This window comes from Rhizobium sp. R634 (assembly GCF_002211305.1).
Classification (GTDB): domain Bacteria; phylum Pseudomonadota; class Alphaproteobacteria; order Rhizobiales; family Rhizobiaceae; genus Rhizobium.
Genome location: NZ_LOKW01000024.1, coordinates 1 through 54932, shown reverse-complemented (window position 1 = coordinate 54932; position 54932 = coordinate 1). Strand labels below are relative to the sequence as shown.

General features: G+C 62.4%; 60 protein-coding genes (1 of these 60 running past the window's edge). 33 read left to right on the top strand and 27 right to left on the bottom strand.

Translation table 11 applies throughout. From position 1 onward, the window contains the following. The 3 genes from fabI to ATY77_RS20805 form a co-directional block, all read right to left on the bottom strand. Positions 1-44 carry the start of an enoyl-ACP reductase FabI gene (fabI, locus tag ATY77_RS20815; RefSeq protein WP_088678463.1) on the bottom strand. Its footprint begins 775 nt before the window's first position, so 44 of the gene's 819 nt are visible here — the first part of the coding sequence; its start codon is at positions 42-44; its stop codon lies beyond the left edge, outside the window. 121 nt (positions 45-165) lie between these two features. Next, complete coding sequence (locus ATY77_RS20810; RefSeq protein WP_088688659.1) at positions 166-1350, bottom strand: DnaJ C-terminal domain-containing protein; 1185 nt, start codon at positions 1348-1350, stop codon at positions 166-168. Positions 1351-1697: 347 nt separating this feature from the next. Further along, positions 1698-2156, bottom strand: coding sequence for an RT0821/Lpp0805 family surface protein (locus ATY77_RS20805; RefSeq protein ID WP_088678461.1), 459 nt, complete (start codon positions 2154-2156; stop codon positions 1698-1700). Between the two features lie 65 nt (positions 2157-2221). Between ATY77_RS20805 and pdxH the strand changes: the two genes are divergently transcribed. Beyond that, the gene (pdxH, locus tag ATY77_RS20800) at positions 2222-2842 is read left to right on the top strand and encodes a pyridoxamine 5'-phosphate oxidase (RefSeq protein ID WP_088688658.1); all 621 of its coding nucleotides are present in this window, start codon (positions 2222-2224) and stop codon (positions 2840-2842) included. A 5-nt stretch (positions 2843-2847) separates the two neighbouring features. On the opposite strand, the gene ATY77_RS20795 is transcribed toward pdxH, so the two are convergent. Beyond that, positions 2848-3885: a polysaccharide deacetylase family protein gene (locus ATY77_RS20795; protein WP_088688970.1), complete on the bottom strand. Its 1038-nt coding sequence runs from the start codon at positions 3883-3885 to the stop codon at positions 2848-2850. A gap of 316 nt (positions 3886-4201) precedes the next feature. Between ATY77_RS20795 and ATY77_RS20790 the strand changes: the two genes are divergently transcribed. Then, positions 4202-5500, top strand: a complete 1299-nt coding sequence (locus ATY77_RS20790) for a D-alanyl-D-alanine carboxypeptidase family protein (protein WP_088688657.1) — start codon at positions 4202-4204, stop codon at positions 5498-5500. A gap of 81 nt (positions 5501-5581) precedes the next feature. Next, positions 5582-5899 carry a MazG nucleotide pyrophosphohydrolase domain-containing protein gene (locus ATY77_RS20785; RefSeq protein ID WP_088688656.1) on the top strand — a complete coding sequence of 106 codons (318 nt, stop codon included), beginning with the start codon at positions 5582-5584 and terminating at the stop codon, positions 5897-5899. 33 nt (positions 5900-5932) lie between these two features. On the opposite strand, the gene ATY77_RS20780 is transcribed toward ATY77_RS20785, so the two are convergent. The 5 genes from ATY77_RS20780 to ATY77_RS20760 form a co-directional block, all read right to left on the bottom strand. Next, positions 5933-6946, bottom strand: a complete 1014-nt coding sequence (locus ATY77_RS20780) for an inorganic phosphate transporter (RefSeq protein ID WP_088688655.1) — start codon at positions 6944-6946, stop codon at positions 5933-5935. Further along, a complete protein-coding gene (locus ATY77_RS20775; RefSeq protein WP_088688654.1) occupies positions 6946-7587 on the bottom strand; it encodes a DUF47 domain-containing protein in 642 nt (213 codons plus the stop codon). The genes ATY77_RS20780 and ATY77_RS20775 overlap by 1 nt, the downstream gene beginning before the upstream one ends. Positions 7588-7865: 278 nt before the next feature. Beyond that, positions 7866-8357, bottom strand: a complete 492-nt coding sequence (locus ATY77_RS20770; RefSeq protein WP_088688653.1) for a GNAT family N-acetyltransferase — start codon at positions 8355-8357, stop codon at positions 7866-7868. 16 nt (positions 8358-8373) lie between these two features. Further along, a complete protein-coding gene (gene tldD, locus ATY77_RS20765; RefSeq protein WP_088688652.1) occupies positions 8374-9789 on the bottom strand; it encodes a metalloprotease TldD in 1416 nt (471 codons plus the stop codon). A 77-nt stretch (positions 9790-9866) separates the two neighbouring features. Beyond that, positions 9867-10520 carry an invasion associated locus B family protein gene (locus tag ATY77_RS20760; protein ID WP_190237675.1) on the bottom strand — a complete coding sequence of 218 codons (654 nt, stop codon included), beginning with the start codon at positions 10518-10520 and terminating at the stop codon, positions 9867-9869. A gap of 316 nt (positions 10521-10836) precedes the next feature. Between ATY77_RS20760 and coxB the strand changes: the two genes are divergently transcribed. The 6 genes from coxB to ATY77_RS20730 all read left to right on the top strand — a co-directional run bounded on the left by coxB (position 10837) and on the right by ATY77_RS20730 (position 16148). Beyond that, a complete protein-coding gene (coxB, locus tag ATY77_RS20755) occupies positions 10837-11727 on the top strand; it encodes a cytochrome c oxidase subunit II (protein ID WP_088678452.1) in 891 nt (296 codons plus the stop codon). A gap of 17 nt (positions 11728-11744) precedes the next feature. Beyond that, positions 11745-13445: a cytochrome c oxidase subunit I gene (gene ctaD / locus ATY77_RS20750; protein WP_088688650.1), complete on the top strand. Its 1701-nt coding sequence runs from the start codon at positions 11745-11747 to the stop codon at positions 13443-13445. 67 nt (positions 13446-13512) lie between these two features. Continuing rightward, positions 13513-14463, top strand: coding sequence for a heme o synthase (locus ATY77_RS20745; RefSeq protein WP_088688969.1), 951 nt, complete (start codon positions 13513-13515; stop codon positions 14461-14463). Beyond that, on the top strand, positions 14463-14603 hold the full coding sequence (locus tag ATY77_RS32945) for a hypothetical protein (protein ID WP_088678450.1): 141 nt from the start codon (positions 14463-14465) through the stop codon (positions 14601-14603). Before ATY77_RS20745 ends, ATY77_RS32945 begins: the two co-directional genes overlap by 1 nt. Beyond that, positions 14600-15208, top strand: coding sequence for a cytochrome c oxidase assembly protein (locus tag ATY77_RS20735; RefSeq protein ID WP_088688649.1), 609 nt, complete (start codon positions 14600-14602; stop codon positions 15206-15208). Before ATY77_RS32945 ends, ATY77_RS20735 begins: the two co-directional genes overlap by 4 nt. Positions 15209-15269: 61 nt before the next feature. After that, a complete protein-coding gene (locus ATY77_RS20730; protein ID WP_088678448.1) occupies positions 15270-16148 on the top strand; it encodes a cytochrome c oxidase subunit 3 in 879 nt (292 codons plus the stop codon). A 54-nt stretch (positions 16149-16202) separates the two neighbouring features. Here ATY77_RS20730 and ATY77_RS20725 read toward each other — a convergent pair whose 3' ends face one another. Then, positions 16203-16844 carry a chloramphenicol phosphotransferase gene (locus ATY77_RS20725; protein WP_088688648.1) on the bottom strand — a complete coding sequence of 214 codons (642 nt, stop codon included), beginning with the start codon at positions 16842-16844 and terminating at the stop codon, positions 16203-16205. Positions 16845-16983: 139 nt separating this feature from the next. Here ATY77_RS20725 and ATY77_RS20720 point away from each other — a divergent pair, with 139 nt between their 5' ends. The 5 genes from ATY77_RS20720 to rnhA all read left to right on the top strand — a co-directional run bounded on the left by ATY77_RS20720 (position 16984) and on the right by rnhA (position 20743). Beyond that, a complete protein-coding gene (locus ATY77_RS20720) occupies positions 16984-17364 on the top strand; it encodes a DUF983 domain-containing protein (RefSeq protein WP_088688647.1) in 381 nt (126 codons plus the stop codon). Continuing rightward, complete coding sequence (locus tag ATY77_RS20715) at positions 17357-18112, top strand: SURF1 family protein (protein ID WP_088688646.1); 756 nt, start codon at positions 17357-17359, stop codon at positions 18110-18112. Before ATY77_RS20720 ends, ATY77_RS20715 begins: the two co-directional genes overlap by 8 nt. A gap of 139 nt (positions 18113-18251) precedes the next feature. Continuing rightward, positions 18252-19253: a 4-hydroxy-3-methylbut-2-enyl diphosphate reductase gene (gene ispH, locus ATY77_RS20710; protein WP_088678444.1), complete on the top strand. Its 1002-nt coding sequence runs from the start codon at positions 18252-18254 to the stop codon at positions 19251-19253. A 72-nt stretch (positions 19254-19325) separates the two neighbouring features. Continuing rightward, complete coding sequence (locus ATY77_RS20705) at positions 19326-20291, top strand: homoserine kinase (protein WP_088678443.1); 966 nt, start codon at positions 19326-19328, stop codon at positions 20289-20291. Next, positions 20288-20743 (top strand): ribonuclease HI, encoded by a 456-nt coding sequence (gene rnhA, locus ATY77_RS20700; protein WP_088678442.1) that lies wholly within the window; start codon positions 20288-20290, stop codon positions 20741-20743. The genes ATY77_RS20705 and rnhA overlap by 4 nt, the downstream gene beginning before the upstream one ends. 16 nt (positions 20744-20759) lie before the next feature. On the opposite strand, the gene ATY77_RS20695 is transcribed toward rnhA, so the two are convergent. The 3 genes from ATY77_RS20695 to ATY77_RS20685 form a co-directional block, all read right to left on the bottom strand. Further along, complete coding sequence (locus tag ATY77_RS20695) at positions 20760-21833, bottom strand: putative zinc-binding metallopeptidase (RefSeq protein WP_088688645.1); 1074 nt, start codon at positions 21831-21833, stop codon at positions 20760-20762. Positions 21834-21923: 90 nt separating this feature from the next. Continuing rightward, a complete protein-coding gene (locus tag ATY77_RS20690; protein ID WP_088678440.1) occupies positions 21924-22115 on the bottom strand; it encodes a CsbD family protein in 192 nt (63 codons plus the stop codon). A gap of 87 nt (positions 22116-22202) precedes the next feature. Next, on the bottom strand, positions 22203-22808 hold the full coding sequence (locus ATY77_RS20685) for a YqgE/AlgH family protein (RefSeq protein ID WP_088678439.1): 606 nt from the start codon (positions 22806-22808) through the stop codon (positions 22203-22205). A 140-nt stretch (positions 22809-22948) separates the two neighbouring features. Here ATY77_RS20685 and ATY77_RS20680 point away from each other — a divergent pair, with 140 nt between their 5' ends. The 5 genes from ATY77_RS20680 (at position 22949) to ATY77_RS20660 (ending at position 27156) form a co-directional block, all read left to right on the top strand. After that, positions 22949-23788 (top strand): protein-disulfide reductase DsbD domain-containing protein, encoded by an 840-nt coding sequence (locus ATY77_RS20680; protein ID WP_088688644.1) that lies wholly within the window; start codon positions 22949-22951, stop codon positions 23786-23788. An 82-nt stretch (positions 23789-23870) separates the two neighbouring features. Continuing rightward, positions 23871-24356: a peroxiredoxin gene (locus tag ATY77_RS20675; RefSeq protein ID WP_088688643.1), complete on the top strand. Its 486-nt coding sequence runs from the start codon at positions 23871-23873 to the stop codon at positions 24354-24356. Positions 24357-24621: 265 nt separating this feature from the next. Then, entirely contained in the window at positions 24622-25371 is a 750-nt protein-coding gene (locus ATY77_RS20670; RefSeq protein ID WP_088688642.1) for a metal ABC transporter ATP-binding protein, read from the top strand. Then, the gene (locus ATY77_RS20665) at positions 25368-26240 is read left to right on the top strand and encodes a metal ABC transporter permease (protein WP_088688641.1); all 873 of its coding nucleotides are present in this window, start codon (positions 25368-25370) and stop codon (positions 26238-26240) included. The genes ATY77_RS20670 and ATY77_RS20665 overlap by 4 nt, the downstream gene beginning before the upstream one ends. 16 nt (positions 26241-26256) lie before the next feature. Continuing rightward, on the top strand, positions 26257-27156 hold the full coding sequence (locus ATY77_RS20660) for a zinc ABC transporter substrate-binding protein (protein ID WP_088688640.1): 900 nt from the start codon (positions 26257-26259) through the stop codon (positions 27154-27156). Between the two features lie 64 nt (positions 27157-27220). Here the strand turns inward: ATY77_RS20660 and ATY77_RS20655 are convergent, their stop codons facing one another. The 7 genes from ATY77_RS20655 to thrC form a co-directional block, all read right to left on the bottom strand. After that, a complete protein-coding gene (locus ATY77_RS20655) occupies positions 27221-27913 on the bottom strand; it encodes a substrate-binding domain-containing protein (RefSeq protein ID WP_088688639.1) in 693 nt (230 codons plus the stop codon). A 24-nt stretch (positions 27914-27937) separates the two neighbouring features. Then, positions 27938-28246, bottom strand: coding sequence for a Dabb family protein (locus ATY77_RS20650; RefSeq protein ID WP_088678433.1), 309 nt, complete (start codon positions 28244-28246; stop codon positions 27938-27940). 101 nt (positions 28247-28347) lie between these two features. Next, positions 28348-28773, bottom strand: coding sequence for a hypothetical protein (locus ATY77_RS20645; protein WP_088688638.1), 426 nt, complete (start codon positions 28771-28773; stop codon positions 28348-28350). Between the two features lie 129 nt (positions 28774-28902). Beyond that, positions 28903-31815 (bottom strand): sensor domain-containing phosphodiesterase, encoded by a 2913-nt coding sequence (locus tag ATY77_RS20640; protein ID WP_088688637.1) that lies wholly within the window; start codon positions 31813-31815, stop codon positions 28903-28905. Then, entirely contained in the window at positions 31812-32426 is a 615-nt protein-coding gene (locus tag ATY77_RS20635; protein WP_088688636.1) for a GNAT family protein, read from the bottom strand. The genes ATY77_RS20640 and ATY77_RS20635 overlap by 4 nt, the downstream gene beginning before the upstream one ends. 29 nt (positions 32427-32455) lie before the next feature. After that, positions 32456-33754, bottom strand: a complete 1299-nt coding sequence (locus tag ATY77_RS20630) for a pitrilysin family protein (RefSeq protein WP_088688635.1) — start codon at positions 33752-33754, stop codon at positions 32456-32458. A 3-nt stretch (positions 33755-33757) separates the two neighbouring features. After that, a complete protein-coding gene (gene thrC / locus ATY77_RS20625) occupies positions 33758-35182 on the bottom strand; it encodes a threonine synthase (RefSeq protein WP_088688967.1) in 1425 nt (474 codons plus the stop codon). 263 nt (positions 35183-35445) lie between these two features. Here thrC and ATY77_RS20620 point away from each other — a divergent pair, with 263 nt between their 5' ends. Beyond that, on the top strand, positions 35446-36093 hold the full coding sequence (locus ATY77_RS20620) for a hypothetical protein (RefSeq protein WP_190237684.1): 648 nt from the start codon (positions 35446-35448) through the stop codon (positions 36091-36093). A gap of 368 nt (positions 36094-36461) precedes the next feature. Here the strand turns inward: ATY77_RS20620 and ATY77_RS20610 are convergent, their stop codons facing one another. Beyond that, positions 36462-37151 (bottom strand): HAD family hydrolase, encoded by a 690-nt coding sequence (locus ATY77_RS20610; protein ID WP_088688634.1) that lies wholly within the window; start codon positions 37149-37151, stop codon positions 36462-36464. 199 nt (positions 37152-37350) lie between these two features. Between ATY77_RS20610 and ATY77_RS20605 the strand changes: the two genes are divergently transcribed. From ATY77_RS20605 to ATY77_RS20595, 3 genes are all read left to right on the top strand, one after another. Next, positions 37351-38019, top strand: coding sequence for a GntR family transcriptional regulator (locus ATY77_RS20605; protein WP_088688633.1), 669 nt, complete (start codon positions 37351-37353; stop codon positions 38017-38019). Between the two features lie 213 nt (positions 38020-38232). Beyond that, positions 38233-38823: a biotin transporter BioY gene (locus ATY77_RS20600; protein WP_088688632.1), complete on the top strand. Its 591-nt coding sequence runs from the start codon at positions 38233-38235 to the stop codon at positions 38821-38823. After that, complete coding sequence (locus ATY77_RS20595; RefSeq protein ID WP_088688631.1) at positions 38820-39251, top strand: DUF1284 domain-containing protein; 432 nt, start codon at positions 38820-38822, stop codon at positions 39249-39251. The genes ATY77_RS20600 and ATY77_RS20595 overlap by 4 nt, the downstream gene beginning before the upstream one ends. A gap of 99 nt (positions 39252-39350) precedes the next feature. On the opposite strand, the gene ATY77_RS20590 is transcribed toward ATY77_RS20595, so the two are convergent. After that, the gene (locus tag ATY77_RS20590) at positions 39351-40040 is read right to left on the bottom strand and encodes a metalloregulator ArsR/SmtB family transcription factor (RefSeq protein ID WP_088688630.1); all 690 of its coding nucleotides are present in this window, start codon (positions 40038-40040) and stop codon (positions 39351-39353) included. A gap of 70 nt (positions 40041-40110) precedes the next feature. On the opposite strand from ATY77_RS20590, the gene ATY77_RS20585 reads away from it, so the two are divergent. The 3 genes from ATY77_RS20585 to ATY77_RS20575 all read left to right on the top strand — a co-directional run bounded on the left by ATY77_RS20585 (position 40111) and on the right by ATY77_RS20575 (position 42039). Further along, positions 40111-40440: an NIPSNAP family protein gene (locus ATY77_RS20585; RefSeq protein ID WP_088688629.1), complete on the top strand. Its 330-nt coding sequence runs from the start codon at positions 40111-40113 to the stop codon at positions 40438-40440. Further along, positions 40437-40787, top strand: a complete 351-nt coding sequence (locus tag ATY77_RS20580; RefSeq protein ID WP_088688628.1) for an antibiotic biosynthesis monooxygenase — start codon at positions 40437-40439, stop codon at positions 40785-40787. Before ATY77_RS20585 ends, ATY77_RS20580 begins: the two co-directional genes overlap by 4 nt. 109 nt (positions 40788-40896) lie before the next feature. Then, positions 40897-42039: a site-specific DNA-methyltransferase gene (locus tag ATY77_RS20575; RefSeq protein ID WP_088678415.1), complete on the top strand. Its 1143-nt coding sequence runs from the start codon at positions 40897-40899 to the stop codon at positions 42037-42039. Between the two features lie 98 nt (positions 42040-42137). Here the strand turns inward: ATY77_RS20575 and ATY77_RS20570 are convergent, their stop codons facing one another. The 3 genes from ATY77_RS20570 to mutY are packed head-to-tail and all read right to left on the bottom strand — an operon-like array spanning position 42138 to position 44217. Then, entirely contained in the window at positions 42138-42503 is a 366-nt protein-coding gene (locus ATY77_RS20570) for a nuclear transport factor 2 family protein (protein ID WP_088688627.1), read from the bottom strand. A gap of 5 nt (positions 42504-42508) precedes the next feature. Next, complete coding sequence (locus ATY77_RS20565) at positions 42509-43123, bottom strand: HAD family phosphatase (RefSeq protein WP_088688626.1); 615 nt, start codon at positions 43121-43123, stop codon at positions 42509-42511. A gap of 2 nt (positions 43124-43125) precedes the next feature. Then, positions 43126-44217, bottom strand: coding sequence for an A/G-specific adenine glycosylase (mutY, locus tag ATY77_RS20560; protein WP_088688625.1), 1092 nt, complete (start codon positions 44215-44217; stop codon positions 43126-43128). A gap of 96 nt (positions 44218-44313) precedes the next feature. Here mutY and ATY77_RS20555 point away from each other — a divergent pair, with 96 nt between their 5' ends. The 6 genes from ATY77_RS20555 (at position 44314) to ppdK (ending at position 53431) form a co-directional block, all read left to right on the top strand. Beyond that, positions 44314-44808 (top strand): DUF721 domain-containing protein, encoded by a 495-nt coding sequence (locus ATY77_RS20555; protein ID WP_088688624.1) that lies wholly within the window; start codon positions 44314-44316, stop codon positions 44806-44808. A gap of 96 nt (positions 44809-44904) precedes the next feature. Continuing rightward, entirely contained in the window at positions 44905-45129 is a 225-nt protein-coding gene (locus ATY77_RS20550) for a DUF6290 family protein (RefSeq protein ID WP_088688623.1), read from the top strand. Continuing rightward, positions 45113-45382 carry a type II toxin-antitoxin system RelE/ParE family toxin gene (locus tag ATY77_RS20545; protein WP_088688622.1) on the top strand — a complete coding sequence of 90 codons (270 nt, stop codon included), beginning with the start codon at positions 45113-45115 and terminating at the stop codon, positions 45380-45382. Before ATY77_RS20550 ends, ATY77_RS20545 begins: the two co-directional genes overlap by 17 nt. A 153-nt stretch (positions 45383-45535) precedes the next feature. After that, positions 45536-46306 carry a DsbA family protein gene (locus ATY77_RS20540; RefSeq protein ID WP_190237674.1) on the top strand — a complete coding sequence of 257 codons (771 nt, stop codon included), beginning with the start codon at positions 45536-45538 and terminating at the stop codon, positions 46304-46306. A 288-nt stretch (positions 46307-46594) separates the two neighbouring features. Continuing rightward, positions 46595-50056, top strand: coding sequence for a chromosome segregation SMC family protein (locus tag ATY77_RS20530; RefSeq protein ID WP_088688620.1), 3462 nt, complete (start codon positions 46595-46597; stop codon positions 50054-50056). A 612-nt stretch (positions 50057-50668) separates the two neighbouring features. After that, positions 50669-53431, top strand: a complete 2763-nt coding sequence (gene ppdK, locus ATY77_RS20525) for a pyruvate, phosphate dikinase (RefSeq protein WP_245314383.1) — start codon at positions 50669-50671, stop codon at positions 53429-53431. On the opposite strand, the gene ATY77_RS20520 is transcribed toward ppdK, so the two are convergent. Together ATY77_RS20520 and ATY77_RS20515 are read right to left on the bottom strand one after the other, a co-directional pair. Beyond that, positions 53385-53663 (bottom strand): hypothetical protein, encoded by a 279-nt coding sequence (locus tag ATY77_RS20520; RefSeq protein WP_088688619.1) that lies wholly within the window; start codon positions 53661-53663, stop codon positions 53385-53387. The two genes, ppdK and ATY77_RS20520, sit on opposite strands and share 47 nt — an antisense overlap. Positions 53664-53925: 262 nt before the next feature. Continuing rightward, on the bottom strand, positions 53926-54123 hold the full coding sequence (locus tag ATY77_RS20515) for a hypothetical protein (protein ID WP_029531594.1): 198 nt from the start codon (positions 54121-54123) through the stop codon (positions 53926-53928). A 105-nt stretch (positions 54124-54228) separates the two neighbouring features. Between ATY77_RS20515 and ATY77_RS20510 the strand changes: the two genes are divergently transcribed. Continuing rightward, entirely contained in the window at positions 54229-54474 is a 246-nt protein-coding gene (locus tag ATY77_RS20510) for a hypothetical protein (RefSeq protein ID WP_088678599.1), read from the top strand. Positions 54475-54932: the final 458 nt, after the last annotated feature.

Here is a 54932-nt window from a genome sequence, read left to right as displayed (position 1 = left end):
ATGACGCCGCGTTTGCCTGCCATGAGGCCGGATGCTTGAGCCATATTTCGCTCCCTAGGAATCTGATCGATCCTGCCTATGGCATAGGCCGTTAATCGGTTCAAGCTTGGCCGAGATCATCAACTGTTAGGTATCGTAACAAAGGGTGCGAATGTCATAAAAATTTCACAGGAACAGGCCTTCGCGCATGCTCCTCATGAGATCGGTGACTTTGTCGTCGGGTTTTTCCCACAGCATTATGCGCAATTCGACGACCAGATCGCCTCTTCCGCCTTCTTCCTGCGGCAAACCCTGGCCGGCAATCCGGATCGTCTTGTCCGAGCCGGACCATGCGGGGACCGTCACGTTCAGCGGCCCGTTCGGCCCATTGATATCAGCCTCGGTGCCGAGCACGGCATTTTCGATGCTGAGCGGCAATACGGCGTGCAGATCGAAACCGTCGACCGTGAAACGCGGATCGGGCGCGATGCGGATGGCGATGACGGCGTCGCCGCGCTGCATGCCCGGCAGCTTGAAGCCCTGTCCCTTGAGCCGCACCTCATGGCCATCCGTTGTGCCGGCCGGCAAGGCGAAGCCGATTTCACGCCCCTCCGGCAGCGAGGCGGTAACCCAGCCGCCCTTGAGAACGTCGTCGATCGTGACCGTCGCCGTCGCCACCTCGTCGGGCGCCTTTTCGGCAGCGGCATCCTTGGCGCCGGTGAAACGGCGTACCAGCGACGTCAGGATGCTGAGCGGCAGCGACAGGTTGGCGCCGCCATTGGTAGCGGTGTCGCCCGGCTCGCCGTCGCCCTTCATGTCGCTCTCGGCGCCATCGCCGTCCGGGCGCTTGTCGGCCTCGGCCTGTGTCTGGCCCTGTGCCTGCTGCTGCGGGGCCTGCTGATAGCGGGCCTGCTGGGCACGGCTCTGCGCCTGGCCGCCGGCAGCCGCCCGCGCGCCGAAGATCCGCTCCACCATCTCTTCAGCCGCTTCGCCGGAGTCAGCCTGCTGCCTGGAACTGTCGGCGGCAGCTTTCTGGGCGGCGCGCGCCAGCTCTTCCATCACCCGCTCGGCATTGGCCTGCGCCGCCTTGGCGCGGACGGCGGCTTCGCGCGCAGCCTGGCGCTGCTGCATGATCGTTTGTTCCTGCTTCTTGGCTTCCGCCATGCGCACGGCGTTGTCGAACAGGCTGCGCTTGCGCGGATCCTTCAGCGTCTCGTAAGCTCGGCCGATCTCGGCGAACCGGGCGGCCGCCGTCGGATCGTCCCTGTTGTGATCGGGATGGACGGCTTTGGCCATGTTGCGCCAGGCCGCCTTGATCTCGTCTGCCGCCGCGTCGCGCTTGACGCCAAGAATCTTATAAGGATCGCGCATGTAAACCGCCGGTGTTGTGATGCGGCAGGCCCATGTCCTTGCCTGGCATCCCCGCCCAATATCAAAAGTCCGATATCAACTCGTCAGCCGCCAACCGCCGCGAAAGCAGAGCGAGCCATTCTCAACTCTGATCGTGCGGCCGAGTTGCTAATCACTTCTTATTTTTTGCTGGGAGATAGGAGATGTTTTGCCCCGAATGGTTAGCTCTTTGCTAAGCATTCGGCAGAATGCGACCGGCCGTTAACTTCCAGAGCGCGGTGATTCATCCAGGCGCGCAAAACCGCTGCAGGGCTTTGCTTGTGCAGCAGGGGCGGGGTCCGCTTCCGGGACTCGGTTGTCCGGATGGATCAGCTTTCCGGCTGGAAACTCAGGAGCTGCCAGTTGCCGCCGCCGACGAGGCAGGTCTTGCCGTAGAATTTGGCGATGCCGACATAGGAATGGCGCGTCGTGCGGAACTGGCGGCAGACCTGGCCGGATTCATTGTTCTCTACGATCGTATCGATGACGCCGGCGCTGCCCGTCGATGCATTCGCCCAGGGGAGCGGCTGGCCTTCGAGCTTATGCACGTCGGCCGAAGTCACGGCGTTGCGCACGGTCATTTCATCGGAGAGCGTATCGGTGCTCGGCGGCGTCTGCGGCACGGTTCCGGTTGCCACCGACCGGTCGACCTTGGCTTCGCTCAGAAAATCCATTCCGCCGGCAAGGCAGCCGGAAAGCGACAGCATCGCGATGCCCATGACCAGGAACGCGCTGCTGCGTCGCCGCAGGGCCTTTGTATGGCGATATGACTTTGCTATGACTTCCACCCTGCATCCTGTCCAGTTATGAAAAGCTGGGCGATTTTTGAACAATCCGGGGCATTTGAGCTAATATGTCGGCAAACGAGTTAACAAGCGGTGACTTTACCGAAAGTGGCGAGCCCTTCAAGCTTTTTGCCGAATGGCTGAAAGAAGCGGAGGCTTCCGAGCCCAACGATCCCAATGCCGTGGCGCTCGCGACGGTCGATGAGGATGGTCTTCCCAATGTCCGCATGGTTCTCCTGAAGGGATTCGATGACGACGGTTTCGTCTTCTACACCAATTTCGAGAGCCAGAAAGGTCGTGAAATCTTGGGGCAGAAAAAAGCGGCCATGTGTTTCCACTGGAAAAGCCTGCGCCGCCAGGTGCGGCTGCGCGGCCCGGTCGAGATAGTGACCGATGCCGAGGCGGACACCTATTTCAAAACGCGCGCCCGCGGCAGCCGCATCGGCGCCTGGGCTTCCAAACAGTCCCGCCCGCTCGAAAGCCGGTTTGCGCTGGAGAAGGCCGTGGCCGAATATACCGCGCGTTATGCCATCGGCGATATTCCCCGCCCCGCCCACTGGTCCGGTTTCCGCATCTGCCCGACCTCGATCGAATTCTGGAAGGACCAGAAATTCCGCCTGCACGATCGCATCGAATTCCGCCGGCCGTCGCCGGAAGGCGAATGGGAAAAGGTGAGAATGTATCCCTGACAGCTTTACCGGCCCATGAGCTTCAGCGGTATGCCGGAGGCGAGTGCGGAGACGTAGCGTCGCTTCTGGTAGAAGCCGTTGAGCGAAATGCGCGGCAGATAGGCCGTCCGGCCGACAGCCGGTAGCCCCGGTTGGGTGGTGACGGCGACCGTAAAGCCGAGATTGCCGGCAATCCGCGCCTCGCGGCCGGTCGCGGCCTCAGGCGTGCCGTAGGGATAGGCGATCGTCGTCGGGCGAATGCCGGTCAGCGCCTCGATATAATCGGCCGACACCTGCATCTCGATCCTCGCTTCGGCTTCTGGCAGGCGGGCGAGCGCCCGATGGCTGATCGTATGGGCGCCGAGCGCTGCAAGCGGTCGCACGGCGAGCCATTGCAATTCGCCCGGACCCATCACCAGATCGCGCGTGATATCCGTCGGCTCGATGCCGTTCTCCCGCGCCAGCAGGTCGATGGCGACGACGGCGGACGCTTCGTCGGAGCGATGAATGTAGGCGGCGAAACGGTCGAAGGCATTCCATTGCTGCTGCGGGCTGTCGAGCGCCAGACGCTCCTTGCCGCGACCGAAATCGAAACGCAGCTCCGGCGCCTGGCGCAGCAGGATGGCGAGCGTCTCCCACCAGATGCTGTGCGAGCCCTCGGCAAACCCTTCGGCGACGAACACCGTGAACGGCGCCTGATGCCGCTCGAAGACCGGCAGCGCGTGCTCCAGATTATTGCGGTATCCGTCATCGAGCGTAAAGGCCGCGAACGGCCGTGCACCCTCAGGCTCCGCCAGCAATGCCGGCAGCGCATCGAGCGGCACGAAGCGATAGCCGTCCCGCCTCAGCTGCCGCAACGCGCCATCGAGAAAGCCAGGCGTGATTTCGAGATGCGCGTTCGGCTCGAAAGCCTGGGGCGCGTGCGGACGGACATGATGCAGCGTGAAGACGACGCCGCGCCCGCGCGCCGCGCGCATCCGGCCGGCCGAGGCGAGGAGCCAAGACGCCTCCAGCCCGGCGCCGATCGCCGCCCGCTTTGCCAGTCGCTTCCATTGTCCCGTCATGCGGCGTCCGCCCATTTGAGCAATTCCAGCAAAAATGCGCAGCGGCTTTACGTCCGGAATGCGTGAAACGAAGTGAGAGCATTTTCGGCTTGGAGAAATTGGAAAATGCTTTAGGTTTGCCGAAACTAGCAGGGGCGACTTAAGCCTTGCTGAATCCCGATAGAGCACAGGTTTTTTCATGCCTTGTTAACCAAGACGATGAAAAGACTAGAAAATTAGTAGGCGTTGCCTCAAAGTCGCGCCAAACTTGCGGCTTCTGTCACATTACGGCACAAGTGCCGGTCTTATCGAGAGCCAGCGCATTGAGGGGAAGTGCATGAGAAAGCTTTTGGCGGCTGTTTTGACCGTAACGCTTGCCGTTTCGGCGCCACTTGCCGCCCTTGCCGGCAGCGCTTCGCTGATCCTCGATGCCCGCACCGGCAAGGTCCTTGCCGCCGAGAACGCCGACACGCTGAACCACCCCGCCTCGCTGACGAAGATGATGACGCTCTATCTCACCTTCGAGGCGTTGAAGCGCGGGAAGATCAGCTGGGATACGCCGATCAAGATGTCGAAATACGCCGCGGCGCGCCCGCCGACCAAGCTTGGCGTCAAGGCGGGCGGCACGATCACCGTGCGCGAAGCGGTCTATGGCATGATCGTCAAGTCCGCCAATGATGCCGCCGCCGCCATGGGCGAGAAGCTCGGCGGTTCGGAAAGCGGCTTTGCCCGGATGATGACGGCGAAGGCCCGCCAGCTCGGCATGAGCCGCACCGTCTTCGTCAACGCGTCCGGCCTGCCGAATTCGCGCCAGGTGACGACGGCGCGCGACATGTCGACGCTCGCCGTGGCGCTGATGAAGAACTATCCGAACGAGTATCGGCTGTTCTCGGCGGCAAGCTTCAATTTCCGCGGCCGGACCGTCCGCGGCCACAATAATCTCATGTATCGCTATCAGGGCATGGACGGTATCAAGACCGGTTACACCAATGCCTCCGGCTTCAACCTCGTCAGCGCCGTCAAGGACGGCAACCGCCGTGTCGTCGGCGTCGTGCTCGGCGGCCGCACTGCCCGAAGCCGCGACGACAAGATGGCGGCATTGCTCGACCGCCATCTCGGCCGCGCTTCCTCCTCCGGCGGCGCCAGGCTGGTTGCGAGCGTCGGCGCGAAGGAGCCTGTCGAAGTCGCGTCGGCGGCAGAGGCCTCCGATGTTCCTGTGCCGGCAAACGCGCCGCGCTCGACCATCGAGATCGCGCCGAAGAACATGGCCCCCGAAAGCCTGGCTTACGCTGATGATGCCGTCGTGCCGCTCGAACGTCCGACCGCGATGGACGAGATCCTGAATGCCGGCAAGGCTCCGAAGACCTCGGCGGAAAAGGCCGGTGGAAACTGGCAGATCCAGATCTCGGCCGCACCCAGCGCCGATGCGGCGCGGGCTCTTCTCGCCCAGGCGCAGTCGGAAGGCGGCGCCCCGCTCGTTTCCGCTTCGCCCTATACAGAGGCTGTCGGGCAGGGGGCGAACAGGATCTACCGCGCCCGCTTCGTCGGCTTCGCCAGCAAGGACGCCGCGCTGTCTGCCTGCGATGCCCTGAAGCAGCGCTCCTATGACTGCATGCTGCTGCCGGACCACGGCTGATTGCCGCGGTAGCCTAGACAGGGCCACTCTGGACATTCATCGGGAATCAGCGTCTCCTCCATAAACAAAAGGAGAACGCTCATGCTGCGCCGTCTCGCCGATCAGTTCGAAACCTCATCCGCCGCCTATGCGGCAGCCAACGGCATCAAGCGTGACGCCGATTGGTTTCTGTTGAAGCTGCAGGAGGAAGTGGGTGAACTCACCCAGGCCTGGAACCGGCTGACCGGCCGAGGCCGCCGCAGGGAACGGACACAGGAAGAACTCGACCGCGACCTTGCCGACGAAACCGCCGATCTGCTCGGCCATATCCTGCTCTTCGCCCGCCGCAACGACATTGACCTCGCCGCCGCGATCGAACGGAAGTGGCGGTTTCAGCCGGTGCAGAAGCCCGACGCGTAAGCGCTTCGCCGTCTCCCCCGGACGGCATCGAGGTCAGAGGACTTTGCTCAGTCCCGTTACGAGCCAGAAGGTAAGCGCCGAAATCATCGCCGCCGCCGGCAGGGTAACGACCCATGCGACCACGATATTGCCCGCGAGCCCCCACCGGACGGCAGACACGCGCCTCGCTGCGCCGACGCCGATGATGGCGCCGGTAATGGTGTGCGTCGTTGAAACGGGTATGCCGAGCCATGTGGCGCCGAAGAGGGTCAAAGCGCCGCCCGTTTCGGCGCAGAAACCTTGCATCGGATTGAGCCTGGTGATCTTCGACCCCATCGTGTGAACGATGCGCCAGCCGCCGAACAGCGTGCCGAGGGCCATTGCGGCTTGGCAGGAAAGAACGACCCAGAACGGCACATGAAAGCTGCCGCCGAGGTAACCCTGGGAATAAAGAAGCACGGCAATGATGCCCATGGTCTTCTGTGCGTCGTTGCCGCCATGGCCGAGCGAATAAAGGGACGCCGACACGAATTGCAGGAAACGAAACGACCGGTCGACTGCAAACGGGGTCTGCCGGATGAAGGCCCAGGACACGATCAGAATCAGAAACAGCGCCAGGAGAAAGCCAATCATCGGCGACATGACGATCGCGGCAGCGGTCTTGAGGAGACCGCTCCAGACGATCGAACTCAATCCTGCTTTGGCAAGACCCGCTCCGACCAGCCCGCCGACCAGCGCATGGGAGGAGCTGGAGGGAATGCCGAATATCCAGGTCACGACGTTCCAGACGATGGCGCCGATCAGCGCTGCGAAAATGACCTGCGGCGAGACGATCGCCGGATCGATGATGCCGGTTCCCAGCGTCTCCGCCACATGCAGCCCAAAGAACAGGAAGGCGATGAAATTGAAGAAGGCAGCCCAGAAGACCGCATATTGCGGCCTCAGGACCCGCGTCGATACGATCGTCGCAATCGAATTGGCAGCATCATGCAGGCCGTTCAGAAAATCGAACAGCAGGGCGACGCCAATCAGGCCGACGAGAAGGGGAAGGGCGAGCGTGGCGTCCATCAGACATTCTCGATCACGATGCCGCTGATCTCGTTGGCGACATCCTCGAAACGGTCGACCACCTTTTCCAGCTCGCCATAGATCTCGCTGCCGATCATATAGGCCATCGGGTTGTTGGCGCCGTGCCGGCGGAACAGATCCTTGAGGCCCTGCTCGTGCAGTTCGTCGGACCGGCCTTCCACGCGCGTGACCTGCTCGACGATGGCGGAGAGCCGCGGCGCGTTGGCGTTCATGCGGTCAAGCAGCGGAATTGCCTCGGCAATGAGGTTGGCGGCCTCGACGACGGTCTTGCCCATTTCCCGCATGCCGGGGTCGAAGCTGGTCTGCTCGAAGAGGCGGATCGTCTTGACGGTCTTGTGCATCATGTCGATCGCATCATCCATGGACTGGATGAGATCCTTGATATCGCCGCGATCGAAGGGTGTAATGAAGCTGCGCCGCACGGCCTGCATGACTTCACGCGTGATATCGTCCGCCTGATCTTCCAATCTCACGATCGTTTCGCATTGGCGTTCGATCTCGATGCCGGACAGCAACCTGTCGAGCGCCTGTGCGGCGTCGACGATCGTCCTCGAATGCCGTTCGAAGAGAGCGAAAAACCGGTCTTCGCGCGGCATCAATTTCCGAAACCAACCAAGCATGAGGACCTCGCGATTCTTGGTCTGCGCTGTGGATAGCGAAAGCAGACCGCTACCCGTGACGGCCGTGTCCTAACGCCTGTCTCTTTGAAGAGATAGGGGGCGAATTAAGATTTATGACAGATTTGTGACAGTGCTGACGTGAAAAAGATGCTCGCAGCCGCTAATCCGCTTCGCGAGTCGGAACCGGAAAATTACCGGGAAGGGCAGAAAAGCGGTCGTCAAACCGCCTCTGGCATGATGCCGAAACGCGTGAGCGTCGTCTGTGACGTCATGCCCTCTCAGCCGAACTTGTACCGGTAGAATTTGCTGTCCACCGGCATCAGCGGAAACGAGCGGGGCAGGTCGGCCTTGGCGATCTCGACAAAGCCGTTCTTCTCGTAGAAGCGATGCGCGGCGACGAATTTGTCGGTCGTGCCGAGAAAGATATCGGTGAGGCCGGCATCCCTGGCGTGAGAGAACAAGCGGTCGAGAAGCCGCGCCGCCACGCCGTGTTCGCTGCCGCGAACCTCGGCGGCGACGAACATCTTGCGCAGCGCCGCCTGATTGTGGCCGATGTCCTTGAGCCCGAGCGTGCCGACGATCGCGCCGTCCTTGACGGCAACCCAGAACTGCCCTTTGCCGGACTGATAATAATCCGGGATAACCCTGAGATCGGGCTGGGCATCCGCGGTGATATTGATGCCGAACTCCTCGCGCTGGATCGGCAGGATCACTGAAAGCACGTCATCGGCGTCATCGGCGGCAAAAGCTCTGATTTCGATTTCCGCCATCGACGATCCCTCTGCCTCAGGCCTGCGTGCCGCCGACAGTGATCTGATCCATGCGCAGATGCGGCTGGCCGACGCCGACCGGAACCCACTGGCCGGCCTTGCCGCAATTGCCGATGCCGGTATCGAGCTTCATGTCGTTGCCGATCATCGAGACCCGCTTCATCGCGTCCGGCCCGTTGCCGATCAGCATTGCCCCCTTGATCGGCGCGCCGATCTTGCCGTTCTCGATCAGATAGGCTTCGGTGCAGCCGAAGACGAACTTGCCGGAGGTGATGTCGACCTGGCCGCCGCCGAAGGAGACGGCATAGACGCCCTTCTTCACCGAGGCAATGATCTCTTCGGGCGTCTTGTCGCCGCCGAGCATATAGGTGTTGGTCATGCGCGGCATCGGCACATGGGCATAGCCCTGGCGGCGGCCGTTGCCGGTGGGCTGCATGCCCATCAGCCGGGCGTTCTGCCGGTCCTGCATGTAGCCGACGAGCTTGCCGTTCTCGATCAGCACGTTGTAGCCGGACGGCGTGCCTTCGTCGTCGATGGTGATCGAGCCGCGGCGGCTGTCGATCGTGCCGTCGTCGACGACGGTGACGCCGGGTGCAGCGACCATCTGGCCGAGGAGGCCGGCGAAAGCCGACGTCTTCTTGCGGTTGAAATCGCCTTCCAGTCCGTGTCCGACGGCCTCGTGCAGCATCACGCCCGGCCAGCCGGAGCCGAGAACGACGTCCATCGTGCCCGCCGGCGCGTCGATCGCCTCGAGATTGACGAGCGCCTGGCGCAACGCCTCGTCGGCACCCTGCTTCCAGCTTCCCGTCGCGATGAAATCGCCGAAGCCGATGCGGCCGCCCTGGCCGTAGGAGCCGCTTTCCTGCCGCTCGCCTTCGCCGACGACGACTGAAATATTGATGCGCGTCATCGGGCGGATGTCCTGCACGCGGCGGCCATCGGCGCGCAGGATGTCGACCACCTGCCAGCTCGCCGCCACCGAAGCAGTGACTTGCCGCACCTTGTCGGTCTTGTTCCTGAGATAGGCGTCGATATCGGTCAGCACCTTTACCTTCTCTTCGAAAGTCGGCGAGCCGATCGGGTTCTCGTCGGTGTAGAGTTTGCGGTTCGTGCCTTGCGGTGCGGCCGCGTAAGCGCCGGAATAGCCGCGCATCACGGCGCCGACCGCGTCGGCTGCCCGCTTCAGCGCCGAGACGGAAAGATCCCCGGCATGGGCATATCCGACCGCCTCGCCGGCAACGGCGCGTAGGCCGAACCCCTGCTCGGTGTTGAAGCTGCCGCCCTTCAGCCTGCCATTGTCGAAGGTCAGCGCCTCCGCCTGCGCATGCTCGATGAAGAGCTCGCCGTCATCGGCGCCGGACAGAGCCTCGGCGACATGCTTGCGCATCGCCGCTTCGTCGGCATCGAAAAGCGTCAGGAGATCGGTGGTCATGTCTTATGCTCCGCTGAAGAGCAGGAGTGCTCAAAGCCGATGTAGGTCTGATGGATTGTCCGAGCAAGGCCCAGCTGTCAGGGCAGGGCGTCGAAGCCTTCGGCGAAGCCTTTGAGGTCGACGGGAATGCCGATGCCTTCTTCCGGGGTCTGGAAGACGATGAAGGTTGCCTGCGCGCCGCTGCGGAAGGTCTTCAGCAGCTCGTCCTCGAGCACCACCTCGGCATAGCAGCCGTCGGCGAAGCAGCGCACGAAATAGGCGCGGCCGATATCCTTGCCGTCGACATTGAGCCCGAGCCCGTTCGGCAGAAGCACGCCCAGCGGCGCAAGCACGCGCAGGATCTTCGACTTGCGGTCGGCGGTCTTCAGCACGACCACCGAAAGTCCGACCTCCGGCCGGTCCTCGGCGATGACGTTCTGCATCAGCGCGCATTGTTCGGCCGAAGCGCCGGCCGGCTTGTCGCAGACAACAGACCACGCGCCATGATTGGATTTCACTGTGCCGGGTGCCTGCGGCTGCGTTTGGCCCGGGGTTACCTGTTCGACATTCGGAGTGGCGGGTGCCGGCTGCTGCGGCGCCGGAGCAGGGGCGGCCGGCGGTTTTGCCTGCGAGGGAGCGGCGGGCTGCTGTGCGAAAACGGGCGTCGTCGCAGCGGCCGCGATGCTGGCGGTCAGGAGAAGCGACCGCGCGAGGGAACGGAAACCCATGAAAACCTCTGGATATCGAATCATTGCCGCTATTGTTGAAGCCGCCCATGGAAAATGAAAAGCCCCACCCCGTGAAAACCGGGGGACTGCGGCAGAAATTGGACCTTTCGGCAAGAATGTTCGGGCGGCGGATTGGCCGGAAAGGTCTTTTTTCATATGCTGATGAAAAACTTGGGATGTTTTGCCGCCCGGGCCTGCCTCCTGTTTAGGCAAAAATGCCGCATAGACAATTGCTCTGGCCTGTTGCGGCAAATGCCAAACTGTGGTTTGAAGCGCTGAAGATGGCAAGGATTCTGCGTTCGATTTTGCAGGTCAAGCGCTCGAGGGAGATAATAAGGTGATGAAGAAGGCTTATGCAGCTCTGACCGCGCTGGTCTGTCTGCTTTTTGCTTCCGGCACATATGCCGACCAGCCGATGCCGTGGCAGGCGACGTTGCAGCCGGCGGCGACGCCGATCATGCGGGATATCCACTGGTTCGAACAATATACGCTGATATTTATTGTTCCGATCACGCTCTTCGTTCTGATCCTGCTCATCGTCGTCTGCGTCAAGTTCCGCGCCAGCGCGAACCCGGTGCCGTCGAAGACGAGCCACAATACGCTGATCGAAGTTGCCTGGACCGTGGGGCCGGTTCTGGCGCTGCTCTTTCTCGCCATTCCCTCGTTCAATCTTCTGACGGCGCAGCTGACGCTGCCTGAAAACCCCGACGTCACGATCAAGGCGACCGCCACCCAGTGGCAGTGGAATTATGAATATGAGGGTTCGGGCGAAGCGCCGCTCGCCTTCGATTCCTACCTGCTGAAGGATCAGGACCGCGCCGCCGCCGGCAAGGAAGACAAGTCGGTTTATCCGCGCCTTCTCGCCGTCGACAACGAGCTGGTCCTGCCAGTCAACAAGACCGTGCGCGTTCTCGTGACCGCGGCGCCGACCGACGTTATTCATGCTTTCGCCATGCCGTCCTTCGGCGTCAAGATCGATGCCGTGCCGGGCCGCCTGAACGAAACCTGGTTCAAGGCAGAGCGCGAAGGCCTGTTCTACGGCCAGTGTTCCGAGCTCTGCGGCAAGGACCATGCGTTCATGCCGATCGCCATCCGCGTCGTCTCCGAGGACAAGTACAAGCAGTGGCTGACCACGGCCGCGAGCGACCTGCCCGGCGCCTATAAGACACTCATGGCCGCAACCGATGGTCCCGCAAAGACCGTCGACGTCGCCGAAAACGCCGCACAGTAATAAAGGGGATCGGGACAATGGCTGGACCTTCCGCTCACGACGATCATTCTCATAGTCACGCTCATCATGATCACGCACATGACGATCACCATGATCATGGGCATAAGCCGAGCTTTGCCAATCGCTGGCTGTTCTCGACGAACCACAAGGACATCGGCACGCTCTACCTGATCTTCGCGATCATTGCCGGCATCATCGGCGGCGCGCTTTCCGTCGCCATGCGCATGGAGCTGCAGGAGCCGGGCATCCAGATCTTCCACGGTCTCGCCTCGATGGTCTACGGCTATGAGGGCGACGCCGCGATCGACGGCGCCAAGCAAATGTTCAACATGTTCACGACGGCGCACGCGCTGATCATGATCTTCTTCATGGTCATGCCGGCGATGATCGGCGGCTTCGCCAACTGGATGGTGCCGATCATGATCGGCGCGCCCGACATGGCCTTCCCGCGCCTGAACAACATCTCCTTCTGGCTGATCGTTCCGGCCTTCGCGCTCCTGCTGCTGTCGATGTTCGTCGAAGGCCCGGCAGGCGCCTACGGCACCGGCGGCGGCTGGACGATGTATCCGCCGCTGGCGACGAGCGGCACGCCCGGACCGGCTGTCGATCTTGCGATCTTCGCGCTCCACATCGCCGGCGCCTCGTCGATCCTCGGTGCGATCAACTTCATCACCACGATCCTCAACATGCGCGCCCCCGGCATGACGCTGCACAAGATGCCGCTGTTTGCCTGGTCCGTGCTGATCACCGCCTTCCTGCTCTTGCTGTCGCTGCCGGTTCTGGCAGGCGGCATCACCATGCTGCTGACCGACCGTAACTTCGGCACCACCTTCTTCTCTCCTGAAGGCGGCGGCGACCCGATCCTCTACCAGCACCTCTTCTGGTTCTTCGGTCATCCCGAGGTCTACATCCTCATCCTGCCGGGCTTCGGCATGATCAGCCACATCATCTCGACGTTCTCGAAGAAGCCGATCTTCGGTTACCTCGGCATGGCCTATGCCATGGTCGCGATCGGCGCTGTCGGCTTCGTCGTCTGGGCCCACCACATGTATACGGTCGGCCTTTCGCTCGATGCGCAGCGTTACTTCGTCTTCGCGACGATGGTCATCGCCGTTCCGACGGGCGTGAAGATCTTCTCCTGGATCGCGACGATGTGGGGCGGTTCGATCTCGTTCCGCACGCCGATGCTCTGGGCGATCGGCTTCATCTTCCTGTTCACGGTCGGCGGCGTCACCGGCGTCCAGCTTGCCAATGCCGGCCTCGACCGGTCGCTGCATGACACCTATTACGTCGTGGCGCACTTCCACTACGTTCTGTCGCTCGGCGCCGTCTTCGCGATCTTTGCCGGCTGGTATTACTGGTTCCCGAAGATGACCGGCTACATGTACAGCGAGTTCGTCGGCAAGCTGCACTTCTGGATCATGTTCATCGGCGTCAACCTGGTGTTCTTCCCGCAGCACTTCCTCGGCCTCGCCGGCATGCCGCGCCGCTACATCGACTATCCGGATGCATTCGCCGGCTGGAACTACGTCTCGTCCGTCGGCTCCTACATCTCGGCCTTCGGCGTACTGGTCTTCCTCTACAGCGTCTTCGAAGCCTTCGCCAAGAAGCGTGTCGCAGGCGACAATCCGTGGGGTGAGGGCGCAACGACGCTCGAATGGCAGCTGCCTTCGCCGCCGCCCTATCACCAGTGGGAACAGCTTCCGCGCATCAAGTAAATCGCGCGGGACATCAGGACGCCGCATCCGATACGGCGTCCTGATCCGAGAAATTCAGGACTGAATGATGACGGTTATCGACAATCACGAGGTGTTTGCAGAGGACGGCGAAATGTCGGAAGCAAGCGCGCGCGATTATTTCGAACTCTTGAAGCCGCGGGTCATGTCGCTCGTGGTCTTCACTGCTTTTGCCGGCCTCGTGCTGGCGCCGGGCCACATCAATCCCGTCCTCGGCCTGATCGCCATCATCTGCATCGCTGTCGGCGCCGGTGCCTCCGGCGCGCTCAACATGTGGTACGATGCCGATATCGACGCCATCATGAGCCGCACGGCCAACCGTCCGATCCCGGCCGGCCGCGTGGCCCCCTCCGAAGCGCTGGCCTTCGGCCTGGTGCTGTCGGGCTTCTCGGTCGTGATCCTCGGCCTTGCCGTCAATTGGCTTTCGGCCGGCATCCTCGCCTTCACCATCTTCTTCTATGCCGTGGTCTACACCATGTGGCTGAAGCGCTCGACGCCGCAGAACATCGTCATCGGCGGTGCCGCCGGCGCCTTCCCGCCGATGATCGGCTGGGCCTGCGTGACAAACTCGGTGACGATCGAGAGCACCGTTCTCTTCTTCATCATCTTCCTGTGGACGCCGGCGCATTTCTGGGCGCTCGCGCTCTTCAAGATGCGCGACTACGAGGCCGTCGGCGTGCCGATGCTGCCGAACGTCTCCGGTGAACGCACGACCAAGCATCAGATCGTCGCCTATGCGGTGCTGACCGCTGTCTGCGCGGTCTTGCCGTCCTTCCTCAGTTTTGCGAGCTTCGGTTATGGCCTGGTCGCCGCCGTTCTCGGGGTGATCTTCATATACTGTTCCATCGCCGTCTGGCGCATGCCCGACGGCGATCTGAAGATGATCCCGGCGAAGAAGCTTTTCGGCTTTTCGATCTTCTATCTCTTCGCCGTGTTCTCCGCCTTGATGTTCGACCGGCTGGCCTGGCTGCTGGTCTCGCATGCGGGAGATTGGTTCTGATGGACATGGTCAAGCTCACCGAAACGCAGCGCAAGTCGCGCCGCAACCGCAACATCGCCCTCGGCCTGGCGCTCGCCGGCCTTGTCATCCTCTTCTACGCGATCACCATCGTGAAGTTCAGCGCGGGGATAACAGGATGAGCGAGAACGCCGTCGCGCCGAAGAAGCAGGGCCGAAACAACGGCGCCGTCGTCATGATGTGCCTGAGTTTCGTCTTCGGCATGGGCGCGATGAGCTACGCTGCCGTGCCGCTCTACCGCCTCTTCTGCCAGGTGACCGGCTACAACGGCACGACACAGCGCGTCGATCAGATGTCGAGCGTCGTTCTCGACCGCAAGATGCGCGTCACTTTCGATGCCAACGTCGCTCCCGGCCTGCAGTGGAATTTCAAGCCGGTGGAGCGCGAGGTCAATCCGAAGATCGGCGAGACCATCCAGGTGAATTTCGTTGCCGAGAACCGTTCGAACGAGGTCCAGCGCGGCCAGGCGGTGTTCAACGTCACGCCGGGCGAAGCGGGCGCCTATTTCAACAAGGTTCAATGTTTCTGCTTTACGGAAACGGACCTGAAGCCGGGCGAGAAGCTTGAAATGCCGGTGGTGTTCTACATCGATCCGGAGATCGTCAAGGCTGTGGAATCGAAAGATATCCATACGGTTACGCTATCATACACGTTCTACCCCAAAGAGGGTCCGAAGCCGGTGGCTTCGAATGAGGGCGGAACGCAGAAGATTGAAAAGAAACTTTGATCAAGGCTTGTTTCCGGCTATGCCGGGAGCGGAGTGAAGGAAGACATCCGGGGATAGCTACATGGCCGATGCTCACCAGAAAAATCACGACTACCACATCATCGATCCGAGCCCGTGGCCGATTCTCGCCTCGCTCGGCGCCTTCATCATGGCGCTCGGCGGCGTCTGCTACATGCGCTACCTCAGCGCAGGCTCTTTCAAATTTGCCGGAATAGAACTGGCCAATCCCTGGCTCTTCTACATCGGCCTGGTGCTGGTTCTCTACGTCATGTACGGCTGGTGGGCCGATACGGTGAAGGAAGCGCACGAAGGCGCCCATACCCGCGTCGTCTCGCTGCACCTGCGCTACGGCATGATCATGTTCATCGCTTCGGAGGTGATGTTCTTCGTCGCCTGGTTCTGGGCCTATTTCGACGCCAGCCTGTATCCGAACGAAGCCATCCAGGCCTCCCGCATGGTCTATACCGGGGGCGTCTGGCCGCCGAAGGGCATCGAAGTGCTCGATCCCTGGCACCTGCCGATCTACAACACTGTCATCCTGCTGCTGTCGGGCACGACGGTCACCTGGGCGCACCATGCGCTGCTGCACAACGACCGGAAGGGCCTGATTCAGGGCCTGACGCTGACGGTGCTGCTCGGTATCTTCTTCTCCTGCGTGCAGGCCTACGAATATGCCCATGCGCCTTTCGCCTTCAAGAGCTCGATCTACGGCGCGACCTTCTTCATGGCGACCGGCTTCCATGGTTTCCACGTCCTGGTCGGCACGATCTTCCTGCTGGTCTGCCTGCTTCGCGCGCTGCGCGGCGACTTCACGCCGAAACAGCATTTCGGCTTCGAGGCGGCCGCCTGGTACTGGCACTTCGTCGACGTCGTCTGGCTGTTCCTGTTCTTCTGCATCTACGTCTGGGGCGGCTGGGGCGCTCCGGTCGCCGCAGGCTGATCGAGGCCGGAAGGAAATCGAAAGGCGGGTGCCATTGGCCCCGCCTTTTTCATTTCAACGCAGGCCTGCCAACCTTTCAAAGGCAGAAGGCTCGGGAATGCCGAGGTCGAGCCGCTGCCGGATCGCCTCGGCGCATTCCAGCGCCGTCAGCACCGAGGTATCGACCTCCAAATCGTAGATGCCCGGCCGATGCACCTCGTTCTGCCAGCGCTGCACCGGCTCGGGGACGGAAACGTCTTCCGTGGCGCGGAGATACAGTGTCTCGCGCCCCTCCTGGCTGACCTCTCGCCGCTGCATGATCGTCTCGATCGGACAGCGCACGCCGACGAACAGCACCGAAAAACCTTCCAGGCGCCGGGCGCAATCGCCGAGAATGCCGAGCGGTTGCGAATAGCTGTCGTGATGGCCGAGATCGGCGACAACATTGAGCCCCAACCCGGCATGGATGGCGATCGATTCGTAGAGCGCGGCATAGAGGAACGGCACCAGCTCCTCCAGCTCCGGCCGCTCGCCGCCCGGCCGCAGGCCGATACCGGGCAGGTAGCGTTTCGGCGTCACGGCATTGTAGGTATCGACGCCGAGGTTGATCCACGGCCCCTCGAATTCTTCCTGGATTGCGCGTGCAATGCTGGATTTGCCGCTTCGCGGTGCGCCGTTCAAGATAATGATCTGGCCGGCATGGTTGTCATTGGTCATCAGTCTTCTTCTTCTTCTGTTTGGCGCGAATCGCTCAAGCGAGACGCGCAGGCATTTCCATTCGGGATGCGAATACTTTATGGGAGAGTTAAGGCAGCATTGAATGCAGCGGCCGCAAGAGGCCGCTGGAAGGAACAGCATGAGCGAGGACAGCGCGCATTTTCCCCCCGTCGATCCGGTGAAAACAGGCATCAAGGGATGCTGCCCACGCTGCGGCCAGGGCAAACTGTTCGATGGTTTGCTCGGGCTCAAGCCACGGTGTGCCTCCTGCAGTCTGGATTATTCCTTCGCCGATTCCGGGGACGGCCCCGCCGTCTTCGTCATTCTCATCGTCGGCTTCATCATCATCGGCATGGTGCTCTGGCTGGAGGTGAACTACGGACCGCCGATCTGGGTGCATATCCTGCTCTTCGGACCATTGACGATCATTCTTTCGCTGCTCACGCTGCGCTGGTTCAAGGGCATCCTGATCGCCATGCAATACCGCCATAAAGCCCGCGAGGGACGCCTGAGTGACTGATATCGACAATGCCGTACCGCGCCGCCGGTTGCCCGTCGTCACCGGCATCCTGGTGCTGATCGCACTCGCCATCCTGATTTCGCTCGGAACCTGGCAGGTGCAGCGCCTTTATTGGAAGGAAGGTCTGCTCGCCGATATCGCCGCGCGCGAAGTCGCAGCCCCGGTGCCGCTTGCGGATATCGAAGCGCTGGCGGCTGCAGGCGACGACATCGAATACCGCAAGGTGACGGCCACCGGCCGCTACATCAACAACAAGGAACGGCACTTCTTCGCCACATGGCGCGGGCAGACCGGCTTTTACGTCTATACCCCGCTGGAGCTTGCCGACGGGCGCTATCTCTTCGTCAACCGCGGCTTCGTTCCCTATGAGAACAAAGAGCCGGAAATGCGCATGCAGGGTCAGTTGACGGACCAGCAGACCGTCACCGGCCTGGCCCGGGCCAAACTCCCCGGCAAGCCCTCACGGCTGGTGCCCGACAACGATGTCGTCAAGAACATCTTCTATTGGAAGGACCTCGACGTCATGGCCGACAGCGTCGGCCTGGACAAGGCGCACGTCATTCCGTTCTTTGTCGATGCCGATTCCACGCCCAATCCAGCCGGCCTGCCGATCGGCGGCGTCACCCAGGTCGACCTGCCGAACGATCACCTTCAATACGCTTTCACCTGGTACGGGCTTGCCGCCGTTCTCATCGTCGTGGTGGCGCTCTCCTGGTTCCGCAAGCCCGGCAAGTCGCCGCGGCAATAGTATCGCTTCAATTCTTGGCCATATTGGGCTAGAGGTCGGTTGCCCCGCACGCGGGGTGTTGCTGTTGAAGCTGGACGTAGCCAAGTTCTCCTTCATTCCTGTGACGAGCACAGGAATGAGGAATTCTGACGGAACAAACATGAATATTGCGGCGAAACCTCCCTTGACGATCAGGCTCTGCGGGCCGCGCGGCTTCTGCGCCGGTGTCGACCGCGCCATCCAGATCGTCGTGCTGGCGCTGAAATCCTACGGCGCGCCGGTCTATGTGCGCCATGAGATCGTCCACAATCGTTATGTCGTCGAGGGTCTCGAGGCCAAGGGCGCCGTCTTCGTCGAGGAGCTCGATGAGATCCCGGCCGAACATCGCGCCCAGCCGGTGGTCTTTTCCGCCCATGGGGTTCCGAAATCCGTGCCGGAGGATGCGGCAAGCCGCAATCTCTTCTATCTCGACGCGACATGCCCACTGGTTTCCAAGGTCCACAAACAGGCGATGCGCCACAATCGCCTCGGCCGCCACGTCGTCCTTATCGGCCATGCCGGCCATCCCGAGGTGATCGGTACGATGGGTCAGCTGCCGGAGGGTTCCGTGTCGCTGATCGAGACGATCGAGGATGCCGATGCCTATGTTCCCCCCGATCCGGACAATCTCGGCTATGTCACGCAGACGACGCTTTCGGTCGACGATACGGCGGGCGTCATCACCCGCCTGCACGAACGTTTTCCCAATCTGACGGCACCGGCGGCGGATTCGATCTGTTATGCGACGACCAATCGTCAGGAAGTGGTGAAGCAGGCGGCCCCCGGCTGCGATCTCTTCGTCATCGTCGGTGCGCCGAATTCCTCCAATTCCAAGCGTCTCGTCGAAGTGGCGCTGAGGGCAGGGGCAAAGAAATCGATCCTCGTGCAGCGCGCCGCCGAACTCGACTGGGATGATATCGGTGCGATTTCCACGCTTGGCCTTTCTGCCGGCGCCTCCGCGCCTGAGGTCATCGTCAACGAGATCATCGAGGCGTTCCGCGCCCGTTTCGACGCCCGCGTCGAACTGGCCGAAACGGTGCAGGAGACCGAGAATTTCCTGGTCAACCGGGAATTGCGCAACATCGAGCTGACGGCCGCCGACATGGCCTTCGTCAACGGGTAGGTCGAGCCTCATCGCAGCCCGGCCGTTCGCTCCGGGCAATCCAGTATCAACAATGCAAAGACGAGACCTCACTTGGCAGTCTATACCGATATCGCCGAAGACGATCTGAAATGGTTCCTGACCGAATATGACGCGGGAAGCCTGCTTTCCTACAAGGGAATCGCCGAAGGCGTCGAAAACTCCAACTTCCTGCTTCATACCTCGAAGGCGCCGCTGATCCTGACGCTCTATGAGAAGCGCGTGGAAAAGAGCGACCTGCCGTTTTTCCTCGGCCTGATGCAGCATCTTTCCGCCCGCGGCCTTTCCTGCCCGCTGCCGCTGCCGCGTCGGGACGGTGCGCTGCTCGGCTCGCTCTCCGGCCGTCCGGCCGCCCTCATCTCCTTTCTCGAAGGCATGTGGCTGAGGAAGCCGGAGGCGAAACATTGCCGCGAAGTCGGCCGGGCGCTTGCCGAGATGCATGTGGCCGGCGATGGCTTCGAGTTGAAACGCCCGAACGCGCTTTCGGTCGACGGCTGGCGGGCGCTCTGGGAAAAGTCAGAGGCGCGCGCCGGCGAGGTTGAGGCTGGTTTGCAAAGCGAGATCGGCGACGAGCTCGATTTCCTCTCCGCGGCCTGGCCGAAGGGCCTGCCGGCCGGCGTCATCCATGCCGACCTCTTCCCCGACAATGTCTTCTTCCTCGGCGACGAACTCTCGGGCCTGATCGATTTCTATTTCGCCTGCAACGATCTGCTCGCCTATGACGTTTCGATCTGCCTGAATGCCTGGTGCTTCGAGAAGGATGGCGCTTACAACATCACCAAGGGCACGGCGATGCTCGAGGGTTACCAGAGCGTGCGCCCGTTGAGCGGCGAAGAGATCGCCGCCTTGCCGGTGCTGTCGCGCGGTTCTGCGCTGCGTTTCTTCCTGACGCGGCTCTATGACTGGCTGACGACACCGGAAGGCGCCATGGTCACCAAGAAAGACCCGCTCGAATACCTCCGCAAGCTGCGCTTCCACCGCCAGATCGGCTCGGCCGCCGAATATGGATTGAGCCTATGAAGCATGTCGATATCTTCACCGACGGCGCGTGTTCCGGCAATCCCGGTCCCGGCGGCTGGGGCGCCGTGCTGCGCTATGGCGACGTCGAAAAGGAGCTTTGCGGCGGCGAGGCGGATACGACGAACAATCGCATGGAACTGCTGGCCGCCATCTCGGCACTGCAGGCGTTGAAGACGCCTTGCGAGGTCGACCTCTATACCGACAGCGCCTACGTCAAGGACGGCATCTCCAAGTGGATCTTCGGCTGGAAGAAGAACGGCTGGAAGACAGCAGACAAGAAGCCGGTGAAGAATGCCGAACTCTGGCAGGCGCTGGAAGAAGCCCGCAACCGCCACAAGGTGACGCTGCACTGGGTCAAAGGCCACGCCGGCCACCCGGAAAATGAGCGCGCTGACGAACTGGCCCGCAAGGGTATGGAGCCTTTCAAGAAGGGGAAGGCGGTATCCTTTTAAACCCAGCGCGAGCCACCTATTGCCGCATCGCCGCTGCTCCCTGGATCAGCCGGTGTAGATATTCGAGCTTGGCCACCACGGGCGAGGAGAGCACGAAGGGATAGGAATCCGGCTGGCCCATGCTGCGCTGGATGGCGTTGATCGCCAGGCTGAGCGGCACCCAGGCGCTGACCAGTTGTTCGGCGCTCTCTGCTCTGTAGGGGAGAAAATCAACCTCGCCGGCAATCTCTTCGTGGCCGCGGGGATCGATGGCGATACCGAAGGCGCGCGCCGTTTCGAGCGTGTCGACGATATGGAGGTAATGCGCGAAACATTCGGCGAAATCCTCCCACGGGTGGGATGCCGCATAGGCGCTGATGAAATTGTTCTGCCATCCCAGGGGGGCGCCGCCGGCATAGTGTTTGTCGAGCGCCGCCGCATAATCCTGCCGCTCGTCGCCGAAGACGGCGCGAAAGTCCGCTAGCCGATCGCGGTCGCGCACTAGCTTGTTCCAGATGAAATGCCCGGCCTCGTGGCGGAAGTGACCGAGCAGCGTGCGATAGGGCTCGTTCATGGAGGTGCGCGCCTGTTCGCGCGTCGCATCGTCGGCTTCGGCGGCGCGGATGGTGATCAAGCCTTCCTCGTGGCCGGTCATGGCGGGCACGACATGGCCGTTATCCTGCAGGGAATCCTCAAGGAAATCGAAGACGAGGCCGCCTTGCGGATCCTGCGTCCGGTCGGGATGCGGTAATCTCCAGCGCAACAGCGAATAGAAGAGATGTCGCTGCGCCTGGCTGATACGCCGCCAACGATCGATACCGTCCTGGGCGCCTGTGTTGGGGACCAGCCGGTTGTGGCGGCAGGCCAGGCAGAATTCGCTGTCACTATCGCCGTCGATCAGCCAGTTGCAGATGTCGAGCCCGGCATTGGCGCAGAAGCGCACCTCACGCTCGGGGTCGGACACAAGCTGCCAGACCGTCTCATCGCGCGGCTCCAGCGCATGCATCGAGAGATCAACGGGCAGGAAGCCGAGACGATGGTTGCAGCGCACGCACTGGCGGTTGTCGAAGTGGACGACTTGGTCGCAATTGTCGCAAGCGAAAAGCTTCATCGTGAATGCCTTCTGCAGAGCATGGGAGGCGGATGAAAAAATGCCCGCCGGGCGAGCGCGCGGCAGGCATCATGAAGAACGAGGTTTGGCTCACAGCCGGTCGATGGCGCCCTTGAGCTTATCCTTGACCTTGCCGGTTGCGACCTGTCCTTTGCCTTTTGCTTCCTGCACGGCGCCCTTGGCCTGCATGTCGCGATTGTCCGTGGCCTTGCCGACGGTCTGTTTGGTCTTGCCGGCAATCTCGTTGGCCTTGCCAGAAATCTTGTCGCTGGTGCTACCCATTATCCGATATCTCCTTCCTCAGCGAGGGAACATCTTGTCCCTATTCGCCGAGTGAAAACGTCAGTCGGACCTAATCGTTCCAGCTTCTCAGGCGTGTCCGGCTTCTGCCGAAAGCATGGCGGCGGTGACGCCCATGCTGGCGAGCGCCCGTTCGTATTTGTCCTCGAGGCTGCGATCGAAGATCATTTCCTCGTTGGCCGGGCAGGTGAGCCAGCCGTTGTTGGCGACCTCGTTTTCGAGTTGGCCGGCCGCCCAGGAGGAATAGCCGAGCAGCATCGTCGCCCGCTTCGGTCCGTCGCCCTTGGAGATGGCGCGTACGATGTCGAGCGTCGCGGTCAGGCAGATGTCGTCGCTGACCGGGATCGAGGAATCACTGGCATAATCGTCCGAATGCAGCACGAAGCCGCGGCCGCTTTCCACCGGGCCGCCCGTCTGGATCGGGAAATCGCGCGCCTGCTTCGGCAGCACGATCGAATCTTCCTGCTTGATCATGTCGAGATGCAGCAGCACGTCGGTGAAGGTGAGGCTCTGCGGCCGGTTGATGACGAAGCCCATGGCGCCGGCATCCGAATGGGCGCAGATGTAGATCACCGTGCGCGCGAAGTTGCGGTCTTCCATACCAGGCATGGCGATGAGGAACTGGCCATCGAAGAAGCCACGTTCCCGTCTGTTCTTCAGCGTCGATAAGGACATCGTTCCTCCTGCTGCCAGACCGCACAAGGCCTCGACAGAGGAAACATGGGCCAATGTCACAAATCAATCAACCGAAAATGAAGATTTAAATGGCCGCGGCTTCTGGCGGCCAAACACCACTTTCGGTAAACCATTGTTCCATGATGATTATTTGCGTGAACCCGCGAAAGCTTTTAATTGCGGCCGTTTCGACAGCCGCGGCGCTTGTTCCCTTTGGCTCCGTCCATGCGGAAATGAGCGCCTGGGCGCAGAATGAGGGCGGCCGCATGCGCCTCGTGGCGCTGGCGCCCGATGCCGGCGGCAAAATCCGCGCCGCCCTGCAGATCGAGCCGAAACCAGGCTGGATCACCTATTGGCGCGAGCCCGGCAATAGCGGCATTCCGCCTCAACTGACCATCGCGCCGGAGAGCGGCGTAACGCTCGAGGCCATGGCCTATCCCGTTCCGAAGCATTTTTACAAGAACGGGATCGAGGATATCGCCTATGATGCGCCGGTGACCCTGCCGCTTTCGCTTTCGGCGGCCGGCAAGGGGCCGCTGGCGATCGACGCGACTGCCTTCATCGGCATCTGCAAGGATATCTGCATTCCCTTCCAAGCAAATTTGTCGCTGAAGCTTGGGCCGGCCATTCAGTCGCATCCCGAAGAAGAGGCGATCCTTCAGGCGGCACAGGCGAGCCTGCCGAAGCCGCCGTCGGCGAACTTCGAGGTTAGGGCGCATGCAATGTCGCCTGACATGAAGAGGCTGACGCTGACGCTCGCTTTGCCGGGCGAGGGAATTGATGCACCCGACATCATCGTCACCGGCCCGAGCGGCCATGCCTTCACCAAGCAGATCGGCGGCAAACGAGACGGCGCTACCTTCACGGTCGACATCGCTATCGGCAAGCTGCCGAAAAATTACGACATTTCGGGCAAGCGCTGGGGTGTGCTGGTCATCGACGGCAAGAAGGCGATGGAGACGACCCTTGCCTTTGAATGACCGGGATCTATAGTCGCCCCGAACCCCGCCAGGCCGGAAACCGACAAGCCGGCTCCCGCGCCAGAAACCCAGGAGAAAACCCATGACCATCGCGATCGGCGACAAGCTTCCTGCCGCCACGTTCAAGGAAAAGACCGCTGACGGTCCGGTCGAAATCACCACCGAGCAGCTCTTCGCCGGCAAGCGCGTCGTGCTCTTTGCCGTACCGGGCGCCTTCACGCCCACCTGCTCGCTGAACCACCTGCCGGGCTATCTCGAAAACCGCGACACCATCCTCGGCAAGGGTGTCGACGACATCGCCGTACTCGCCGTCAACGACTGGCATGTCATGGGCGCCTGGGCGCAATCCTCCGGCGGTCTCGGCAAGATCCACTTCCTCGCCGATTGGGACGCCGGTTTCACCAAAGCCATCGGCCTCGACGCCGATCTCTCCGCCGGCGGCCTCGGCCTGCGCTCCAAGCGCTATTCGATGCTAGTCGAAGACGGCGTGGTGAAGTCCTTGAACGTCGAGGAGAGCCCCGGCCAGGCAACGGTTTCGGGTGCTGCCGCGATGCTGGAACAGCTCTGATCTTTTCTTCGAAGTAAGCGATGAAGGGCGGCATTCGGTCGCCCTTTTTCATTTGCTGAACAACTGACTGCTCTCGGCCTCAATCTCGCCGCAATTGTTATAACATAACACGTAATGTTATTACATTGTCAGGACGAGCCATGCCCCCGAGCCCCGATCGCCTCTCCATCAGCCTGCTTTGTCGGTCGGCTTTATCGAGAGTGATCGGGGTTTCGCTGCTCATTGCCGTGCTCTGGCTTGTCATTCATTGGGCGGTCCTGCTGCCATGACGCCGCTGATTCGTCTCGACAATCTGACCGTCGCCTATGACCGTCATCCGGCCGTCCATCATGTCTCCGGCGCCTTTGCATCAGGCAGCCTGACGGCGATTGCCGGCCCGAACGGGGCCGGCAAGTCGACGCTGCTGAAGGCGATCATGGGCGAGCTTCGGCCCGCCGAGGGCAGGGTGGAGCACCGGCTGGGCCGGGCGGAATTCGGTTATCTCCCGCAGGCGGCCGAGATCGACCGGCGTTTTCCGATCTCGGTCATCGATACCGTCATGCTCGGCGCTTGGAAGACTGCCGGCGCCTTCGGCCGTGTCGCTCCGGCCGACGTCAGAAGGGCAGGCGAGGCTCTTTCGGCCGTGGGGCTCGAAGGTTTCGGCAGGCGCCATGTCGGCTCGCTCTCGGCCGGCCAGTTCCAGCGCGTGCTTTTTGCCCGCCTGCTGCTGCAGGATGCCGGCACCATTCTGCTTGATGAGCCGTTCACGGCGATCGATGCCCGCACGACGAGGGATCTGCTCGACATCGTCGTCCGCTGGCATGGCGAGGGCCGCACTGTCATCGCCGTGCTGCACGATTTCGAACTCGTCCGTGCACATTTTCCGCAAACCCTGCTGCTCGCCCGCGAACTCGTTGGCTGGGGGGCGACCGCCGAGGTCATGTCATCCGCCAATCTGCTGAGGGCCCGCGCCATGGCAGAGCGCTGGGATGAGGATGCCGAGGCATGCGGTCCTGAAGAGGCGCCGGCGGCATGACGGCCTACGATATCTTCCTCGCGCCCTTCGCCGATTTCGGTTTCATGCGCCGCGCGCTCGTCGCCTGCCTTTGCCTTGGGCTCGGCTCGGGGCCGATCGGCGTTTTTCTGATGCTCCGGCGCATGAGCCTCATGGGTGACGCCATGAGCCACGCGGTTCTGCCGGGCGCTGCGATCGGTTACCTTGTCGCGGGCTCCCTGTCGCTGACGGCGATGGGTTTAGGCGGCCTCGTCGCCGGCCTGTCGGTGGCGCTGCTGTCAGGCGCCGTCAGCCGGATGACCGTGCTGCAGGAGGACGCGAGCTTTGCCAGCTTCTATCTCGCTTCGCTGGCGCTCGGCGTGCTGATCGTCTCGCTGCGCGGCTCGAACATCGACCTGCTGCATGTGCTGTTCGGCACGATCCTCGCGATCGATGCTCCCGCACTCTATCAGATCGGCGCCATCACCTCGCTGACGCTTGTCGTCCTCGCTTTCATCTATAGGCCGCTGGTGGCGGAATGCTTCGATCCCGGCTTCCTGCGCGCCGTCGGCGGGCGCGGGCCGGTCTATCACGTACTCTTCCTGCTGCTCGTGGTTCTGAATCTCGTCGCCAGCTTCCAGGCGCTCGGCACCCTGATGGCGGTCGGCCTGATGATGCTGCCCGCCGCGATCGCCCAGCTCTGGTCGTGCAGGCTGCCGGCCATGATTGCCGTCGCGACCCTGAGTGCGGCTGCCTCCGGCTATCTTGGCCTGATCGCCTCCTACCATCTTGAGCTCGCCTCCGGCCCGACGATCATCATGACGGCGGCGCTGATCTACGCCTTTTCGATCTTTTTTGCGCCTTCCGGTCTGGTTCGGCGCTTCTTTCCCCGCCCACATCTGAAGGGCTGATCCCAAGGAGACTTCGATGACACCGCATAGACTGCTTCTCTCCGCAGCTATCCCCGCTTTGATGGCGCTTTCCACCACCTCTGCCTCCGCCGAAACGCTGAAGGTGGTCGCCTCCTTCACCGTGCTCGCCGATGTCGTCAAACAGGTGGGCGGCGACCATGTCGACGTGAAGAGCCTCGTTGGTCCGAATGGCGACCCCCATGAATTCGAGCCGTCGCCGGCCGACGCGAAAAATCTGAACGCGGCGCAGGTGACCTTCGTCAGCGGCGAAGGGCTGGAAGGCTGGATGGACCGGCTGATCACCGCCTCGGGCTATAAGGGAAAACCGGTCACGGTCTCCGAAGGCATCAACACCCGCACCATGGAAGAGGACGGCGAAACCATCACCGACCCGCATGTCTGGAACAGCCCCGTCAACGTCAGGATCTGGGTCGCCAACATCGAAAAGGCGCTGTCATCAGCCGATCCGGCCGATGCCGCCGCCTTCAAGGCCAATGCGGAGAAATATACCGAAACATTGGACAGGCTGAACGCCTACGCCCATTCGAAGTTCGACAAGGTGGCGAGTGACCGTCGCAAGGTGCTGACGAGCCATGACGCTTTCGGCTATTTCGGCCGCGAATATAATGTCAGTTTCCTTGCGCCTCTCGGTCTTTCCACGGAAAGCGAAGCCTCGGCTGCCGACGTCGCCAAGCTGATCGACCAGATCAAGAGCGAGCATGTGAAGGCCTATTTCTTCGAAAACTCCAACGATCCACGCCTGGTCAAGCAAGTCGCCAAGGCAACAGGCGCCGAGCCCGGCGGCGAGCTCTATGTCGAGTCCCTTTCCGATGCCAAGGGGCCGGCGCCGACCTACGAAAAGATGTTCAGGTACAATGTCGATCAGCTTGCTACCGCCATGGCGAAATCGAGCTGACGATCAAGGCTGCGGGTCGTGCGCCGTTGCTTGGGAACTGCGGCGCACTTCCGCGCGACACGCATCAGAGGCGCTCGACACCTTTTGCCGCCAGCAGGTCGTCAATGGCGGCCGACGCCAGAAACTCCGACAGTTGCCTGGCGGCCTCTGCGTCCCTTGCGCTGGCGCCGATGCCGATAGCGAAGTCGATGTAGCTTTGAAGTTCCGCCGGAAACCGGCCGACAAGCATGACATCGGGCTCGGCCGCGAGAATTGAGGTCACGGGGACGACCCCCAATTCTGCTTCCCCGCGGCCGACGGCCGCCGCTGTCTGTCCTCCCGGTGCGGCCACGAGTTTGGGCTTCACCTCATCGGCTATTCCCAGGCGATCCAGCAGACCGGAAAAGTAGGCGCCGCTGCTGCCGTCACTGGCATATGCGATCGATCCGGCGCTCCGCAATGCATGTTTGAATGCTTTGACCGATCCGATGTCGAGCGGCCGGCTGCTCGCCCGGGCCGCCACTCCCATTCCTATTCGGCCAAACGCGACGTGGCTGCCGGGCTCGACCTTTCCCGAGGCGATGAGATCGTCGACCATGGGCGGATTGATGATGACGAGATCGAAAGGCTCGCCGGCATCAATCTGCTTCTTAACGGTAGGGTTGACCTCCCATTTGGCCGCAACGGTCAAACCTGTGGCCGCTTCGAACCGGGGAATGAGAGCAAGGACGGCGGGCCGGATCGCGATCGCGCCAAAAAGCCGGATTTCCTGATTCATGGCCCAGCCGTCTCAGGTGCGCTCTTAAATATTGAGGTCGAAGACCAGGATGCCGGCAAGGCCTCCGTCCGTCGAGGAGACGAGGCGTTCGCCCACAGTCACATGTTCGGGATGGATGAGATAGGCGTCGCGCGCCTCGGGGCTTTCGAAGGTTACGGCAAAACCGTCGACGAAGCCGGCGTGCAGCCCCTCGGGCGAAACATTCGGCCCGTGTTTGATATCCAATATGCCGGGAATGACCTGTTTCAGCGCGACGATCGCGTCGAACAGGGACTGCTTGTCTTCGCTCGTCACCGCCGTCTTCAGCCGCAGGAATACGCAGTGCAGGATCATCAGTCTTCCTCCCGATTTCTGTGCCGGCAGAATAGCCGCGAAAGCCGGGAGGGCAATGGGATTTATTCAGGCAGGCGTGGCGGCGCGTCCGAACCGGAAAGTTACATCTGGTCGGTTGCAGCAGGGGCGCGCTTGTAGATCTTCTGAACGAGATCGCCGGAAAGCGCGCGGGCTTCGTCTTTCTGAGCCGTCGTCATCGGCCGGCAAGTGTCGCGGAGGTTGGAAGCGTCGAGCACGGTCGCAGCACCCGAATTGGCGATGACGAGATGCCAGCTGCAGGACGCAACTCTGTCGATGGTCACGGCACCATGGCAGCCGGAAGAGAGGCAGAGGGCCACAATCACCTGCGCCCCGTGATCGCCCTTGTGTGCCCGCTCCAGGGCTGTCTTGAAATCTTTCGTCCACCTCTCGCAGTGGGCCTGCATCGCCCCCGGCTGGCAGCTCTTGGCGACGGGATGAATATCTTCAGCCTGAAGTGGCGAGACGCAAAGAACGCTCATGGAAAGGGCGAGCAGCAGCTTGAGCATGGAATTTTCCTGTTGGGATGAAAGAAAAGCGCAGATCGCCGGCCGGTGGTCAATGGTCATTATTGGGGAGGTCGGCGCACCGGCAGGAATCGCCCGGCCGCGCCGAAACCGACCGGCTCGGCTCGCCGGTCAGGCCCGCTTCGTCAGCGGAAATCGCTCCCGCAGCAACCGCAGGACCGCTTCCGAAGTCGCTGGCTGCCCCAAATGATAGCTCTGCCCGTAATTGCAGCCCATCTTGGCGAGTTCGATCGCATCCTCGTCGGATTCGATCCCTTCGGCTACCACCTTCATCTCCAGCTCGCGCGCCATTGCTATCACGGATTTGAGCACGGTCGCCTTCTTGTCGTTGTCGCCGCGCACGAGCGTCTTGTCGAGCTTGATCGTGTCGAACGGAAAGCGGGTGAGATAGGCCAGCGACGAATAGCCGGTGCCGAAATCATCGAGCGCGAGGCCGATACCGGCTTCCTTCAGCTTCTGCAGCACGAGCCGCGCCTGTTCCGGATTCTCCATTACCATGGATTCCGTCAGTTCGAGCTTGAGGCGCGAGGGCTCGCAATGTGTCTTGGCAAGGACGGAGCGCACGTCGTCGTAGAGCTCGTTGTTGAGCAGCTGCACGCTCGACAGGTTGATCGAGACGAAGATCGGCAGTTCGCCGGTCTGGTGCTGCCAGCTCATCAGATCGTTGGTCGCCTGCTCGAGCGCGAATATGCCGAGCGCCCCGATAATATCGGAGGCTTCGGCGATCGGAATGAATTCGGAGGGCGGGATATTGCCGCGCTTGGGATGTTCCCAGCGCATCAGCGCCTCGAAACCGGCGACCTCGGCATCCTCCAGCCGCGCGATCGGCTGGTAGACCATCGACAGTTCCTTGCGCTCGATGGCACGGCGCAGGTCGGTTTCCAGCTGCAGGCGGTCGGTGCCGAAATCACGGAAGGCCGGCTGGAACGGCTCGACGCGGTTGCCGCCGGCGCGCTTTGCCCGGTACATGGCAAGCTCTGCATCGCTGAGCAAGCCGCTGGCGCTTTCCTGCCGATCCACCCAGGAGGCGAGGCCGATCGAGGCCGTCAGGATGATCTCGCGATTGGAGAAATTGATCGGCACCATGATCGCCTTGCTGATCGCATCGGCGAAATCGGCGACCTTGGCCGGATTGTGCTCGGAAACGAGAATAAGGCCGAACTGGTCGCCTGCCAGCCGCGCCAGCGTGTCCTGCGGCTTCAGCAGCCGGCGCAGGCGCCGCGTCAGCGCGATGAGGATGTTGTCGCCGGCTGCAACGCCGAGCGAATCATTGACCAGCTTGTAGCGATCGATGTCGATCACCATCACCGTCGGGCGCAGCGTTTCCCCGCCCGGCGCCAGCGCCAGCACTGATTGCAGGCGATCGAGGAAAACCTGCCGGTTCGGCAGTCCGGTCAGATTGTCGTGCAGCGCATCGTGCAGCAGCCGCTCGACGGAATTCTTCTGCTCCGTCACGTCGACGATCGTGCCGACGCAGCGGATGATCTCGCCGTTCGAGCCGAGCACCGGTCGGGCGCGGATCAACAGCCAGTGGAAATGCCCGTCCTCGGCGCGGATGCGGAATTCATGGTTCAACCGGCCGCGGCGGTGTTCGAGCAGCACGTCGAGCGTGGCGCGGAAACGGTCGCGGTCGTCAGGGTGCAGCCGCGGCAGCCAGTTGCGCGCTGCCCCATGCATCGCGCCGGCGGAAAGGCCGAGCTTGATCGAGACGTCTGGAATGGTAACGACGCGGTCTCGCGCTACGTCCCAGTCCCACACCATGTCGCCGGAGCCGGTCAACGCCAGCGATTGCCGTTCGAGATCGGAAAACAGCCCTTGCTGGAAGGCACCGCCGGCAAAAGCGTGCTGCATGACCGTGAAGCCGATCAGGAGCACGATCAGCACGAGGCCGCCGCCGAGCGCGGGCTGAATGATGTCGTTGTCGAGCCGGCCGGTGACGGTCAGCCACGCCCCGAACAGCCAGACGAGCGTCAGCGCCCAGGCCGGTACAAGCAAGATGGCGCGGTCGTAGCGGTTGAAGCCGAGATAGATGATCAAAAGCAGGCCGGTCGCTGCCGTCAGTGCGAAGGACAGCCTGGCGATGCCGGCGGCGATCGACGGATCGTAGATCGCCACGCCGAAGAGCAGGGCGAGGCCGAGCACCCAGGCGAGCGTGGCGTAGCCGAGATGCGCATGCCAGCGGTTGAGGTTCAGATAGGTGAAAAGGAAGATGACGAAGCTCGAGGCCAGCGCCACTTCCGCGCAGGCGCGCCATATCCGCTGGTCGGCCGAGGCGACGCTGATCAGCTTGCCGAGAAAACCGAAGTCGACGCAGATATAGCCGAGCACGGCCCAGGCGAGCGCTGCCGTCGCCGGCAGCATCGAGGTGCCCTTGACGACGAACAGGATGGTCAGGAACACGGCCAGCAGGCCGGCGATGCCGAGCACGATGCCGCGATAGAGCGTGAAGGCGTTGATCGTATCCTTGTAGGCGTTCGGCTCCCAGAGATAGATCTGCGGCAGCTCCGGCGTCGACAGCTCCGCGACGAAGGTGATGACGGCGCCGGGGTTCAGCGTGATGCGAAAGACGTCGGCCTCATCGCTCGGCTGCCGGTCGAGCGCGAAACCTTCGCTCGGCGTGATCGCCATGATGCGCTGCGAGCCGAGATCCGGCCAGAAGAGCTTGGAATTGACCAGACGGAAATGCGGCGCGACGATCACCCGCTCGAGCTGCTCCTCGGAAACGTTGGCGAGCGCGAACACCGCCCAGTCGCCCTGATGGTTTTCCGAGCTGGCCCGAACCTCGATGCGGCGGCGGATGCCGTCGGCTCCGGCCGCCGTCGACACCTGGAAGGCCTCGCCCTGATTGGCGTAGATCTCGGTCGTCGCCGTTAGGTCGAGGGCTGTATCGTCACGGGAAATCTTCACCGGTTCGGCCGCCTGAGCAACGCTCGCCATGAGGGCGAAGGCCGCCAGGAAAAAGGCTGCGATCACCGCGATCACTCGTCCGGACGGTGACTTGGGCAGCATGCGGTCTCTGGTCATCGGCTGTCGGTTTTCCTGCCTTTATCCGTATCGGTGGCGAGACGTGAAAACATCACATGGTCGTGCCACTGACCGTTGATCTTCAAATATCCGCGCAGATAGCCTTCCCGCTGAAACCCGGCTTTTTCAAGCAGGCGGATGCTGCGCGCGTTATCTGGAATACAGGCTGCTTCGATACGGTGCAACTCAAGCCCGGTGAAGATATAAGGAATAACCATTTGAAGGGCGGCAAACATATGCCCCTGGCCGGCATGGCGTTCGCCCATCCAGTAGCCGATCATGCAGCTCTGCGCCGCACCTCGTCTTATGTAGCCGATGGTGATGCCGCCGACGAGCGTCATGTTGTCCCTGAGGAAGATGAACAGCGGGATCGCCTGGCCCGAAGCGTATTCCTGCTTGCCGCGGATGACGCGGGCGCGGTAGGCACCCTCCGTCAGCTCGTCGCGCCGCCAGGTCGGCTCCCAGGGTTCCAGGAACTTGCGGCTCTCGGCGCGCAGCCGATGCCATTGGCTGAAATCCTGGTAGCGCGGCAGGCGCAGCAGATATCTGTCGTTTTCCAGCTCCACCGCTTCCGGCTGCCGCGACAGGAACCGAAAAACCGATTTTGGCATCGATCACTCCCGGCGGAACGGACGGCGGCTCAGAGGCTTGCCTGCATCGTCTTCGGCGCCGGGACCGAAAGCGAGGCTTTGATGTCTTCCATCGGCGCGAGCTGTTCCAACGGCCCGATCGCCGAAAGCGTCGGCACCGTGTCGTAGAACAGCCGGCCGGCAAGGTCGGTCAGCCGCTCGATGGTGATGCCCTCAAGCCGCTCCATCATCTCCGGATTGGAGATTGGCCGGCCGTAGAGCATCATCTGCCGGGCGATCTGGCCGGCGCGGGCGGCCGGGCTCTCCTGGCCCATCAGCAGCTGGGCGCGGATCTGGGCACGCGCGCGCTCGATTTCCTTCTGGTGGATCTCATTGGCGGATTTGTGCAGCTCGTCGATGATGACGGGCACCAGTTCCGGCAGATTTTCGCCGCCGGTCGCCGCATGGATGCCGAAGATGCCGGTATCGGAAAAGCCCCAGTGGAAGGCGTAGACGGAATAACAGAGGCCGCGGAATTCGCGCACCTCCTGGAAGAGCCGCGAGGACATGCCGCCGCCGAGGATGTTGGCGAGGATCTGCGAGCAGTAGAAGTCGCGGGCGTGATAGGGCTTGCCCTCGAAGCCGAGCAGGATCTGCGCATCCATCAGGTCGCGCGGCTCGCGCACGCTGCCCCCGATGTAACGCGCCGCTTCCATGACCGGCGGGGCGGATGGCGAAGTGGGCAGGCTGGCGAAGCGATCCTCGACCATGCGCAGGAATTCTTCATGATCGACGGCGCCGGTCGCCACCACGAACATGCGGTCGGTCGTGTAGTTGCGCCCGAGATAAGTGCGGATCTGCTGCGGCGTGAAGGAGACGACGCTCTCCGGCGTGCCGAGGATCGGCCGTCCGAGCGTCTGGTCGCGATAGGCGGCCTCGGAGAAGCGGTCGAACACCACGTCGTCGGGCGTGTCGTTGGCGGCGTTGATCTCCTGCAGGATCACCTGCTTCTCGCGCTCGAGTTCCTCCTCTTCGAAGGCCGATTCCGTCAGGATATCGGCGAGGATGTCGACGGCGAGCGGAACGTGGTCCTTGAGCACGCGGGCGTAATAGGACGTCGTCTCGGTCGAGGTGGCGGCATTGACTTCGCCGCCCACGTCCTCGATTTCCTCGGCGATCTGGCGGGCTGTGCGGCGCGCCGTGCCTTTGAAGGCCATGTGTTCGAGCAGGTGAGCGATGCCGTGCTCGTCTAGCGTCTCGTTACGCGATCCTGATTTGATCCAGACTCCAAGCGCGACGCTTTCGAGATGCGGCATGGTCTCGGTGACTACTGTCAGCCCGGATTTCAGCCGGGTGCACTCAACTGTCATTGGCTATCTTTCTGCGCCCGCGTTCGTCTCGCCGCGGGCGTGCTGGCCGATAAAGGTTTCTACGGCTTTAAGCTCGGGCTTGATGATCTGGAAACGCTCCTCCCTGTCCATCAGACCAGCAAGCCACGTCGGAAGCGCCGGGTCAATACCGGAGGCGGATTTTACGGCGACGGGGAATTTCGCCGGATGCGCGGTCGCAAGCGTCACCATCGGCGTATTCGGCTTCTCCTTCTTCGTCGCGACGAAGACGCCGATCGCCGAATGCGGATCAAGGAGATAGCCGGTCTCGGCATGAGTTTTGCGGATCGTCTCGGCCACCTGCTTTTCGCTGGCGCGCCCGGCGCGGAAATCGCGGCGGATCGTCTTCAGCGCCTCCGGCGCAATCTCGAAGCCGCCCGATTGCTTGAGGCTTTCCATCGCCGCGCGCACCTTCGAGGCGTCGCGGTCATAGGCCTCGAAAAGCAGCCGCTCGAAGTTCGAGGAGATCTGGATGTCCATCGACGGCGAGGTCGTCGCCTTGACCGCCTTCATGTCGTAGCGGCCGGTCTTCAGCGTCCGCGTCAGGATGTCGTTTTCGTTGGTGGCGATGACGAGCCGGTCGATCGGCAGGCCCATGCGCTTGGCGCAGTAGCCGGCGAAAATATCGCCGAAATTGCCGGTCGGCACCGTGAAGGAGATTTTCCGGTCCGGCCCGCCGAGCGCCACGGCCGTCGTGAAATAATAGACGATCTGGGCCATGATGCGCGCCCAGTTGATCGAGTTGACGCCCGAGAGCCTGACCTTGTCGCGGAAAGCCACATCGTTGAACATCGCTTTGACGAGGTTCTGGCAATCGTCGAAATTGCCTTCGACGGCGAGCGCATGCACGTTCGCCGAGGTCGAGGTCGTCATCTGCCGCTGCTGCACCGGCGAGACCTTGCCATGCGGGAAGAGGATGAAGATGTCGGTGCGCTCGCGCCCGGCGAATGCGTCGATCGCCGCACCCCCGGTGTCGCCCGAGGTCGCGCCGACGATCGTCGCCCGCTCGCCGCGCTTCTCCAGCGCGTAATCCATGAGCCGCGCCAGCAGCTGCATCGCCACATCCTTGAAGGCGAGCGTCGTGCCGTGGAAAAGCTCCACGACGAAGCTGTTCGGCCCGGTCTGGACGAGCGGCGCGATCGCCGGGTGGCGGAAGGTGCCGTAGGCCTCGTCGATCATCGCCCGGAAGGTTTCGTCAGGGATCTCGCCATTGGTGAAGGGCGACAGGATGGTGAAGGCGATCTCCTGATAGGTCTTCCCCCGCAGGCTGCGGATTTCCTTCTTGGAAAAGCTCGGCCATTTGCGTGGAACATAAAGCCCGCCGTCGCGCGCCAGCCCCGTCAGCAGGGCGTCGCAAAAGCCGAGGGAAGGGGCCTCGCCGCGGGTCGAGATATAGTCCACGTTCGTTATCCTTGATCTATCGCTGGAGGAAATACGGCCGGGCGCAGCCTGGTCCGCTTTGCCGCAAACCGGCAAGGCGCTGCCCTCGAGGCCACACCATTGCCGTTATCTTGTTGAAGTTGCCCGCATCCGGCGGCGAAAAGTGCATCAAAACGGCGCGTACCCAATCGATTTTTGTTTGCGCCGCTGATATAGACCATCGCAAACCGTCGTGAAAGGCCTCGCGAAAAAGACATGGGGCCTCCAAGAAACGCTTGTTCAAGGGGTGGAATATCGTGCTCGGCAAGGTCTCGCGTCTCATCGTCTCTGCTTCTTTCCTTGCCCTGCTGGCCGGTTGCAACTCGCTTGGCGTAGGCGGCGACAGCAAGACGGAGCCGCCGCCGGCCCAGCCGAACGGCAACGCCCAGATCATGCCGCTGGCGCCAGCAAACCCATCCTCGAACAATCCTTCGATCGGTACGGCCACGACGGCGCAAGGCACGACGGCCCCGGTCGTTCAGGGCGCCTGCCCGCAGATCTTCATGCGTGATCAGGATGCGATCTTCCGCACTTACGCCAAGGGCAAGAAGGACGATCCGCAGCAGATCGCCCTCCAGGCCTCCGTCGGCGATTACACCCGCCAGTGCACGCTGAACGACACGAACCTGACGATGACCATCGTCGCGCAACTGCGCCTCATCACCGGTCCGGCCGGTGGCCCCGGCCCGGTCACGCTGCCGATCCGCATCTCCGTCGTCGACGGCGACAGCGTGCTCTATTCCGAAGTTACCAAGTTCCCGACCGAGATCCCGCAGGGTGCCGCGAGCGCGCAGGTGATCTTCCGCAAGGAAGGCATCAAGCTGCCGGTCGGCTCCGGCGCGCTGGTCCGCGTCAACATCGGCTTCGACACCCAGCCGGCCAAGAGCAAGAAGAGCAGCTGAGTCAAGGTCGCTCGTGCGGGAATTGGGTAGCCCCGCTTTCTCGGCATATTGTGGCCAGAGAGCAGGAGGAATAGCTGAGCAATATCGGGGCCGTTCCCGAGGCGCGATGCACTACCTTCCCTCATTCCTGTGCTCGTCACAGGAATCCAGCCACGGCGCGTCGGCGCCGTGAATGACTCCCATCGAACAAACTCTCCTCTCGCGTCCAAGGACTTGGGCGCACTGGATCTCTGTGACAAGCACAGAGATGAGGGAGGAGAGGGTGTGCCCGCCCGACAGAACATCGCCGGTTGATCGCGGCGATCCTACAGGCTCGGCAGGTCGACGTCCGATGACAATTGCGTCTCCCGCGACGATGAGCCTAAACCTTAAAGCACGCCTTCCCACGCAGCGAGTGCTGCAACCACACCCGGCAGGTCGTTCATGCGCGAGATGACCGTCTCGGCGCCGGCATCCGTCAGCTTGTCGGCGTGGGCGGGGTAGCTGTGCGAGGCGCCGGTAAAGCCGATGACGCGCATGCCGGCGGCGCGGGCCGCATGCACGCCGTGCACGGAATCCTCGACGACGACCGTCTTGTCGGGCGAGACACCCATGCGGCTCGCGCCATGCAGGAAGATGTCGGGCTTCGGCTTCACGCGGTCGGCGCCGAGATCCTTGGCGGAAAAGATGTTGGGCGCAAACAGCGGCTTCAGACCCACTTTGCCCAGCATCATGTCGAGCCGCTTCGTGCTCGAATTCGAGCAGATGCAGCGCTTCATCGGCAGCCTGGAGATGGCGAATTCGACGCCGGGAATGGCCTTCACGTCACTCGCCAGCCTTGCGTCGAGCAGCTTTTCCGATTTCTCCAGCAGCGAAGCCGAAAGCGGGATGCTTGCCTCGCGCTCGATCTGGAGCAGAATGTTGTGCCATGTCATGCCGGCGAAGCGCTCGCCCATTTCTTCGGCGCCGATCGGATAGCCGGCCTCCGTCAGAAGTTCGGATTCGACTTCCGCCGCAATGATTTCCGAATCGACCAGAACGCCGTCACAGTCGAAGATGATGAGGTCGAAGCCGTCCATATGTTCACGCCTTGCTGGAAGTCTGGGTCTTGTGCGGGAATGCTGCGGCTTTACACGATGGCCGCCCAAAGCTCAACCTGATCTCCGGCATGGCTGGGATGCGGCACGCGGGCGGCTCCGCCTCCGCTACCGGATCGGCGGCGTCGGACACCGTCATTCCGGCCTCGACAAGCCGGTACCCGCTCGCTACTGAACGTGCATGGCTAGGGAACCGGAAGATACAATCGCAAGCCGCATCAGCCGGGTGCTCGCCGAGCGCATCGTGCGCGGCGAACTGCCGGCGGGCGCGCGCCTGCGGCAGGACCATATCGCCGAGGAATTCCAGGCCAGCCACGTGCCGGTGCGGGAAGCCTTTCGCCGGCTGGAGGCGCAGGGGCTGGCGATCAGCGAGCCGCGCCGGGGCGTGCGCGTTGCCTCCTTCGATCTCGCCGAAGTGCGCGAAGTTGCCGAAATGCGCGCCGCCCTCGAAGTGCTGGCGCTGAAACACGCCGTCCGGCACATGACCCCCGCCATCCTCGATGCCGCTGAGGCGGCCGCCCGCGAGGGCGATGCCGCGGCCGACGTCCATGCCTGGGAGGAGGCCAACCGCCGTTTCCATAGGCTGATCCTTTCCCCATGCGCGATGCCGCGCCTGCTTGCTGCCATCGATGATCTGCACGCGGCCAGCGCCCGTTTTCTCTTTTCCGCCTGGCGTTCCGGCTGGGAGAAGCGGACGGATCACGACCATCGGACCATCCTCGCCGCCCTTCGCCAGGGCAAGGCCGAAGAGGCCGCCGCCATTCTGCAAAAACATGTGCAATGGATCGGCCGCGCCCCGCAATCCGCTCAAAAGAGTGGTGGTCCCGAGGCCTTCGCCATTGTCGGCTGACTTTTTCGGAAAATTATAGATAATTTTATCGGTGAAGAACTGATTAAATAATTCAGAATTTTCATTGTGTTATGGGGTACACCTGTATCGACATGCGGGTCTCGGATGTTGAAATCGATCCAGGGTCAGCTCAATCAGCTTGCATTTGGGTCGAATCCTTTTCATAAAAATAGATGAAATAAAAAATTATCTATAATTTGAAAAGGAGAGCCTATGTCCCTGTCCGATCCGTCACACGGCCTTGCCTTCGATCCATTGCGTCTTGCCGCGAGGCCGCTGGCGGTAAAAGCCGCCTTCGTTCTTGCCGGCACGCTGGTGCTTGCGCTCGCCTCGCAGATCGCCGTGCCCATGGTGCCGGTTCCGATCACCATGCAGACCTTTGCCGTGACTATGATCGGCGCGCTCTACGGCTGGCGTCTCGGTGCGCTGACGGTGCTCGCCTGGCTCGGTGAAGCCATGCTCGGTTTGCCCGTCCTTGCCAACGGCAGCGGCGGCCTGGCGCCCTTCGCCGGTCCGACCGCCGGCTACCTCGTCTCCTTCCCTGTCATCGCCGCTCTCGCTGGCTGGCTTTCCGAGCGCGGCTGGACAGGAGACCGGGTGGTGGCGAGCTTCGTCGCGCATTTTTCCGCCAATCTTCTTTGCCTTGCGATCGGCGGCCTCTACCTCGCCTCTCTTCTCAGCACGGAAAAAGCTTGGGCTCTGGGTGTTGCTCCCTTCATTCTCGGCGCCGTGCTGAAATCCGCTTTGGCCGCTGCGGCGCTGAAGGGCATGCGCATCTATGCCGGCAGGACGCGGCTCGATTGACCGTCCGGCTTCGCGCCCATCATCTGCTCTGCATGCTGACCTTTGTCGGTGAAGGCTATACGCCAGCCTTCATCGCCAATTACCAACGCATCGCCGCGCGTCTTTCGGCCGGAAAGGAGATCGAAATCGTCTCCGGTCCCGACGACATCTGCGCGCCGCTTCTGCAAGATCCGTCGGCCCATTGTTTCAGTCACGGCCCTGCACGCCGAGACGAGGCCGCGGCAGAAACCATCGGTAGCCTGCTCCGCATGACGGTCGGGCAGGGGATGCGAATTTCGCCCGATGAAAGGCTTCTGCGCCGTCTTCGCCTGCGCTTCGCCATGGAAGAGTTTAAGAGCGCCTGCGAGGGTTGCGAATGGAGCGAGTTTTGCAGCGACATCGCCGGCGGCGGATTCCGCGGCGTGCGTGTTGCGCCTAGAACAGGATGATTTTAGAACCGGTTGGCCTAAAATCTGAATCCTGTTCTAAATTAAAGAGTTAGAGCATAATGTCGTCCGAAAACCGCTCACACTTTTCGGCATCATGCTCTAGTTAGTTTCCAGCGGGAAAAGCTTCAAGAACTGCCGGTCGCCTTCCGGCGAGAAGAGGATGGAGCGGCTTTCGGTCGCCCGCCGCGCCCATCCCTTGTCGAGGAAGCTTGCCAGCAGAGCCTTGCCGAGGCTGCCGGCAAGATGGGCCCGCCTTTCGCTCCAGTCGAGGCAGGAACGGCAGAGCGGCCGCCGCGACGATCTGAGCGCGCCGACATCGACACCGATGCATTTTAGGTCGCTTTCACCCTTTTCAGTGAGCGCAAGGCCATCTCCGACCGCGTCGATCGATCCGGAGGAAATGAGGCTGTCGAGCATGCGCACGCCGTAGTCGCCGGCAAGGTGATCGTAGCAGATGCGCGCCTTGCGCAGCGCCGGCTCCTTCGGGCCCGGGCGATGACGCAGATGTCCCCGTCCGGCCGCAAAGCCCATCATACTCTCGATCAGCCGCGCGGCCGCCTCGTCGGCAAGCGTGAAATAACGATGCCGTCCCTGCTTGCGCTGGGCAAGCAGACCGCCGGCTTCGAGCTTGGCGAGATGGGTGCTCGCCGTCTGCAAGGTGATGCCGCCGACGCCGGCAAGCTCGGTCGCCGTCAGCGCCCGCCCGCCGGTCAAGGCCGCCAGCATGTTGGCGCGGGCGGGATCGCCGATGAGCGCGCCGATCTGCGCAATGTCAGGACCTTCCTTCATACTTCGATCGTAACCGAAGCATCGCCGTCAGGCAATGTGCGAAAACGGATGGAGCGAAAAGGAGAAAACGATGATCACCTGCTTCATCCGCTACCAGATCGACCCCTTCAAGAAGGAGGTTTTTGCCGAATATGCCCGCAACTGGGGCCAAGCGATCCCGAAAAACGGCGCCGACCTGATCGGTTATTTCGGCCCGCATGAGGGATCGGCGACGACGGCCTACGGCGTCTACAACATCGAAAGCCTCGCCGCCTACGAAGCCTATCGCGCCAGACTGGCCGCCGATCCGCTCGGCCGCGACAATTACGAATTCGCCAGGCGCGAAGGCTTCATCGTGAAAGAAGACCGCATCTTCCTGAAAAACGTCTCCGCCCCTCACGCAAAGCTGGTGCTGCCATGATCGCCGTCATCTTCGAAGTCGTGCCCTATATGGGCGAACGCCACAAATATCTCGATCTCGCCGGCGAGTTGCGATCCGAGCTCGAAAAGATCGACGGCTTCATCTCGATCGAACGTTTCGAGAGCCTGACGAACCGCGGCAAGCTGCTGTCGCTCTCCTTCTTCCACGACGAGGAGGCCGTCCGCAAATGGCGCAACCTCGAAGCCCACCGGGCAGCCCAACAAGCCGGCCGTGGCGGCATCTTCGCCGACTACCGCCTGCGTATCGCCAGCGTAGTGCGCGATTATGGCATGTTCGAACGCGACGAGGCGCCGGCAGATAGTCGCGAGGTTCATGATGCGGCGTGACGGGGCGCCCTAATAAATTCCCGAATTCGGCCACCCCTTCAGGCTTTGGTAACTAAGTTGCGTAACCATAACGGAGAGTTAAGCGTAAAGCGTATGAGTGAGTATCAGAATGGCATCAGTTTTTCCGCTTGCCGACCTCAAGGCCTCCGTCAAGCCGGGTTCCCGGTCGGAGTCCTGGATCGACACGATCATCAAGGGCGATTGCGTCAGCGCCCTTGAAGCCTTGCCCAGCCACTCCGTCGATGTAATCTTCGCCGACCCGCCGTATAATCTTCAGCTCGGCGGATCGCTGCATCGTCCCGATCAGTCGCTGGTCGATGCCGTCGATGACGAATGGGATCAGTTCGCTTCCTTCGAGGCCTATGACGCCTTCACCCGCGCCTGGCTGCTCGCCTGCCGCCGCGTCTTGAAGCCGACGGGCTCGATCTGGGTAATCGGCTCCTACCACAATATTTTCCGTGTCGGCGCGACGCTGCAGGATCTGAACTTCTGGATCCTCAACGACATCATCTGGCGCAAGACCAATCCGATGCCGAATTTCAAGGGCCGCCGCTTCCAGAACGCTCATGAGACGATGATCTGGGCAAGCCCCAACGCCAAGGCCAAAGGCTACACCTTCAATTACGATGCGATGAAGGCCGCCAATGACGATGTGCAGATGCGCTCCGACTGGCTGTTCCCGATCTGCAACGGCAATGAACGGCTGAAGGGCGAAGACGGCAAGAAGGTGCATCCGACCCAGAAGCCGGAAGCGCTGCTTGCCCGCGTCATCATGGCCTCGACCAAACCTGGCGATATCGTGCTCGATCCTTTCTTCGGCTCGGGAACGACGGGCGCCGTCGCCAAGCGCCTCGGCCGTCACTTCGTCGGCATCGAGCGCGAGCAGGATTATATCGATGCGGCATCCGCCCGCATCGCCGCCGTCGAGCCGCTCGGCAAGGCGGAACTCACCGTCATGACCGGCAAGAAGGCCGAGGTGCGCGTCGCCTTCAACGTGCTGGTCGAAAGTGGCCTCATCAAGCCCGGCCAGGTGCTGATCGACGCTAAGCGCCGCTATAGCGCGATCGTGCGCGCCGACGGCACGGTGGCTTCAGGCGGCGAGGCCGGCTCCATTCATCGTCTCGGCGCCAAGGTGCAGGGTCTCGATGCATGCAACGGGTGGACCTTCTGGCATTTCGAAGACGGGCAGTCCCTGCGCCCGATCGACGATCTCAGGTCCGTCATCCGCAGTGATCTGGCAAAGGTGGAGTGAGCAGCACCTTCGCGGGATCGAAATACCTTCTTCCGGTTTCCTCCAGTTGCGGAAGAAGGCCAAGGCGCCCGGGGCTCGAACCCCGGGCGTCTTCTATTTTAGAAGTCCTTGTAGTCGGTGACGTCGACGCGGATGATGCGGCCTTCTGTGTTGAAGGTGATCGTCTCCTCGCCCTCGCGGATCAGCGGCCTTCCCGTCTTGCTGTGGGTGGCGCGGAGCGACCAGACGGACCGGCCGGACAGCGGCGTCAGTGTCTCCACAAGCGAATTCTCAGCCGTCTGATCGGGATAATCGTCGAAATAGCGCCGGAAGGCGGCCATGATCTCGCCCCGCCCGGCAAGGCTGCCGACGCCGTTTGAGACATAGGTGGCGTCCTCGGCGAAATAGGCCTCGATAACAGGGAAATCCAGCGCGTTGATCGCGGCGTGGAAGCGTTCGATTTCTTCGGCCGGGTCGAAAGCCATGGCTCTCAGACCTTCAATCCGTAGGCGGCAAGATCGCTGCGCAGCTTCTCGGCGCCGGAAAACAGCACGGCGTTCCAGCCGAAGGCCTTGGCGCCTTCGACATTGGCAGGCGCGTCGTCGATGAAGATCGTTGCCTTGGGGTCGAGGCCGAAGCTTTTCGTATGCGTCTCGTAGATCGCGATATCCGGCTTGATCAGGCCGACATCGCCGGAAACGGTGACGCCGCGCGGTTTGGTGAGGAACGGAAAACGCGCCTGCGCCTCGCGAAAAGTGTCGGAGGCGAAGTTGGTCAGCATCGTCACGTCGCGGCCTTCGGCGATCAGCCCTTCCAGGATCGCGACGCTGTCCTCATAGGCGTGCGGCACCATCTCGTGCCAATATTTGCGGAAGGCGCGGATATGCTCTTCGCGGGCAGGGTGCTCGGCAATCAGCAGCGCTTCGGCCTCTTCCCAGGTGCGGCCGCGGTCCTGCTCGATGTTCCAGTCGTGGGTGCAGATGTTGGCGAAGAACCAGTTGCGCTCGGTCTCGTCGGGAATGAGACGGGCGAAAGGAAGATTCGGATCGTAATGAATAAGAACTTTGCCGATATCGAAAACGATATGTTTTATCTCAGTAGTCATGGTCATCCCTTGGATGTTTTGAACGCGAGAGGAATAGCCGCTGCGATCGCTTTTTTCATGACGGTCGGCAAGGCCTGCGCTTCAAGATTTGTGACCGGCTCCCACCATCCGTCATTCGTGTCGACCGTGGCGGCGATGGCCGTGCGGTAGATCGAAAGCCTGAGTTCGAAATGCGTGAAGACATGGATGACGGTGCCGCAGGCATGCCATGCCGCATCGAAGGGGGCGGCTTCCGCCGAGGTCTCGCCATCGATGCGCGCCGTCCAGGCCGTCGTCGGCACCTCGGTCATGCCGCCGAGCAGACCGCTGTCGCCTCGCCGTCGCAACAGGATTTCTCCATCGGCGGTCACCGCGATAAAGGCCGCGCCCTGACGGACCGGTTTCTCCTTTTTCGCCGCTTTGACAGGAAAAAGCTCGGGATCGGAAAACTTCAGCGCCTCGCAGGCCCCTCTGAACGGACAGAGCGAACAGGCCGGCCGCTTCGGGGTGCAGATCGTCGCGCCGAGATCCATCATCGCCTGGGCAAAATCGCCGGGCCGCGCCGCAGGCGTCAGCAGCACCACCTTTTCCTTCATCACGGGCTTTGCGGCCGGCAGCGGGGTTTCGATCGCGTAAAGCCTGGAGATCACCCGCTCGACATTGCCGTCCATCACAGCGGCCTGCCGGTTAAAGGCGATGGCCGCGACGGCGGCGGCCGTATAATCGCCGATGCCGGGCAGCGACTTGAGTCCTGCTTCCGTGTCGGGAAAGATGCCGCCATATTCCCTAGCCACCGCTTCGGCGCATTTCTTCAGGTTGCGGGCGCGTGCATAATAGCCGAGCCCCGCCCAGGCGGCCATCACTTCGTCGTTTGCGGCCGCGGCGAGGCTGGTCACCGCGGGCCAACGCTGCAGAAACTTGGCGAAATAGGGTTTGACCGCCTGCACCGTCGTTTGCTGCAGCATCACCTCGGAAAGCCAGATGTGATAGGGATCGGGCTTGACGCCGCGCGCCGCCATGCCCGGTGAGACACGCCAGGGCAGGTCGCGATGGTGCCGGTCGTACCAGTCGAGGAGGGGTTTTGCCGAAGGCGTGTCGAGGGTCGTGATCGTCATGATTTGCCGCGATAGGGGGAAGGCCCTATACTTGGCGAAGCAAGGTCGCGCGATCAAGTCGGCCCCGCCAAATCGCGCCGCCGCTTAAGGGTTTCGATGAGTTATCCACGCAAAGATGTGAAGCAGATTTCCGAGCTGGCGAACGGGCTGATCGATCCTGTCCTGGCGCGCCGGGCCGGCATCAACACGGCTCTGCTCGGCTCCTGGAGCGAAATCGCCGGCGAGGATTTCGCCGATTGCACCCGGCCGGAAAAGATCGCCTGGGCGCGCGGCGGCGGCGATGACGGCAGCTTTCGCCCCGGCGTGCTGACGATCGCCTGCGAAGGTGCGCGCGCGCTTTTCCTCACCCATGCCCAGGGCGAACTCATCCAGCGCATCAACAGCTTCTTCGGCTTTTCCGCCGTCCACCAGATCCGCATCGTCCAGAAGCCGGTCTCCCAAGCCGTCCGCCGCTCCCGCACCCCGCCGCCGCTGAAGGGCGAAGCCGCCCGCAAGCTCGAAGGCATGATGGAAGGCATCGAGGGCGACAAGCTGCGCCAGGCGATTCAGCGGCTGGGCACGGCGGTGATGGGGAAGCGGGGTGGGCGTTGACGGGCAAGGTGCCTGAGTTGTCCGGACAACCGTAAAGCGGATGTAGATTCTGTTCCTGTCGAATGCTATATTTGTATAGCAGACAGGAGAACGAACATGCTGGCCTTGCGATTGCCGCCGGATATCGAAGCACGGCTCGATGAGCTCGCCAGGCGCACGGGTCGCAGCAAGAGCTTCTATGCGCGTCAAGCCATTCTCGAACATCTCGATGATCTCGAAGATATTTATCTTGCCGAAAAGCGCCTCGAAGAGCTTCGACGGGGCGAGAGTGATACCGTTTCGCTAGCCGAGCTCATGACACGTCATGGCGTGGAGAATTGAGTTTCACCGGGCCGCCGAGCGTGAGCTTGAGAAACTTGGACATGAGGCGGCTCGCCGAATACTTCGATTTCCCAATGACCGCGTCGCAAGGCTGGACGACGCACGATCCATTGGAGAGGCGCTCAAAGGGTCCGAACTCGGGGATTTCTGGAAGTATCGCGTCGGGGACTATCGCGTGATCGCAAGCATCGATGATGGGGCCGTGCGAATCCTCATCGTGCGTATCGGCAACCGCCGCGATGTCTATCGATAATCAACAAGCCGATCGATCGCAATTTTGTCTGGTGGTCCCATCACGGTCACAATTCTTTGAAGGAAGTTGCTGATCCGTGGCTTGTGAGCGGCCGTCAGCCGTTATATCGCACAGTCACGCCGTCACTCTCATACCTATGGGGAACCCATGCAAATGTCCGAAATGCTACTGACGAAACGCCGCCTGCTCAGCGGCATCGCCATCGCCGCAGCTGCCGTAACGCTTGTCGCCTGCAACGACAGCAAGGACGCTGCCGATGCTTCGTCCTCCGGCAAGACCATGGCCGACGGCACCAATGTCGACACCATTCAGACGGCTGCCACGTCCGGGACGGAATTGCCGCAGTCCGACGGCGACGTCGATATGGCCGAAGTGCTGAAGCCCGGCGCCTTGCCTGAGATGGCGCTGGGGAAGGCCGATGCCCCGGTCAAGATCGTCGAATACATGTCGATGACTTGCCCGCACTGCGCGCATTTCCACAACACGACTTTTGACACCATCAAGCAGAAATACGTCGACAGCGGCAAGGTGCAGTTCATCATCCGCGAATTCCCCTTCGATCCGCGCGCCGCAGCCGCCTTCATGCTTGCCCGCTGCAACGCCTCCAATCCGGAGCAGTTGAGCACGCCGGAGCAGTATTTCCCGATGGTATCAATGCTGTTCAAGCAGCAGCAGGTCTGGGCCGCCGCCGATGACGGCCGCGCCGCGCTGCTGCAGATGTCGAAGCTTGCCGGATTTACTGAGGATAGCTTTACGAAATGCTTGACGAACCAGAAGCTTCTGGATGAAGTGAACGCCACGCGGGAAAGAGGTTCCAAGGACTTCGGCGTCAACGCCACGCCGACTTTCCTGATCAATGGCAAGCGCTATTCTGGAGACATGCCGGTTGACACCATGTCGGCGCTCATCGACAGCCTGCTCTGAACCGCACCGTTTGACGACGACGGGCGACGGCGAAAGCCGTGCGCCCTTTTTTTTGTCGCTGCGTGGGAAGCACCCCCCTCTGTCCTGCCGGACATCTCCCCCACAAGGGGGGAGATCGGCAGGGGGAAACGTCCCATCCTCAATATCTGACCCTTTCAAGGCTGCTCTGGACGTGCGGCCCGTTGTTTGGGGAAACCCTAGCCTCCTGCCGATCTCCCCCCTTGTGGGGGAGATGCCCGGCAGGGCAGAGGGGGGTGCCATCCCCACCCTCCGCGCCGGAGCTTCTGCATGAAGTTCAACAGGCTGCGCCTTGTCGGCTTCAAATCCTTCGTCGAGCCGACGGAATTCATCATCGAACGGGGGCTGACCGGCGTCGTCGGCCCGAACGGCTGCGGCAAGTCGAACCTCGTCGAGGCGCTGCGCTGGGTGATGGGGGAAAACTCCTACAAGAACATGCGCGCCTCCGGCATGGATGACGTGATCTTCTCCGGTTCCGGCAATCGCCCGGCCCGCAACACCGCCGAAGTGGCGCTCTATCTCGACAATTCCGAGCGCACGGCGCCTGCCGCCTTCAACGACAGCGACGAGATCCAGGTTACCCGCCGCATCGAGCGTGAACAGGGTTCGCTCTATCGCATCAACGGCAAGGAAAGCCGCGCCAAGGACGTGCAACTGCTCTTTGCCGACGCCTCCACCGGGGCGCGATCGCCCTCGATGGTCGGGCAGGGGCGCATCGGCGAGCTGATCCAGGCAAAGCCGCAGGCCCGCCGCCAGTTGCTCGAAGAGGCGGCCGGCATATCAGGCCTGCATTCGCGCCGTCACGAGGCCGAACTTCGGCTGCGCGCCGCTGAAAGCAATCTCGAGCGTCTCGACGACGTCACTTCGCAGCTGGAAAGCCAGATCGAGAGCCTGAAGCGTCAGGCCCGCCAGGCGAACCGCTTCAAGACGCTGTCCGCCGATATCCGCGCCCGCGAGGCGATGCTTCTGCACATCCGCTGGGTACAGGCCAAGGAGGCCGAGGCCGAGGCCGACAGCGCGCTGAACCAGGCGACATCAGTCGTCGCCGAAAAGGCACAGGTCCAGATGGAGGCGGCCAAGCAGCAGGGCATCGCCAGCCTCAAGCTGCCGGAACTGCGCGACGGGGAAGCCCGTGCCGCCGCCGCCCTGCAGCGGCTGCAGATCGCCAGAAGCCAGCTGGAGGAAGATGCCGGACGCATCCTGCGCCGCCGCGACGAACTCACGCGCCGGCTCGCCCAGCTTGCGGAGGATATCAGACGCGAGGAGCGGCTGGTGGCCGACAATGCCGTCATCCTCGCCAAGCTTGATGCGGAAGAGGCGGAAATCTTGGAGATTCTCGCCGATTCCGGCCGCTATGCCGACGAAACCCGCGAGGCCTTCGAGGGGGCGACCGCAAAGCTCGCGGACAGCGAGCGCATCTTCACCGCGCTGACGGCCGAGCGCGCCGAGGCCGCCGCCGGCCGCAATCAGTTGGAGCGCGCCATCCGCGATCTCGCCGATCGCCGGATGCGCCTCGAACGCCAGATGGACGAGGCGAACCAGGAACTGTCGGCCATCGGCGAGAAGATATCAGGCCTGCCTGATCCCGAGGAGAAGCGCGCAATGGTGGAGGCCGGCGAGATCGCCGTCGCCGACGCCGAAGCTGCGGTCCAGACGGTCGAACAGGCGCTTGCCGCTGCCCGCCAGACGGAGGCATTGTCGCGCGCGCCGGTAGAGCAGGCCCGTTCGGCGCTGAATGCGCTGGAAACCGAGGCCCGCACCATTTCCCGCATGCTGGCCGCCGGGGCGGCGGCGGGCAGATTTCCGCCCGTTGCCGAAGAGCTGAAGGTCGATCGCGGCTTCGAAACCGCGTTGGGCGCCGCCCTTGGCGACGATCTGGAATCGCCGCTTGATGCCGAGGCGCCGGCCCATTGGTCCGGAAACGGCGATGGCGCCGCCGATCCGGCGCTTCCGTCAGGTGTTACGCCACTGCTCGACCACGTTCGTGCGCCGTCCGCGCTGACCCGCCGTCTGCGCCAGATCGGCCTCGTCGCGGAGGCTGATGCAGGGTCCCTGATGGCGACGCTGAAGCCCGGCCAGCGGCTGGTGACGAAAGAGGGCGCCGTCTACCGTTGGGATGGCCATGTCACGGGTGCTGACGCTCCGAGCGCTGCTGCCCTTCGCCTCGCCCAGAAAAACCGCCTGGCCGAACTCGAAGGCGAGGCGGCGCTTGCCCGCGATGTTCTCGCGGAAGCTGAGGAGCGGCAGGCCGCCGCCGCTGAGGCGATCCGCGGGGAGGAGCGGAGGCTCGCCGAATCGCGCGATATGAGCCGTCTGTCGGCGCGTCATCTCGGCGAAGCGCGTGAAGCGCTCGCGGCTGCCGAGCGCGCTTCCGGAGACCTCATCCGCCGCCGTGACGTTGTCAGCGAGGCCGCCAGCCAGCTTGGCGCGCAGCTCGAGGAGATCGCCGTCCAGGAGGAGAATGCCCGCATCGAGCTGGAGGATGCGCCCGATCTGACCGAGATCGATGAGCGACTGCGTTTCCAGCAGGCCGAAGTTGCGACGGATCGCGGTGCGCTCGCCGAGAGCCGCGCCCGCCACGAAAGTCTCGCCAGGGAAAACGAGGCCCGCCAGCGCCGCATCGTCGCGATCGGCCAGGAGCGCGAGACCTGGCGCCAGCGTGTGGCAAGCGGAGAAGATCATGTCGCCACGCTCCGCGAGCGCGAGGAAGAGGCGCGCGAAGAGGCTGCCGACCTCGAAATGGCGCCGGATGAATTCGATGACAAACGCCGCGCCCTGCTCAGCGAATTGCAGAAGGCGGAGGAAGCGCGCCGAAACGCCGGCGATCTTCTGGCTGAGGCCGAACGCATCCAGCGCGAAGCCGACCACAAGGCGGCGACGGCGCTTTCCGAGCTTGCCGAATGCCGGGAACGCCGCGGCCGCGCCGAGGAGCGCCTCGTCTCTGCCCGCGAGAAGCGGCAAGAAAGCGAAAGCCGCATCCGCGAGGTCCTCAACGTGCCCCCGCACGAGGCGCTGCGTCTGACCGGGCGTCCGGCCATGCAGGCTCTCCCCGACCCGCGTGAAGTCGAGCGCGAGCTCGAACGCCTGAGGATGGAGCGCGAACGCCTCGGCGCCGTCAATCTGCGCGCCGACGAGGAGCAGAAGGAGTTGAGCGAGAAGCTCGAAACGCTGGTCAGGGAACGCGACGATGTCATCGATGCGATCCGCAAGCTGCGCGGCGCCATCCAGAGCCTCAACCGAGAGGGCCGCGAGCGCCTGATCGCCGCCTTCGACATTGTCAACGCCCAGTTCCAGCGATTGTTTACTCATCTTTTCGGCGGCGGCACGGCCGAACTGCAGCTGATCGAATCGGACGATCCGCTCGAAGCCGGCCTGGAAATCCTGGCGCGTCCGCCGGGCAAGAAGCCGCAGACCATGACGCTGCTCTCCGGCGGCGAGCAGGCGCTGACGGCCATGGCGCTGATCTTCGCGGTCTTTCTCACCAATCCGGCGCCGATCTGCGTGCTCGACGAGGTGGATGCGCCGCTCGACGACCACAATGTGGAACGCTATTGCAATCTGATGGACGAAATGGCCGCTTCCACCGAAACGCGCTTCGTCATCATTACCCACAATCCGATCACCATGGCCCGCATGAACCGCCTCTTCGGTGTTACCATGGCCGAGCAGGGCGTTTCCCAACTGGTCTCCGTCGACCTGCAGACGGCTGAGCGGTTGCGCGAGATCGCCTAGAGCGATCTCAAGGAAACGCACCGTGGTTTTCTGCGTCTGGGTTTGGATGAAGCGCGGGAGCAGTTCCAGCGAGGTTGCCGAGCGGCTTTGCGTCCAAAAATTGCGAAAAATCAAAAGATTGGCATTAAACACCAAAAAAGGTCGGCTCTTAGGCGGCCTGTACCCCATTTGGGTGATGCTCTTTGCAATGACTTGCATTAGAAGTTGTTTCAACGCAACCTGATATTTTTGCTGGAAGGCAGGCAGTCAACGTTGCGCATATCGAAATTCGCGAAGCGGTTTCCGGTAGAGGGCAAAATCGGATGCCGTGAGCAATTCCCCGAAGCGTGAGGCAGCTACCGGGAATTGCGTAAGACTAAGATCAGAGCGATTCTGAGGAACCGCTCCTGGGTTGAGGGACCCCCCGTCCGGTTTTCCTGGCCGGACGGAAACAAGGCTTTGCGGGACATGTTGCAGTCCCGCAAAGCTTTTTTTATGCGCCGAAATGTTTCACTCGGTCCGATGGCCCGCCGCATGCAGATTTATTGTGCGTCGCAACATTTTGCCGCATTTGTCGATTTTCATTTCAACACCAAGGGATTAAGCTAACCCCGGTTTGGTGTTGGGGGGAAGATGACCAAGTGGGTCTATACGTTTGGCGACGGGCAGGCAGAGGGCCGGGCGCGCGACCAGGAGATTCTTGGCGGCAAAGGCGCCAATCTCGCGGAAATGTGCCGCCTCGGGCTTCCGGTGCCGCCGGGACTGACGATCGTCAGTGACGCCTGCAACACCTATTACAAGAACGGCCGCCACATCGAGGAAGGGCTGCAGGCTGAGGTGCGTGCGGGCATTTCTGCCATAGAAGCAATCACCGGCCGCCACTTCGGCTCCGTCAGCCAGCCGCTGCTCTTATCGGTGCGCTCCGGCGCGCGCGTCTCCATGCCCGGTATGATGGACACGGTCCTCAATCTCGGCCTCAACGACGAGACGGTGCAGGCTCTCGGCCACGATGCCGGCGACGCGCGTTTTGCCTGGGACAGTTACCGCCGCTTCATCCAGATGTATGCCGACGTGGTCATGGGCCTCGGCAACGATGCCTTCGAGGAGATACTGGAAGACGAGAAGGCCAAGCTCGGCTACGAATTCGATACGGAACTCAGCGCCTCGGAATGGCAGCATATCGTCTCGCTCTACAAAAAGCTGATCGAGGAGGAATTGGAGCAGGAGTTTCCGCAGGATCCGGAAGTCCAGCTCTGGGGTGCCGTCGGCGCCGTCTTTTCCAGCTGGATGAGCGCGCGCGCCGTCACCTATCGCCAACTCCACAATATTCCGGAAGGCTGGGGCACGGCCGTCAACATCCAGGCCATGGTCTTCGGCAATCTCGGTAATTCCTCGGCGACCGGCGTCGCCTTCACCCGCAACCCCTCGACCGGCGAAAAGGCGCTTTACGGCGAATTCCTCGTCAACGCCCAGGGCGAGGATGTCGTCGCCGGCATCCGCACGCCGCAGAGCATCACCGAGGAGGGGCGTCTTTCCTCCGGCTCCGACAAGCCCTCGATGGAAAAGCTGATGCCGGAGGCCTTCCATGAGCTCAGCCGCATCTGCAGCGAACTCGAGATCCATTACCGCGACATGCAGGATATCGAGTTCACCATCGAGCGCGGCCGGCTGTGGATGCTGCAGACCCGTTCGGGCAAGCGCTCGACGCGCGCGGCGATGAAGATCGCCGTCGATATGGTCGATGAGGGCGTGCTCACCGAGGAAGAGGCCGTGCTGCGCATCGAACCATCAAGCCTGGACCAGCTCTTGCATCCGACGATCGATCCGCGCGTCACCCGCCAGGTGATCGGCACCGGCCTGCCGGCCTCGCCGGGGGCGGCGACCGGCGCCATCGTCTTCACCGCCGAAGAGGCCGTGGAAGCTGAGGCCGAAGGCCGCAAGGTCATCCTGCTCCGGGTCGAGACTAGCCCCGAGGATATTCATGGCATGCATGCCGCCGAAGGTATCCTGACGACGCGCGGCGGCATGACCAGCCATGCGGCGGTCGTCGCCCGCGGCATGGGCACGCCTTGCGTCGTCGGCGCCGGCACCATGCGCATCGATCAACGCAACGAGCGCCTGCTCGGGATCGGTGTCACCCTGAAGAAGGGCGATATCATCACCATTGACGGTTCGGCCGGTCAGGTGCTGAAGGGCGAGGTGCCGATGATCCAGCCGGAACTCTCCGGCGATTTCGGCCGCATCATGGGCTGGGCCGACCGCGCCCGCCGCATGACGGTGCGCACCAATGCCGATACGCCGGCCGATGCGCGCGCCGCCCGCTCCTTCGGCGCCGAGGGGATCGGCCTTTGCCGCACCGAACACATGTTCTTCGAGGGCGAACGCATCCACGCGATGCGCGAGATGATCCTCGCTGAAAACGAAAAGGGCAGGCGGTTGGCGCTCGACAAGCTTCTGCCGATGCAGCGCTCGGATTTCACCGGCCTCTTCACCGTCATGCACGGCCTGCCGGTGACGATCCGCCTTCTTGATCCGCCGTTGCACGAATTCCTGCCGAAGACCGACGACGAGGTGGCCGAAGTCGCCTTCGCCATGGGCATGGAGGCTCTGGCTTTGCGCCAGCGCGTCGATGCGCTTCACGAGTTCAATCCGATGCTCGGCCATCGCGGCTGCCGGCTGGCGATCTCCTATCCTGAAATCGTCGAGATGCAGGCCCGAGCCATCTTCGAGGCGGCCGTGGCCGCAGCCCATGAGACGGGTGCCGCCGTCGTGCCTGAGATCATGGTGCCGCTCGTCGGCCTGCGCTCCGAGCTCGACTACGTCAAGGCGCGCATCGACGAAATCGCCGGCGATGTGATGAACGAGGCCGGCATGAAGATCGATTATCTGGTCGGCACGATGATCGAGCTGCCGCGTGCCGCACTTCGCGCCCATGTGATCGCCGAAGCGGCCGAATTCTTCTCCTTCGGCACCAACGACCTGACGCAGACCACCTTCGGCATCTCGCGCGACGACGCCTCCGCCTTTATCCCGACTTATCAGCGCAAGGGCATCATCGAGCACGATCCCTTCATCTCGCTCGATTTCGACGGTGTGGGCGAACTGATCAGCATCGCCGCCGAACGCGGCCGGCGCACCCGCCAGGACATGAAGCTCGGCATCTGCGGAGAACATGGCGGCGACCCGGCCTCGATCCGCTTCTGCGAGACGATCGGGCTCGATTACGTCTCCTGCTCACCTTTCCGCGTGCCGATCGCGAGGTTGGCGGCCGCGCAGGCGGTCATATCAGAGCTGAAAGCCCAGCGGGAAAATAGCAAAATGACCGGAAAGCATCTGCGGACGGCCGGCCTTAGCGATGATGGTGCCAGCGCTCGCGGTAAATATAAGGCCCGTTGAGATCCCAGGCCATGCTCTGCATCAGTTCGGCGCTCTGCGCCCGCGATTCAGCCCGCCGGTCGAGATCGATGCGCTGCAGACAGGTGGCAAAGCCATCCGTGCCGCGGCGAAACCCGTAACCGAGGCAACGCTGCTCATCCGCCGCCCGCCGCTCCTCCGGCGTCATCGTCTGGCAGGCGGAAAGTCCGGCGGCGAGCGTGGTTATGACGGTGACGAGAATAGGGACGCGCATCGTGGTATTCCTTGCTTTTCCCTGAGGAAATGCCATTCGGGTGCGGGCGTCAAGCGAGGAGATAGGCAGAGCCGATTGTCCTTACTTGAGGGAAGCCCTCCTCATTCCTGTGCTCGTCACAGGAATCCAGTGCGCCCAAGTCCTTGGCGCCGGAAACCCTGCTTCACCGTACAAGAGTCATTCACCGCGCGGACGCGCGGTGGCTGGATTCCCGTGACGGGCACAGGAATGAGACAAGGGTGGGGGAATGCTCTCACCAAAATCACGCCGCCCCCGCCGGATCACCGATCGGCAGCAGCGCCGGATCAAGCGGCGGGTCCTGCGGGTTCTTCGTATCGCCGGGGTCCTGCGCCGGCGTCAGCGGCGGTTTTTCCTGAATGCGGTCGGGAATGCCGGGGGTCGGCGTCGGGCCGCGCGGTGTGTCGGTCGTCGGTGTCGGGATCGGATCTCTGTTCGGCATGATCGCCTCCTTTCCGGAAGGGAACGGCACTGCCGGAAGATGGTTCCACTTTCACGAACCGGCATTCCTCTGTAAGAGGGGAGCCTCTCAAGCATGGGGACGAGCATGGCCATTCGCGATCGATTTTCGAAGAAACTCAGCTGTCCGCAATGCGGCAATGCCGGATTTGCCGAGGCCTCCGAGATCGACGACCCCAACCGCAAGCACCCGGATTTCAAGGTCGATCAGCTGCCGCGCGGCTTCGGCGTGCAGCGTCCTTCCAACCACCAGGAATCCTTCATGCTCAAATGCGAATGCGGGCGCAAATTTCCCTTCCGCAGCCTCGCGGAAGCGGCGGCCGAGCGGCGGTAATCCAGAAGCGCGTGCGCTGGATTTGATCCGAGCTCCCGTGCGATCCAGCCCCAAGTTTCGGAGTAACAATGCTTCGCTTTATCCTGCGTGTGATTGCCATCTTGGGACTTTCATTCAGTTCGGCCGCGGCAGCGAGTACGGATGTGATCAAGAAATTCCATGATGCCGTCCATGCGGGCGATGTCACGACCGTAAGAACCATGCTTGCAGCCGAACCATCTCTGGCGACGTCGGTCGATGAGTATCGATACCAGCCCGTCCACCTTCTCGACATGTATTTCGAACGCGAAATCCTGAAGCTTCTGCTTACGAACGCCGCCGATATCAACGCCAGGAATTGTCTCTCAAATCTATGCTTTACTGCAGGAGAAGCTGGGATCGAACCCCGGGATGGCCATCCCGGGGTTCGCGCGACAAAGCGCCCGTACAGGAATAGGTGTCAACGACCGACGTCATGA

Coding starts and splice junctions, on each gene's coding strand:
- ATY77_RS20810 (WP_088688659.1), bottom strand. CDS start 1,350: ATGCGCGATCCTTATAAGATTCTTGGCGTCAAGCGCGACGCGGCGGCA.
- pdxH (WP_088688658.1), top strand. CDS start 2,222: ATGTCGGCAAACGAGTTAACAAGCGGTGACTTTACCGAAAGTGGCGAG.
- ATY77_RS20795 (WP_088688970.1), bottom strand. CDS start 3,885: ATGACGGGACAATGGAAGCGACTGGCAAAGCGGGCGGCGATCGGCGCC.
- ATY77_RS20790 (WP_088688657.1), top strand. CDS start 4,202: ATGAGAAAGCTTTTGGCGGCTGTTTTGACCGTAACGCTTGCCGTTTCG.
- ATY77_RS20785 (WP_088688656.1), top strand. CDS start 5,582: ATGCTGCGCCGTCTCGCCGATCAGTTCGAAACCTCATCCGCCGCCTAT.
- ATY77_RS20780 (WP_088688655.1), bottom strand. CDS start 6,946: ATGGACGCCACGCTCGCCCTTCCCCTTCTCGTCGGCCTGATTGGCGTC.
- ATY77_RS20775 (WP_088688654.1), bottom strand. CDS start 7,587: ATGCTTGGTTGGTTTCGGAAATTGATGCCGCGCGAAGACCGGTTTTTC.
- ATY77_RS20770 (WP_088688653.1), bottom strand. CDS start 8,357: ATGGCGGAAATCGAAATCAGAGCTTTTGCCGCCGATGACGCCGATGAC.
- tldD (WP_088688652.1), bottom strand. CDS start 9,789: ATGACCACCGATCTCCTGACGCTTTTCGATGCCGACGAAGCGGCGATG.
- ATY77_RS20760 (WP_190237675.1), bottom strand. CDS start 10,520: ATGATTCGATATCCAGAGGTTTTCATGGGTTTCCGTTCCCTCGCGCGG.
- coxB (WP_088678452.1), top strand. CDS start 10,837: ATGAAGAAGGCTTATGCAGCTCTGACCGCGCTGGTCTGTCTGCTTTTT.
- ctaD (WP_088688650.1), top strand. CDS start 11,745: ATGGCTGGACCTTCCGCTCACGACGATCATTCTCATAGTCACGCTCAT.
- ATY77_RS20745 (WP_088688969.1), top strand. CDS start 13,513: ATGACGGTTATCGACAATCACGAGGTGTTTGCAGAGGACGGCGAAATG.
- ATY77_RS32945 (WP_088678450.1), top strand. CDS start 14,463: ATGGACATGGTCAAGCTCACCGAAACGCAGCGCAAGTCGCGCCGCAAC.
- ATY77_RS20735 (WP_088688649.1), top strand. CDS start 14,600: ATGAGCGAGAACGCCGTCGCGCCGAAGAAGCAGGGCCGAAACAACGGC.
- ATY77_RS20730 (WP_088678448.1), top strand. CDS start 15,270: ATGGCCGATGCTCACCAGAAAAATCACGACTACCACATCATCGATCCG.
- ATY77_RS20725 (WP_088688648.1), bottom strand. CDS start 16,844: ATGACCAATGACAACCATGCCGGCCAGATCATTATCTTGAACGGCGCA.
- ATY77_RS20720 (WP_088688647.1), top strand. CDS start 16,984: ATGAGCGAGGACAGCGCGCATTTTCCCCCCGTCGATCCGGTGAAAACA.
- ispH (WP_088678444.1), top strand. CDS start 18,252: ATGAATATTGCGGCGAAACCTCCCTTGACGATCAGGCTCTGCGGGCCG.
- rnhA (WP_088678442.1), top strand. CDS start 20,288: ATGAAGCATGTCGATATCTTCACCGACGGCGCGTGTTCCGGCAATCCC.
- ATY77_RS20695 (WP_088688645.1), bottom strand. CDS start 21,833: ATGAAGCTTTTCGCTTGCGACAATTGCGACCAAGTCGTCCACTTCGAC.
- ATY77_RS20690 (WP_088678440.1), bottom strand. CDS start 22,115: ATGGGTAGCACCAGCGACAAGATTTCTGGCAAGGCCAACGAGATTGCC.
- ATY77_RS20685 (WP_088678439.1), bottom strand. CDS start 22,808: ATGTCCTTATCGACGCTGAAGAACAGACGGGAACGTGGCTTCTTCGAT.
- ATY77_RS20680 (WP_088688644.1), top strand. CDS start 22,949: ATGATGATTATTTGCGTGAACCCGCGAAAGCTTTTAATTGCGGCCGTT.
- ATY77_RS20675 (WP_088688643.1), top strand. CDS start 23,871: ATGACCATCGCGATCGGCGACAAGCTTCCTGCCGCCACGTTCAAGGAA.
- ATY77_RS20670 (WP_088688642.1), top strand. CDS start 24,622: ATGACGCCGCTGATTCGTCTCGACAATCTGACCGTCGCCTATGACCGT.
- ATY77_RS20665 (WP_088688641.1), top strand. CDS start 25,368: ATGACGGCCTACGATATCTTCCTCGCGCCCTTCGCCGATTTCGGTTTC.
- ATY77_RS20660 (WP_088688640.1), top strand. CDS start 26,257: ATGACACCGCATAGACTGCTTCTCTCCGCAGCTATCCCCGCTTTGATG.
- ATY77_RS20655 (WP_088688639.1), bottom strand. CDS start 27,913: ATGAATCAGGAAATCCGGCTTTTTGGCGCGATCGCGATCCGGCCCGCC.
- ATY77_RS20650 (WP_088678433.1), bottom strand. CDS start 28,246: ATGATCCTGCACTGCGTATTCCTGCGGCTGAAGACGGCGGTGACGAGC.
- ATY77_RS20645 (WP_088688638.1), bottom strand. CDS start 28,773: ATGCTCAAGCTGCTGCTCGCCCTTTCCATGAGCGTTCTTTGCGTCTCG.
- ATY77_RS20640 (WP_088688637.1), bottom strand. CDS start 31,815: ATGACCAGAGACCGCATGCTGCCCAAGTCACCGTCCGGACGAGTGATC.
- ATY77_RS20635 (WP_088688636.1), bottom strand. CDS start 32,426: ATGCCAAAATCGGTTTTTCGGTTCCTGTCGCGGCAGCCGGAAGCGGTG.
- ATY77_RS20630 (WP_088688635.1), bottom strand. CDS start 33,754: ATGACAGTTGAGTGCACCCGGCTGAAATCCGGGCTGACAGTAGTCACC.
- ATY77_RS20610 (WP_088688634.1), bottom strand. CDS start 37,151: ATGGACGGCTTCGACCTCATCATCTTCGACTGTGACGGCGTTCTGGTC.
- ATY77_RS20605 (WP_088688633.1), top strand. CDS start 37,351: ATGGCTAGGGAACCGGAAGATACAATCGCAAGCCGCATCAGCCGGGTG.
- ATY77_RS20600 (WP_088688632.1), top strand. CDS start 38,233: ATGTCCCTGTCCGATCCGTCACACGGCCTTGCCTTCGATCCATTGCGT.
- ATY77_RS20590 (WP_088688630.1), bottom strand. CDS start 40,040: ATGAAGGAAGGTCCTGACATTGCGCAGATCGGCGCGCTCATCGGCGAT.
- ATY77_RS20585 (WP_088688629.1), top strand. CDS start 40,111: ATGATCACCTGCTTCATCCGCTACCAGATCGACCCCTTCAAGAAGGAG.
- ATY77_RS20580 (WP_088688628.1), top strand. CDS start 40,437: ATGATCGCCGTCATCTTCGAAGTCGTGCCCTATATGGGCGAACGCCAC.
- ATY77_RS20575 (WP_088678415.1), top strand. CDS start 40,897: ATGGCATCAGTTTTTCCGCTTGCCGACCTCAAGGCCTCCGTCAAGCCG.
- ATY77_RS20570 (WP_088688627.1), bottom strand. CDS start 42,503: ATGGCTTTCGACCCGGCCGAAGAAATCGAACGCTTCCACGCCGCGATC.
- ATY77_RS20565 (WP_088688626.1), bottom strand. CDS start 43,123: ATGACTACTGAGATAAAACATATCGTTTTCGATATCGGCAAAGTTCTT.
- mutY (WP_088688625.1), bottom strand. CDS start 44,217: ATGACGATCACGACCCTCGACACGCCTTCGGCAAAACCCCTCCTCGAC.
- ATY77_RS20555 (WP_088688624.1), top strand. CDS start 44,314: ATGAGTTATCCACGCAAAGATGTGAAGCAGATTTCCGAGCTGGCGAAC.
- ATY77_RS20550 (WP_088688623.1), top strand. CDS start 44,905: ATGCTGGCCTTGCGATTGCCGCCGGATATCGAAGCACGGCTCGATGAG.
- ATY77_RS20545 (WP_088688622.1), top strand. CDS start 45,113: ATGGCGTGGAGAATTGAGTTTCACCGGGCCGCCGAGCGTGAGCTTGAG.
- ATY77_RS20540 (WP_190237674.1), top strand. CDS start 45,536: ATGTCCGAAATGCTACTGACGAAACGCCGCCTGCTCAGCGGCATCGCC.
- ATY77_RS20530 (WP_088688620.1), top strand. CDS start 46,595: ATGAAGTTCAACAGGCTGCGCCTTGTCGGCTTCAAATCCTTCGTCGAG.
- ppdK (WP_245314383.1), top strand. CDS start 50,669: ATGACCAAGTGGGTCTATACGTTTGGCGACGGGCAGGCAGAGGGCCGG.
- ATY77_RS20520 (WP_088688619.1), bottom strand. CDS start 53,663: ATGCGCGTCCCTATTCTCGTCACCGTCATAACCACGCTCGCCGCCGGA.
- ATY77_RS20515 (WP_029531594.1), bottom strand. CDS start 54,123: ATGCCGAACAGAGATCCGATCCCGACACCGACGACCGACACACCGCGC.
- ATY77_RS20510 (WP_088678599.1), top strand. CDS start 54,229: ATGGCCATTCGCGATCGATTTTCGAAGAAACTCAGCTGTCCGCAATGC.